This window comes from Geodermatophilus arenarius (genome assembly GCF_042654585.1).
Taxonomy (GTDB): Bacteria; Actinomycetota; Actinomycetes; order Mycobacteriales; family Geodermatophilaceae; genus Geodermatophilus; species Geodermatophilus arenarius.
Genome location: NZ_JBHSGR010000007.1, coordinates 144,363 through 188,986, shown reverse-complemented (window position 1 = coordinate 188,986; position 44,624 = coordinate 144,363). Strand labels below are relative to the sequence as shown.

42 protein-coding genes (1 of these 42 only partly in view) are annotated in these 44,624 nt (G+C 76.4%); 23 read left to right on the top strand and 19 right to left on the bottom strand.

Going from position 1 to position 44,624, the window contains the following annotated elements; all coding sequences use genetic code 11:
- Positions 1 to 107: 107 nt before the first annotated feature.
- The 4 genes from tatC (at position 108) to ACFO3M_RS08875 (ending at position 5,840) form a co-directional block, all read left to right on the top strand.
- Entirely contained in the window at positions 108 to 1,043 is a 936-nt protein-coding gene (gene tatC / locus ACFO3M_RS08890; RefSeq protein ID WP_387988218.1) for a twin-arginine translocase subunit TatC, read from the top strand.
- A 109-nt stretch (positions 1,044 to 1,152) separates the two neighbouring features.
- Positions 1,153 to 2,040 carry a diacylglycerol/lipid kinase family protein gene (locus ACFO3M_RS08885; protein WP_387988217.1) on the top strand — a complete coding sequence of 296 codons (888 nt, stop codon included), beginning with the start codon at positions 1,153 to 1,155 and terminating at the stop codon, positions 2,038 to 2,040.
- A 151-nt stretch (positions 2,041 to 2,191) separates the two neighbouring features.
- On the top strand, positions 2,192 to 5,038 hold the full coding sequence (locus ACFO3M_RS08880; protein ID WP_387988216.1) for a DEAD/DEAH box helicase: 2,847 nt from the start codon (positions 2,192 to 2,194) through the stop codon (positions 5,036 to 5,038).
- A gap of 151 nt (positions 5,039 to 5,189) precedes the next feature.
- Positions 5,190 to 5,840, top strand: a complete 651-nt coding sequence (locus tag ACFO3M_RS08875) for a DUF4333 domain-containing protein (protein WP_387988215.1) — start codon at positions 5,190 to 5,192, stop codon at positions 5,838 to 5,840.
- Between the two features lie 49 nt (positions 5,841 to 5,889).
- On the opposite strand, the gene ACFO3M_RS08870 is transcribed toward ACFO3M_RS08875, so the two are convergent.
- A complete protein-coding gene (locus tag ACFO3M_RS08870) occupies positions 5,890 to 6,807 on the bottom strand; it encodes a 5'-3' exonuclease (protein WP_387988223.1) in 918 nt (305 codons plus the stop codon).
- 89 nt (positions 6,808 to 6,896) lie between these two features.
- Between ACFO3M_RS08870 and ACFO3M_RS08865 the strand changes: the two genes are divergently transcribed.
- The 5 genes from ACFO3M_RS08865 to ACFO3M_RS08845 all read left to right on the top strand — a co-directional run bounded on the left by ACFO3M_RS08865 (position 6,897) and on the right by ACFO3M_RS08845 (position 11,152).
- Complete coding sequence (locus tag ACFO3M_RS08865; RefSeq protein WP_387988214.1) at positions 6,897 to 8,036, top strand: M24 family metallopeptidase; 1,140 nt, start codon at positions 6,897 to 6,899, stop codon at positions 8,034 to 8,036.
- Positions 8,011 to 8,478, top strand: coding sequence for an Lrp/AsnC family transcriptional regulator (locus ACFO3M_RS08860; protein WP_387988213.1), 468 nt, complete (start codon positions 8,011 to 8,013; stop codon positions 8,476 to 8,478). Before ACFO3M_RS08865 ends, ACFO3M_RS08860 begins: the two co-directional genes overlap by 26 nt.
- Positions 8,479 to 8,493: 15 nt before the next feature.
- Complete coding sequence (locus ACFO3M_RS08855) at positions 8,494 to 9,378, top strand: DMT family transporter (RefSeq protein WP_387988212.1); 885 nt, start codon at positions 8,494 to 8,496, stop codon at positions 9,376 to 9,378.
- A gap of 128 nt (positions 9,379 to 9,506) precedes the next feature.
- Complete coding sequence (locus ACFO3M_RS08850; RefSeq protein WP_387988211.1) at positions 9,507 to 10,631, top strand: Rv2578c family radical SAM protein; 1,125 nt, start codon at positions 9,507 to 9,509, stop codon at positions 10,629 to 10,631.
- Between the two features lie 224 nt (positions 10,632 to 10,855).
- Positions 10,856 to 11,152, top strand: coding sequence for a DUF1540 domain-containing protein (locus tag ACFO3M_RS08845; protein WP_387988210.1), 297 nt, complete (start codon positions 10,856 to 10,858; stop codon positions 11,150 to 11,152).
- 77 nt (positions 11,153 to 11,229) lie between these two features.
- On the opposite strand, the gene ACFO3M_RS08840 is transcribed toward ACFO3M_RS08845, so the two are convergent.
- Positions 11,230 to 12,081, bottom strand: coding sequence for a hypothetical protein (locus tag ACFO3M_RS08840; RefSeq protein ID WP_387988209.1), 852 nt, complete (start codon positions 12,079 to 12,081; stop codon positions 11,230 to 11,232).
- Positions 12,082 to 12,237: 156 nt separating this feature from the next.
- On the bottom strand, positions 12,238 to 13,779 hold the full coding sequence (locus ACFO3M_RS08835; protein ID WP_387988208.1) for an acyl-CoA synthetase: 1,542 nt from the start codon (positions 13,777 to 13,779) through the stop codon (positions 12,238 to 12,240).
- A 123-nt stretch (positions 13,780 to 13,902) separates the two neighbouring features.
- Here ACFO3M_RS08835 and ACFO3M_RS08830 point away from each other — a divergent pair, with 123 nt between their 5' ends.
- Both ACFO3M_RS08830 and ACFO3M_RS08825 read left to right on the top strand, forming a co-directional pair.
- Positions 13,903 to 15,036, top strand: coding sequence for a carboxylate-amine ligase (locus ACFO3M_RS08830; protein ID WP_387988207.1), 1,134 nt, complete (start codon positions 13,903 to 13,905; stop codon positions 15,034 to 15,036).
- Between the two features lie 30 nt (positions 15,037 to 15,066).
- Positions 15,067 to 15,927 carry a lysophospholipid acyltransferase family protein gene (locus tag ACFO3M_RS08825; protein WP_387988206.1) on the top strand — a complete coding sequence of 287 codons (861 nt, stop codon included), beginning with the start codon at positions 15,067 to 15,069 and terminating at the stop codon, positions 15,925 to 15,927.
- A 7-nt stretch (positions 15,928 to 15,934) separates the two neighbouring features.
- Here the strand turns inward: ACFO3M_RS08825 and ACFO3M_RS08820 are convergent, their stop codons facing one another.
- Positions 15,935 to 16,468, bottom strand: a complete 534-nt coding sequence (locus tag ACFO3M_RS08820; protein ID WP_387988205.1) for a GNAT family N-acetyltransferase — start codon at positions 16,466 to 16,468, stop codon at positions 15,935 to 15,937.
- An 82-nt stretch (positions 16,469 to 16,550) separates the two neighbouring features.
- On the opposite strand from ACFO3M_RS08820, the gene ACFO3M_RS08815 reads away from it, so the two are divergent.
- From ACFO3M_RS08815 to ACFO3M_RS08800, 4 genes are all read left to right on the top strand, one after another.
- A complete protein-coding gene (locus ACFO3M_RS08815; protein ID WP_387988204.1) occupies positions 16,551 to 18,074 on the top strand; it encodes an amidohydrolase in 1,524 nt (507 codons plus the stop codon).
- 196 nt (positions 18,075 to 18,270) lie between these two features.
- Positions 18,271 to 19,899, top strand: a complete 1,629-nt coding sequence (lnt, locus tag ACFO3M_RS08810; RefSeq protein WP_387988203.1) for an apolipoprotein N-acyltransferase — start codon at positions 18,271 to 18,273, stop codon at positions 19,897 to 19,899.
- Entirely contained in the window at positions 19,896 to 20,687 is a 792-nt protein-coding gene (locus ACFO3M_RS08805) for a polyprenol monophosphomannose synthase (RefSeq protein WP_387988202.1), read from the top strand. Before lnt ends, ACFO3M_RS08805 begins: the two co-directional genes overlap by 4 nt.
- A gap of 39 nt (positions 20,688 to 20,726) precedes the next feature.
- Positions 20,727 to 21,248 (top strand): FxsA family protein, encoded by a 522-nt coding sequence (locus ACFO3M_RS08800; RefSeq protein WP_387988201.1) that lies wholly within the window; start codon positions 20,727 to 20,729, stop codon positions 21,246 to 21,248.
- 4 nt (positions 21,249 to 21,252) lie between these two features.
- Here the strand turns inward: ACFO3M_RS08800 and ACFO3M_RS08795 are convergent, their stop codons facing one another.
- The 6 genes from ACFO3M_RS08795 to ACFO3M_RS08770 form a co-directional block, all read right to left on the bottom strand.
- Entirely contained in the window at positions 21,253 to 21,807 is a 555-nt protein-coding gene (locus ACFO3M_RS08795; RefSeq protein WP_387988200.1) for a dihydrofolate reductase family protein, read from the bottom strand.
- Between the two features lie 177 nt (positions 21,808 to 21,984).
- Positions 21,985 to 22,329, bottom strand: coding sequence for an RNA polymerase-binding protein RbpA (locus tag ACFO3M_RS08790; RefSeq protein WP_387988199.1), 345 nt, complete (start codon positions 22,327 to 22,329; stop codon positions 21,985 to 21,987).
- A 193-nt stretch (positions 22,330 to 22,522) separates the two neighbouring features.
- Positions 22,523 to 23,266 carry a thymidine kinase gene (locus ACFO3M_RS08785; RefSeq protein ID WP_387988198.1) on the bottom strand — a complete coding sequence of 248 codons (744 nt, stop codon included), beginning with the start codon at positions 23,264 to 23,266 and terminating at the stop codon, positions 22,523 to 22,525.
- Entirely contained in the window at positions 23,263 to 24,609 is a 1,347-nt protein-coding gene (locus ACFO3M_RS08780; protein WP_387988197.1) for an MFS transporter, read from the bottom strand. The genes ACFO3M_RS08785 and ACFO3M_RS08780 overlap by 4 nt, the downstream gene beginning before the upstream one ends.
- Before the next feature lie 46 nt (positions 24,610 to 24,655).
- Positions 24,656 to 25,555, bottom strand: a complete 900-nt coding sequence (locus ACFO3M_RS08775; RefSeq protein WP_387988196.1) for a lysophospholipid acyltransferase family protein — start codon at positions 25,553 to 25,555, stop codon at positions 24,656 to 24,658.
- Positions 25,552 to 26,328 carry a glycerophosphodiester phosphodiesterase gene (locus tag ACFO3M_RS08770; protein WP_387988195.1) on the bottom strand — a complete coding sequence of 259 codons (777 nt, stop codon included), beginning with the start codon at positions 26,326 to 26,328 and terminating at the stop codon, positions 25,552 to 25,554. The genes ACFO3M_RS08775 and ACFO3M_RS08770 overlap by 4 nt, the downstream gene beginning before the upstream one ends.
- A gap of 105 nt (positions 26,329 to 26,433) precedes the next feature.
- Between ACFO3M_RS08770 and ACFO3M_RS08765 the strand changes: the two genes are divergently transcribed.
- Positions 26,434 to 26,859, top strand: coding sequence for a hypothetical protein (locus ACFO3M_RS08765; RefSeq protein WP_387988194.1), 426 nt, complete (start codon positions 26,434 to 26,436; stop codon positions 26,857 to 26,859).
- A 33-nt stretch (positions 26,860 to 26,892) separates the two neighbouring features.
- Here ACFO3M_RS08765 and ACFO3M_RS08760 read toward each other — a convergent pair whose 3' ends face one another.
- Entirely contained in the window at positions 26,893 to 27,132 is a 240-nt protein-coding gene (locus tag ACFO3M_RS08760; protein WP_387988193.1) for a hypothetical protein, read from the bottom strand.
- A 524-nt stretch (positions 27,133 to 27,656) separates the two neighbouring features.
- Positions 27,657 to 28,610 (bottom strand): ABC transporter permease, encoded by a 954-nt coding sequence (locus ACFO3M_RS08755; RefSeq protein ID WP_387988192.1) that lies wholly within the window; start codon positions 28,608 to 28,610, stop codon positions 27,657 to 27,659.
- 70 nt (positions 28,611 to 28,680) lie between these two features.
- On the opposite strand from ACFO3M_RS08755, the gene ACFO3M_RS08750 reads away from it, so the two are divergent.
- Together ACFO3M_RS08750 and ACFO3M_RS08745 are read left to right on the top strand one after the other, a co-directional pair.
- Positions 28,681 to 29,538, top strand: a complete 858-nt coding sequence (locus ACFO3M_RS08750; RefSeq protein WP_387988191.1) for an ABC transporter permease — start codon at positions 28,681 to 28,683, stop codon at positions 29,536 to 29,538.
- Positions 29,539 to 30,210: 672 nt separating this feature from the next.
- Positions 30,211 to 32,166 carry an MFS transporter gene (locus ACFO3M_RS08745; RefSeq protein ID WP_387988190.1) on the top strand — a complete coding sequence of 652 codons (1,956 nt, stop codon included), beginning with the start codon at positions 30,211 to 30,213 and terminating at the stop codon, positions 32,164 to 32,166.
- A gap of 69 nt (positions 32,167 to 32,235) precedes the next feature.
- Here ACFO3M_RS08745 and ACFO3M_RS08740 read toward each other — a convergent pair whose 3' ends face one another.
- Together ACFO3M_RS08740 and ACFO3M_RS08735 are read right to left on the bottom strand one after the other, a co-directional pair.
- Positions 32,236 to 32,883, bottom strand: coding sequence for a LysE family translocator (locus ACFO3M_RS08740; RefSeq protein ID WP_387988189.1), 648 nt, complete (start codon positions 32,881 to 32,883; stop codon positions 32,236 to 32,238).
- Positions 32,884 to 33,010: 127 nt separating this feature from the next.
- Positions 33,011 to 33,526 carry an antibiotic biosynthesis monooxygenase gene (locus tag ACFO3M_RS08735; protein WP_387988188.1) on the bottom strand — a complete coding sequence of 172 codons (516 nt, stop codon included), beginning with the start codon at positions 33,524 to 33,526 and terminating at the stop codon, positions 33,011 to 33,013.
- A gap of 273 nt (positions 33,527 to 33,799) precedes the next feature.
- Here ACFO3M_RS08735 and ACFO3M_RS08730 point away from each other — a divergent pair, with 273 nt between their 5' ends.
- Positions 33,800 to 34,501, top strand: coding sequence for a M50 family metallopeptidase (locus ACFO3M_RS08730; protein ID WP_387988187.1), 702 nt, complete (start codon positions 33,800 to 33,802; stop codon positions 34,499 to 34,501).
- Here the strand turns inward: ACFO3M_RS08730 and ACFO3M_RS08725 are convergent.
- Both ACFO3M_RS08725 and ACFO3M_RS08720 read right to left on the bottom strand, forming a co-directional pair.
- On the bottom strand, positions 34,498 to 36,879 hold the full coding sequence (locus ACFO3M_RS08725) for a glycoside hydrolase family 65 protein (protein ID WP_387988186.1): 2,382 nt from the start codon (positions 36,877 to 36,879) through the stop codon (positions 34,498 to 34,500). The genes ACFO3M_RS08730 and ACFO3M_RS08725 overlap by 4 nt on opposite strands.
- A complete protein-coding gene (locus ACFO3M_RS08720) occupies positions 36,876 to 37,607 on the bottom strand; it encodes an HAD family hydrolase (RefSeq protein ID WP_387988185.1) in 732 nt (243 codons plus the stop codon). Before ACFO3M_RS08720 ends, ACFO3M_RS08725 begins: the two co-directional genes overlap by 4 nt.
- A gap of 148 nt (positions 37,608 to 37,755) precedes the next feature.
- Here ACFO3M_RS08720 and ACFO3M_RS08715 point away from each other — a divergent pair, with 148 nt between their 5' ends.
- The gene (locus tag ACFO3M_RS08715) at positions 37,756 to 38,301 is read left to right on the top strand and encodes a YbhB/YbcL family Raf kinase inhibitor-like protein (RefSeq protein WP_387988184.1); all 546 of its coding nucleotides are present in this window, start codon (positions 37,756 to 37,758) and stop codon (positions 38,299 to 38,301) included.
- Between the two features lie 90 nt (positions 38,302 to 38,391).
- Here the strand turns inward: ACFO3M_RS08715 and ACFO3M_RS08710 are convergent, their stop codons facing one another.
- A complete protein-coding gene (locus tag ACFO3M_RS08710; RefSeq protein ID WP_387988183.1) occupies positions 38,392 to 39,195 on the bottom strand; it encodes a GNAT family N-acetyltransferase in 804 nt (267 codons plus the stop codon).
- Positions 39,196 to 39,317: 122 nt separating this feature from the next.
- Between ACFO3M_RS08710 and coaA the strand changes: the two genes are divergently transcribed.
- Entirely contained in the window at positions 39,318 to 40,271 is a 954-nt protein-coding gene (coaA, locus tag ACFO3M_RS08705) for a type I pantothenate kinase (RefSeq protein ID WP_387988182.1), read from the top strand.
- 272 nt (positions 40,272 to 40,543) lie between these two features.
- Positions 40,544 to 40,747: a DUF5999 family protein gene (locus tag ACFO3M_RS08700; protein ID WP_387988181.1), complete on the top strand. Its 204-nt coding sequence runs from the start codon at positions 40,544 to 40,546 to the stop codon at positions 40,745 to 40,747.
- Positions 40,748 to 40,813: 66 nt separating this feature from the next.
- Here the strand turns inward: ACFO3M_RS08700 and ACFO3M_RS08695 are convergent, their stop codons facing one another.
- Positions 40,814 to 41,644 (bottom strand): hypothetical protein, encoded by an 831-nt coding sequence (locus tag ACFO3M_RS08695; protein WP_387988180.1) that lies wholly within the window; start codon positions 41,642 to 41,644, stop codon positions 40,814 to 40,816.
- Positions 41,645 to 41,748: 104 nt separating this feature from the next.
- Between ACFO3M_RS08695 and ACFO3M_RS08690 the strand changes: the two genes are divergently transcribed.
- Entirely contained in the window at positions 41,749 to 42,387 is a 639-nt protein-coding gene (locus ACFO3M_RS08690) for a DUF5701 family protein (RefSeq protein WP_387988179.1), read from the top strand.
- 70 nt (positions 42,388 to 42,457) lie between these two features.
- On the opposite strand, the gene gcvP is transcribed toward ACFO3M_RS08690, so the two are convergent.
- On the bottom strand, positions 42,458 to 44,624 hold the 3' portion of the coding sequence (gcvP, locus tag ACFO3M_RS08685) for an aminomethyl-transferring glycine dehydrogenase (protein WP_387988178.1). 821 nt of this gene lie beyond the right edge of the window; the window shows 2,167 of its 2,988 coding nt (coding positions 822-2,988); its start codon lies off the right edge, out of view; the stop codon is at positions 42,458 to 42,460.

Sequence of the window (44,624 nt, the reverse complement as noted above, 5' to 3'; positions counted from 1 at the left end):
GCCGAGGCCGAGGCGCCCGCCGCCGAGGCCCGCGCCGCCGAGCTGCGGGCGCGCGCCGCGCAGCCCGGCGCCGCCGACGCCCGCTGACCGCCTCCCGGGGCAGGAACGTGAGCGGTCCCTCCCTGCGCCGCCGCCGGCGGCGGGCGCCGCGGGACCCCGAGGCGACGATGACCCTCGTCGCGCACCTCACCGAGCTGCGCAACCGCGTCGCCAAGGCCCTGCTGGCGCTCGCGCTGGGCACCGTCGTCGGCTTCCTCTGGTACGACCACGGGCTGCTGACCTTCCTCAGCGAGCCCTACTGCTCGCTGCCCGCCGACCTGCGCTTCCAGGGCGACGAGAGCTGCTCGCTGGTGGTCCTCGACGTCTTCGGCGGGGTGCTGCTGCGGCTGAAGATCGGCCTGATCGCCGGGGCGGTGCTGTCCAGCCCGTTCTGGCTGTGGCAGCTGTGGGCGTTCATCACCCCGGGGCTCAAGCGCAACGAGAAGCGCTACGCGATCACCTTCGTCGCCGTCTCCACGACGCTGTTCGCCCTCGGCGCGGTGCTGGCCTACGTCACCCTGTACAAGGGCCTGGAGCTGCTGCTGGAGCTCGCCGGTGACGAGGTGGCCTTCCAGCTGACCGCGCCGGACTACCTCGGCTTCGTGATCAGCCTGCTGGTCGCCTTCGGGCTGAGCTTCGAGCTGCCGCTGATCGCGGTGGCGCTGAACCTGGTCGGCGTCCTCTCGCACGCCGCGCTGGCGCGCAGCCGGCGGTGGATCTTCTTCCTGACCATCGTCTTCGCCGCGTTCGTCACGCCCACCCAGGACCCGTTCACCATGCTCGCCATGGCGCTGCCGATGGTGGTGCTGTTCGAGCTGGCCATCCAGGTCGCCCGGTTCGTGGACCGGCGGCGGGCCCGCCGGGAGGCGGTGCAGCACTTCCACGACGTGCCCGACGACGAGGCCTCCCCGCTGGACGCCCGGCCCTCCGACCTCGACGCCGCCCCGACGCGGCGCGAGGACCTGCTGCCCGGCGCCGCCCCGGCGGACACCTCCCGCCGCTGAGCCGCGCCGGGGCCCGGCGGCCCCGGGCGGCTCGACCGGCCTCCGACCACCCGGGCGCGGGCCGTAGCCTGGGCCGCCGCCCGCCGGAGGCGCAGGGGAGGAGACCCGGGTGGACGTCGCCGTCCTCGTCAGCGCCGCCGCCGGCCGGGGCCGCGCCCGCACCGTCCCGCCGGCGGTCCTCGACGCGCTGCGCCGGGCCGGGCTCACCCCCACGGTGCTCGCGGCCGGCACCCGCGCCGAGGCCGAGCGGGCCGCGGCCGGCGCGGTGGCGGCCGGCACCGGCGCGGTCGTCGCGCTCGGCGGGGACGGCGCCGTGCACGCCGCGCTGCAGGCGGTCGCCGACGCCGGCCCGCCGCTGGCCGTCGTCCTGGCCGGCACCGGCAACGACCTGGCGCTCGCCCTCGGCGTGCCGCCCGAGCCGGTCACCGCCGCCACCGCGGCCGCCGCGGACCTGCGGGAGGACGCGGTGCGGGCCCTCGACGCCGGCCGCACCGCCGGGCGCTGGTGGGCCACCGTGCTGTGCTGCGGCTTCGACTCGGCGGTCACCGACCGGGCCAACCGGCTGCGCTGGCCGCGCGGGCCGCGCCGCTACGACGTCGCGATCCTCGCCGAGCTGGCCCGGCTGCGGCCCCGCGAGGTCACCCTGACCCTGGACGGGGAGGCGCGGACGCTGCCGGTCACGCTGGTTGCCGTCGGCAACACCGCCTGGTACGGCGGGGGCATGCGGGTGTGCCCGGCCGCCGACCCCGCCGACGGCCGGCTCGACGTCACCGTGGTCGGGCCGGTGTCGCGCCGGGAGCTGGTGCGCACCCGGCCGCGGCTGACCGAGGGCACGCACGTCGGGCACCCCGCCGTCACGGTGCACCGCGCCGCGCGGGTGGAGCTCGCCGGCGTGGGGCTGACCACCTACGCCGACGGGGAGCCGGTGGCCGCGCTGCCGGTGCGCGCCGAGGCGGTGCCCGGCGCGCTGCGGATCGTGGGCTCCGGGCGTCCCTGACGGCCCCGGGGACCGCACCGCCGGCTAGTCGACCGTTATCCCCAACTTGGCCGCCGACCGGCCGGTGGCGCGTCCCGCGGGGGGTGGGGCGACGAGGCGGGGAGGTCCGGTCCGGGCTGAGCGCCGTCCGGGGAGCGCCTAACGTGGGGGCATGTCCAGCCCCGCCGAGCGGTACGCGGCTGCCCGGCGGCGCAGCGCGCACCCCACCCTCGCCGACTTCACCGCCGAGCTCGGCTTCTCCCTCGACCCGTTCCAGGTGGAGGCCTGCGAGGCGCTCGACGAGGGCGCCGGGGTGCTGGTGTGCGCGCCCACCGGGGCCGGCAAGACCGTCGTCGGCGAGTTCGCGGTGCACAAGGCGCTGGCCGAGGGGCGCAAGGCCTTCTACACGACGCCGATCAAGGCGCTGTCCAACCAGAAGTACAACGACCTGGTCGACCGCTACGGCGAGGCGAAGGTCGGGCTGCTCACCGGGGACAACGCGATCAACGGCGACGCGCCCGTGGTGGTGATGACCACCGAGGTGCTGCGCAACATGCTCTACGCCGAGTCCCCGGCGATCGCCGGCCTGGGCTACGTGGTGATGGACGAGGTGCACTACCTCGCCGACCGGTTCCGCGGCGCGGTGTGGGAGGAGGTGATCATCCACCTGCCGGCGTCGGTCACCCTGGTGTCGCTGTCGGCGACGGTCAGCAACGCCGAGGAGTTCGCCGACTGGCTGGTCACCGTCCGCGGGCACACCCGGGTCGTCGTCAGCGAGGTCCGGCCGATCCCGCTGTGGCAGCACATGCTCGTCGGCAACCGGGTGTTCGACCTGTTCAGCCTGCGGCCGGCCGCGCACGCCGCCGAGCAGGGGGACGACCCCCGCGGGCAGTCCACGCGCGACCGCGGCGCCAGCGTCGTCGACCCCGAGCTGGTCCGGTACGTGCGGGAGCACGAGCGGCGGCTGGACACCTGGGGCGGCGGCAACGGCGGGAACCGGCGCGACCGCGACTGGCACAAGCCGCGCTACCGCCCGCCGGCCCGCCCGGAGGTCGTCGAGCGGCTGGACCGCGCCGGGCTGCTGCCCGCGATCACCTTCGTGTTCAGCCGCAACGGCTGCGACCAGGCCGTCCACCAGTGCCTCACGGCCGGGCTGCGGCTCACCGACGAGGCCGAGCGCGCCGAGATCGCCCGGATCGTCGACGAGCGCACCGGCAGCCTGCCCGACGAGGACCTGCACGTCCTCGGCTTCTGGGAGTGGCGCGAGGGGCTGCTCGCCGGGCTCGCCGCCCACCACGCGGGCCTGGTGCCGGCGTTCAAGGAGACCGTCGAGGAGTGCTTCGTGCGCGGCCTGGTCAAGGCCGTGTTCGCCACCGAGACGCTGGCGCTGGGCATCAACATGCCCGCCCGCACCGTCGTGCTCGAGCGGCTGGTCAAGTGGAACGGCGAGGCGCACGTCGACGTCACGCCGGGGGAGTACACCCAGCTCACCGGGCGGGCCGGGCGGCGCGGCATCGACGTCGAGGGGCACGCCGTCGTCGTCTGGGCGCCGGGCATGGACCCCTCCGTCGTCGCCGGGCTGGCCAGCACCCGCACCTATCCGCTGCGGTCGTCGTTCCGGCCCAGCTACAACATGGCGGTCAACCTGGTCGGCTCCTACGGGCGCGCCCGGGCCCGCGAGCTGCTGGCGTCCTCCTTCGCCCAGTTCCAGGCCGACCGCTCGGTCGTGGGCCTGGCCCGGCAGGCCGCCCGCTCCGAGCGGGACGCGGAGAGGTTCGCCGCGGAGATGGCCAGCGAGGGCGGCGACGTGCTCGCCTACGCCCGGCTGCGGCGGGAGATCGCCGACCGGGAGAAGGAGCTGTCCCGCGACTCGCAGGCCAAGCGGCGCCTGGAGGCCGCCGACGCGCTGGCCGCGCTGCGCCCGGGCGACGTCATCCGGGTGCCCTCGGGCCGCCGGCAGGGCCTGGCCGTCGTCCTCGACCCCGGCGTCACCGACCTGTCCGACCCCCGCCCGCTGGTGCTCACCGAGGACAAGTGGGCCGGCCGGCTGGCCAGCGTGGACTTCCCGACGCCGGTCACCGCGCTGGCCCGGGTGCGGGTGCCCAAGAACTTCAACCACCGCAGCCCGCACGCCCGCCGCGACCTGGCCTCCACGCTGCGCACCGCGCGGCTGGAGAACGACCTGGGCGCCCGGCGCACCAAGCAGCGCTCGGCCGCCGCCGACGACCCGGTGCTGCACGACCTGCGCCGCGCGGTGCGCAACCACCCGGTGCACGCGCTGCCCGACCGGGAGGAGCGGGTGCGCTTCGCCGAGCGCTACCTGCGCGCGGTCGCCGACGCCGAGGCCACCCACCGGAAGATGGCCGAGCGCACCGGCTCGCTGACCCGGCAGTTCGACCTCACCTGCGACGTCCTCGAGGAGCTGGGCTACCTGGTGCCCGAGGCGGTGCCGCTGGTGCCGGCCGACACCGAGGAGCCCACCCCGGTCGACGACGTCCCGCGGGTCACCGAGGAGGGCCGGCGGCTGGCGCGGATCTGGTCGGAGGCCGACCTGCTGGTCGCCGAGTGCCTGCGCGCCGGCGCGTGGCGCGGGCTCACCCCGGCGGAGCTGGCCGCGGCGGTGTCCACGCTGGTGTTCGAGGCGCGGCGGGAGACGCCCGGGCAGCCGGCGGTGCCCGCGGGCAGGGTCGCCGGGGCGATCGCCGAGATGCGCCGGATCCGCGCGCGGCTGCAGGACGTCGAGCTCGACCGCGGCCTGCCCGCCAGCCGCGACCTGGACCTCGGCTTCGCCTGGGCGGCCTACCGGTGGGCCGACGGGCAGGCGCTGGACCGGGTGCTGGCCGGCGCCGAGCAGGCGGGCACCGAGCTCTCCGGCGGCGACTTCGTCCGCTGGGCGCGGCAGCTGGTGGACCTGCTCGACCAGCTGGCGAAGGTGGCCGACGAGGCCGTGGCCGGCGTCGCGCGGGCCGCGGTGGGGCTGGTGCGGCGCGGGGTGGTCGCGGTCGCCGTCAGCGGCTGAGGCCGCCGCCGCCCGGCCGGGGGGGCGCGCCGCGGAGGAGCTGCCGGAGGCCCCCCGTGGTGCACAATCTCCCCCGCTCCGGTGACGGACGGTCATGGGGGCGCGGGAACACGATCCGGCCCCCGTGGGGCCGCACCGGACGGGAGCGACGATGACCAACCCACCGCAGGGTGGCCAGCCGGGGCAGTACGGGCAGCCGGGGCAGTACGGCCAGCAGCCGGGACAGCCGGGCCCGTACGGGCAGCCCGGTCAGTACGGCCAGCCGGGTGGGCAGTACGGGCAGCCCGCCGCCCAGCCGGGGCAGTACGGCCAGCAGCCGGGCCCGTACGGGCAGGCCGGTCAGTACGGCCAGCCGGCGCAGTACGGGCAGCCCGGCTACGGCCAGCCCGGCCAGCAGCCCGGCGGCTACGGGCAGCCGCCGCAGTACGGGCAGCCGGGTCAGTACGGCCAGCCCGGGGGCCACGGCCAGCCCGGCTCCGGGCAGCAGCCGAGGAAGTCCCGGACCGGGCTGGTCGTCGGCCTGGTCGCGCTCGCCGTCGTCGTGATCGCCGCGGCGATCGTCCTGCCGATCGTGCTCGGCCAGGACGTGCTCGACCGCGCGCAGGCCGAGAGCGACATCGCGCAGCAGTTCGAGGAGACCTTCGGCGTCGCCGTCGACGTCTCCTGCGACGACGAGATGGTCGTCGAGGACGGCGCCACCTACGAGTGCACCGGGACCACCGACGACGGCGAGGACGTGACGCTGCAGATCGCGATCACCGACGCGGACGAGGCCGCCTACACGTGGGAGGTCGCCTCCTGACCGGGGGCCGCTGGACCGGGGGCCGCTGAGCTCCGGGCCGGCCGGCGCCTCAGTCGAGGGCGTCGGCCGGCCAGCCCAGGGCGGCGCCCAGCCGCCCCAGCGAGGACCGCAGCCCGTGCGCGTCGGCCAGCGCGGCCAGCGCCGCGGCGTCGGCCGGCCGGGTGGGCAGCGCCCCCTCCACCGGCGGCAGGTCGACGTCCCGGGCCACGGCCACCACCACCGGCGCGGCGTCCAGGTACTCCCCGCCGGCGTGCAGCTTCTCGAGCACGCCGCGCGTGAGCGGCGCCCGGGGCACCGCGGTGCGGGCCGCGGCCGCGCGGATGCCGGCCAGGTCGCCGAACTCGGTGACCAGCGCCGCCGCCGTCTTCGCGCCGATGCCGGCCACGCCGGGCAGGCCGTCGCTGGGGTCCCCGCGCAGCACCGCGAAGTCGGCGTAGGCCCGCCCGGGGATGCCGTACTTCGCCGCCACCGCCGCCTCGTCGACCACCTCGATGTCGGCGATGCCGCGCGCGGTGTACAGCACCCGCACGCCGCGGGCGTCGTCGACCAGCTGGAACAGGTCCCGGTCGCCGGTGACGACGTCGACCGGCCCGCGCGCGCGGGTGGCCAGCGTGCCGATGACGTCGTCGGCCTCGTAGCCCGGCGCGCCGACCCGGGCGATGCCCGCCGCGGCCAGCACGTCCACCAGCACGGGCACCTGCGGGGACAGCTCGTCGGGGGTCTCCTCCCCGCCGTCGGGCGCGAGCCGGTGCGCCTTGTACGACGGCAGCGCCTCGACCCGGAACGCCGGGCGCCAGTCGTCGTCCCAGCAGGCGACCAGCCGGGTGGGGGCGTGGGCGGTGAGCAGCCGGGCGGTCATGTCCAGGAACCCGCGGACGGCGTTGACCGGGCGGCCGTCGGGCGAGGTCACGCTGGTCGGGACGCCGTAGAAGGCCCGGAAGTAGAGGCTCGCGGCGTCGAGCAGCATCGTGGTCACGGGCGGACCGTAGCCGCCGGGGACAACGGGCCGGGGAAACCGGCGCGGGCGCGGCCGGGCCGCGGGGTTAGTGTCCCGGCGTGGCAAGCAGCACGGGGGCCCTCGTCAGCATCGACCGCGTACACGCCGCCCGCACCGTGGCCGGGGAGCTCGGCGTCGACGTCCTGGTCCTCACCCCGGGCTCGGACCTGCGCTACCTGTCCGGTTACCACGCCCACGCGATGGAGCGGCTGACCGCGCTGGTCGTCCCGCGCCGCGGGGAGCCGCTGCTGGTCGTCCCGCGCCTGGAGGCGCCGATGGTCGACGCCTCCCCGGCCGGCGCGCTCGGCCTGGAGGTGCACGCCTGGGACGAGACCGACGACCCGTTCGCCGTCGTCGCCCGGGAGGTGACCGCCCGGCTGGGCGCCGCCCCCTCGCGGGTCGCGGTGGGGGCGCGCACCTGGGCCGAGCACGCCCTCGGCGTGCACCGGGCGCTGCCCGGCTCGGCGCTGGAGCTGGCCACCCCGGTGCTGGACCGGCTGCGGATGGTCAAGACCCCCGCGGAGGTGGAGGAGCTCGCCCTCGCCGGCGCGGCCATCGACCGGGTGCACGCCCGGATGGGGGAGTGGCTGCGGGTCGGGCGCACCGAGGCGGAGGTCGGCGCCGACGTCGCCGCGGCGATCCTGGCCGAGGGACACGTGGGGGTGGACTTCACCATCGTCGGCTCCGGCCCCAACGGCGCCAGCCCGCACCACGAGCTCTCCGACCGGGTGGTGCAGGCCGGGGACCTGGTCGTCGTCGACATCGGCGGGGAGACCGCCACCGGCTACCGGTCGGACTGCACCCGCACCTACGTCGTCGGCGGGGAGCCCGACGCCGAGGTGGCCGAGTGGTACGCGGTGCTCAGGGACGCGCAGGAGGCCGCCGTCGCCGCCGTCCGGCCCGGGGTGACCGCCGAGCAGGTCGACGCCGCCGCGCGCGACCGGATCGCCGCCGCCGGGTGGGGCGGGCACTTCATCCACCGCACCGGGCACGGCATCGGCCTGGACACCCACGAGGCGCCCTACATCGTGGCGGGCAACGACCTGCCGCTGGAGGCGGGGATGGCGTTCTCCGTGGAGCCGGGCATCTACCTGGCCGGCCGCTGCGGCGCCCGGATCGAGGACATCGTCGTCTGCACCGACGACGGCGTCCGCACGCTCAACGAGGGCACCCGTGAGCTCGTCGTCCTCCCCGGCTGAGCCGCACTCCGACGTCGACCGGGCGCTGCTGGCCGCCCTGGTGCGGGACGGGCGGGCCAGCTACACCGAGCTCGCCGAGCGGGTCGGCCTGTCGGTGTCGGCGGTGCACCAGCGGGTGCGCCGGCTCGAGCAGCGCGGGCTGATCACCGGGTACCGGGCGCGGATCGACGCCCGGCGGGTGGGGCTGGGGCTGACCGCGTTCGTGTCGATCACCCCGCTGGACCAGGCCCAGGCCGACGACGCCCCGGCCAAGCTCACCCACCTGGACGCGATCGAGGCCTGCTACTCCGTCGCGGGCATCGAGAGCTACCTGCTCAAGGTGCGGGTGGCCTCGCCCGAGGCGCTGGAGGCGCTGCTGCGCGAGATCCGCACGACGGCGAACGTGAGCACCCGCACCACCGTCGTGCTGTCCACCTTCTACGAGGACCGTCCTCCCGTCTGAGCCCGGAGGACCGGCGTGCCCGACTCCCTGGCCCGCGGGGTGGGGGACCACCTGCCCGGCACGCTGCTGGCGCTGCTGGCGGCGACGCTGTTCGGGCTGGGCTCGGTGCTGCAGCACGAGGCGGCGGTCCGCGCCACCGTCGGCGGGCGGCTGCGGATGCGGGCGATGGTGCGCCAGCGCACCTGGCTGCTCGGCCAGGCGGCCACCACCAGCGGCACCGTCGCCCAGGTGGCGGCGCTGGCGCTGGCGCCGGTGGCGATCGTGCAGCCGCTGCTGGCCGGCGCGCTGGTGGCGGCGCTGGCGGTGCGCACCGTCCGCACCGGGCACCCGCCGTCCCGGACCGAGGGGGCCGGGGCCGCGCTCACCGTGGGCGGGCTCGTGGTCTTCGTCGTGGCGGCCCGCCCGGGCCGGGGCTCGGGGGACCCGCCGCCGGCCGTGGCGGCCGTGGTCGCCGTCGTGCTGGTGGTGCTGGCGGTCGCGCTCACCGCCCGGCTGCGCGGCGGCAGCGGCGCGGCGCTGGCCTGCGGGGTCACCGGGGGCCTGGCCGCCGGGGTGGCCGCGGTGCTGGTCTCGGCCGGGCTCGGGGTGCTCGCGGCCGACGGGGTGGCCGGTGCGCTGGCCCGGCCCGAGCCGTGGGGTGCGGTGGTGGCCTCGGTGGCCTCCCAGGTGGGGGCGCAGCAGGCCTACGGCCGCGGGGCGCTGTCCTGGTCACTGCCCGCGCTCGTGGTGTTCGACCCGCTGGCCGCGGTGCCCGCGGCCCGGCTGCTGCTCGGGGAGCACCTCGAGCCGGGGCACGCGGCGGTGTGGGGGCCGGCCGCGGTGGTCGCCGTCGTCGGGGTCGTCCTGCTCACCCACAGCAGCGGGCCGCCGCGGGAGGCGGCACCCGCCGTCGGGACCTGACGCCCGTCACTCAACCGTTATCCCCAACTAACCGAGGAACTACCTGGTTGTGCCGTCCTGGGGACGGGGAGCGGCGACGACGGCGGTGCGACTGGACATCGTCTCGAACACGTGTTCGCATCGGGGTCGTGAGGTGGGACGCCCGGCGCCTCGACGCCGACGAGGAGACGCTGCTGCCGGGGATGCCGAGCCTGCGCGGGCTGCTGCGCAGCGTGGAGGTGCCCGAGTTCCCGGGTGTGACGATGCACGAGGTGCTGTGCCGGTCGGCCCTCAACGCGGTGCCCGAGGGCTCGCGGATGCCGTTTGCCTACACGATCAACCCGTACCGGGGCTGCCTCCACCAGTGCGTCTACTGCTTCGCCCGCTCGACGCACGAGTGGCTGGACCTGGACGCCGGCCGCGACTTCGACACCCAGATCGTCGTCAAGACCAACCTGGTCGAGGTGCTGCGCCGGGAGCTCGCCAGGCCGTCCTGGAAGCGCGAGCACGTGGCGCTGGGCACCAACACCGACCCCTACCAGCGCGCCGAGGGCCGCTACCGGCTGATGCCCGGCGTCATCCGCGCGCTGGCCGACTCCGGCACGCCGTTCTCGATCCTCACCAAGGGCACGCTGGCCCGCCGGGACCTGCCACTGCTGGCGAACGCCGCGCGGGACGTCCCGGTGGGCTTCGGCGTCTCGATGGCCGTCTGGGACGACGACCTGCACGCGAGCCTGGAGCCGGGGGTCCCCTCGCCGCGCGCCCGGCTGGACCTGGTGCGCGCGGTGACCGACGCCGGGCTGCCGTGCGGGGTGTTCCTCGCCCCGGTGCTGCCTGGCCTCACCGACCGCCTCGCCGACCTCGACGCCGCCCTGGAGGCCATCGCCGCCGCCGGCGCCACCGGGGTGACCGTGGTGCCGCTGCACCTGCGCCCGGGTGCCCGCGAGTGGTTCTCCGCCTGGCTGGCGCGCGAGCACCCCGCCCTGGTGGGCCGCTACCGGCAGCTGTACCGCGGCGGGGCGTACGTGCCCCCGGAGTACCGGGCCTGGCTGGCCGGGCGGGTCGGGCCGCTGCTGCGCCGGCACGGCCTCGACGGCCGGTCGGGAGGCGCGGCCCGGGGGGCGGAGGCGCCCTCGGGAGTCCCCGGGGACGACGAGGCCGCCTTCCCCGCCGGCAGCATGCCGCCGGCCCGCCACGACGCCCCGCGGGGCCGCGCGGCCCGCGCGCGGCGGTCCCGGGACGGCGCGGTGCCCGGCCAGCTGGCGCTGATCTGAAACGGTCAGGCAAGCCTTCCCTGACCATTGGGTGCCGCAACGAAATGGCGGTGAGGAAGGTGAGCCTTCCCTACCCGTAACGCGTTGACCTGCGGCTTCTCAGGTCAGGCTCACCTGGGGAAATGGTCGGAGAACGACACGCGGAATGCATTCCGGGGTCGAGATCGACGCCATTCTGCGGCACACTGGGGTCAGCCGATCCGTCCGAGCCCGGAGGACCAGAGATGACCGCCGTCGTGCCCCCCGTCGCCGAGTGCACCGTCACCGGCTGCTCCTACAACGACCACGACCACGGCTGCCACGCCTTCGCGATCACCGTGAGCAGCCACAACGGCAGTGCCGACTGCGGGACCTTCATCCCGCTCACCGTCCGCGGCGGCCTGCCCCGGGCCGAGGCGCTGGTGGGTGCGTGCCAGCGGACCGACTGTGTGCACAACGACGCCCTCGAGTGCCACGCCGACGGCATCCGGGTGGGCTTCGACCACGACACCGCCACCTGCATGACCTACTCGCCGGCCTGACGGGACCCCGGCACCTCTCCGCGACGACGGCCCGGGCCTCCGCCCGGGCCGTCGTGCCGTCCGGGGGAGGAGCGGGCTCAGGCCGGAGGCGCCCCGGCCTTGTTCGCGCGGGCGGCCCGCTCGGCCCGCACCGCACCCCGGGCGGCCACCGGCTCGGCGCCGGCCGCCAGGGCCAGCCGGCGGTAGGAGTCGTAGGACAGCGTCTCGTAGACGGCGGCCAGCGCCTCGGCCCGCTGCCGGCGCGCACCGGTCGTGGTGGCGCGCAGGTACAGGGCGGTGCGCACCGCGTGCTTGGCGAACGTCACCTGCAGCGCCTGGCTGGACAGCCGGCCGCCGACGTGTGAGGCGAAACCGGGGCCGCGGCGCAGCGCGGGCAGCACCCACGGGCTGTCGGCCAGCGCGGGGAAGCGGTTGCGCACCGCCTCCCAGGCGTGCCACGCGGTCAGCGCCCCCGGCACCGACCACTCACCGTCGTCGGTGCGCACCACCAGGCGGCGGGCGGTGGCGTGCACCTGGTCACGGCGCAGGTCGCGGAAGGTGCCCACCGGGGCCGGCCAGCGCAGCGCGATCGCGCACCACACGACCGTGCGCAGGTGCTCGGGCTCCTCGCTGCGCACCTCGGTGAGCGGCCGCAGGTCCAGCGTCCGCGGATCGGGCTCCGGCGTCGGGGGCACCGGCAGGGGGACCCCGCCGTACCGGGCCACCTTGCTGTACAGGGTCACGGTGGCGGGCTTCCAGCCCCGGGCCGCCGCGACGTCGTCCATCCCGCCCTCGGCCAGCTCGTCGGGGCCGAGGCCGAGCTCCAGGGCCGCGTCGATCAGCCGGCGCCACTGCACCGCGTAGCCCTCCGGGGGCTCCAGCCGGGCCCAGGCCTGCGCGGCGGGCGGCGACGGCATCTCCGGGAGCGGTCCCTGCCAGCCCTTCGCCATGTCCTCACCATACCCGTTATCCCCAACTACCTGGTCAACTTCCCGGGAAACCGGAAAACAATCAACGACCAGCGCAGGGAACACGCCGGCGACGACGGGCCGAGGGGCGCCGCGCCGCTGTGCCGGGGGAGTCCCGGTGGGGGGAGGGCCGGGCCCTCACGCGCCTCCGGCGGTCAGCAGCTGCGAGCGGACGTCGCCCTTGAGCACCTTGCCCACCGTGGACCGCGGCAGGTCGGCCCAGACGAGCACCTCCTTGGGTGCCTTGACGCCGCCGATGCGGGCGCGGACGAACACGCGGACGTCGGCGGGGTCCAGCGCCTCCCCGGCCCGCGGCTGGACGACGGCGACCACCCGCTCGCCCCACTTCTCGTCGGGCACGCCGACCACCGCGCAGTCCTGCACCGCCGGGTGGGCCAGGACCGCCTGCTCGACCTCGGCCGAGTACACGTTGAAGCCGCCGCTGATGATCACGTCCTTCGCGCGGTCGACGAGGTACAGCCAGCCGTCGGCGTCGAGGTAGCCGACGTCGCCGGTGTGGTGCCAGCCGAGCCGGCTCGCCTCCGCGGTGGCCTGCGGGTCCCGGTGGTAGCCGTCCATGACCAGCGAGCCGCGGACGACGACCTCGCCGCGCTCGCCGGCCGGGAGCAGCCGCCCGGCGTCGTCCACGACCGCCACGGTGGTGAGCGGCGTCGGCCGGCCGGCGGAGGCGAACCGCTCCCGGGCGGGGGAGCCGTCGGGGCGCAGGTGGTCGGCCGGCGCCATCGTCGAGATCATCATCGGTGCCTCGGACTGGCCGTACAGCTGGCCGAGGACGGGGCCGATGCGCCGGATGGCCTCCTCGAGGCGGTCGGGGGACATGGGCGCGGCGCCGTACCAGAGGCACTGCAGGGCGGAGAGGTCCGTGCCGTCGAGGTCGGGGTGGGCGAGCAGCCGGTAGACCAGCGTGGGCGGCAGGAAGGCGTGCGTGACCCGGTGCCGCTCGGCGAGGGCGAGGAACTGCCCGAGGTCCGGTGCCGGCATGACGACGATCTCGCCGCCGAGGGCCATCACCGGGAAGCACAGCACCCCGGCGGCGTGGGTCAGCGGCGCGAGCGCCAGGTAGGTGGGCCGGCCGGTGAACGGATAGCTCATGAGCGTCAGCGCCGACATGGTCTCGAGGTTGCGGTCGGTCAGGCGCACGCCCTTGGGGCGGCCGGTGGTGCCGCCGGTGCCGACCAGCACGACCAGACCGCCGGGCGGCTCGGTGTCGTCCCCCTCGGGAGCGCCGGCCAGCCAGTCCTGCAGCGCCGGGTCGCCGCCGCCGCCGTCGCCGTCCAGGCAGACCAGGGTGGTCAGCCGCGGCAGGCGGTCGCGGATCGCGGCCACCAGCGGCGCGAAGGAGTGCTGGTAGAGCAGCGCGGTGCAGCCGAACAGGTCGAGCAGCTCGCGGTTCTCCGCGGCCTCGTTGCGGGGGTTGACCGGGCACCACACCGCGCCGGCGCGGGCGATGCCGAAGACGGCGGCGAACGCGGTGGGGTCGTTGGCCGACAGGACCGCGACGGGGTCGCCCGGCCGGACGCCGGAGCGGGCCAGCGCCCCGGCGACCCGCCGGCTGAACCGCTGCACCTCGCCGTAGCTCATCGACCCGTCCGGGCCGGTCAGGCAGGGGGCGTCCGGGCCGAGGGAGGCGCCCTTGTCCAGGTAGGCGGTGAGGCTCACCGGTCCACCCGCCGGTCGCCCCCACCGCCGGAGGCCCTGGGTTCGGTCATGCGGGGATCGTGCCCGACCCGGGTGCCCGGGGCCCGTCCTGCGGCGGCGCCGTCCCGCCTCCACCATGTGCCGGTGCGCACGGTGGGTGTCGAGGAGGAGCTGCTGGTCGTCGACCCGTCGGGGACGCCGGTGCCGCGCGGCCCCGAGGCGCTGGCGGTGGCCGCCCACCGCGGGGAGGGGGAGACCCCCGAGCAGCACGAGAGCGCGGCGCAGGAGGAGGGCTCCCCGGGGCACCTGGTGCCCGAGCTCAAGCGGCAGCAGGTGGAACTGGGCACCCGGGTGTGCACCGGGCTGGCCGAGGTGGAGCGGGAGCTGCGGTACTGGCGCGGGCGCGCCGACGCCGCCGCCCGCGCCGTCGGGACCCGGGTGGCGGCGCTGGCCACCTCACCGGTCGGCGTCGAGCCGGAGACGACGCCGGGCGAGCGCTACGCGGAGATGACCGACACCTTCGGGCTCATCGCCCGCGACCAGCTCACCTGCGGCTGCCACGTGCACGTGTCGGTGGACGGCGACGAGGAGGGCGTGGCCGTCCTCGACCGGATCCGGGTGTGGCTGCCGGTGCTCACCGCGCTGACCGCCAACTCGCCGTTCTGGCTGGGCGCCGACTCCGGGTACGCCAGCTTCCGGTCCCAGGCGTGGAACCGCTGGCCGTCGTCGGGCCCCACCGAGCTGTTCGGCGACCCGGCGACCTACCACCGGGTGGTCGCCGACCTGGTCGCGACCCGCACGATCGTCGACGCCGGGATGGTCTACTTCGACGCCCGGCTGTCGCGGACCTGGCCCACCGTCGAGGTGCGCAGCGCCGACGTCGCGCTGCGGGTCGAGGACGCGGTCACCCACGCCGGGCTGGTGCGCGCGCTGGTGGACACCGCCGCCCGCGAGTGGCGCGCGGGCGTCCCCGCCCCTCGGGTGCGCAGCGAGCTGCTGCGGGTGGCCGCCTGGCGGGCCGGGCGCTCGGGCACCACCGCCGACCTGGTGCACCCGCGCACCGGGACGCCGGCGCCGGCCGCCGACGTGGTGGCGGCGCTGCTGGAGCACGTCCGCCCGGCGCTGGAGGCCAGCGGCGACCGGCAGCGGGTCGCCGACGGCGTGGCGGCGGTCCTGGAGCGCGGCACCGGCGCGGACCTGCAGCGCCGCGTGCACGCCGACACCGGCGACCTCACCGCCGTCGTCCGCGCGGCGGTGCAGCTCACGACCGGGAGGTGAGCTGCCGGGCAGGGCGGATATCGTCCCGCCATGTACACCGCGAGCTGGCACGACGTCGTGCGGCGCGACCTGTTCGGGCCGTCCCCCGATCCCCGGGACCGCCCCTACCGGTTCGTCGTGCGGCTGGCGCTGGTGGTCTTCCGGCTGCTGCGGCTGCAGTTCGACGTGCGGGGCTCCGAGCACGTGCCGACGTCGGGCGGCGCAGTGGTCTGCAGCAACCACGTCAGCTTCCTGGACTTCACCTTCCTCGGCCTGGCCGCGCTGCCGCGGCACCGGCTGGTCCGGTTCATGGCCAAGGCCTCGGTGTTCGCGCACTGGTTCGCCGGGCCGTTCATGCGCGCCATGCGGCACATCCCGGTCGACCGCAAGGCCGGCGCGGCCGCGTTCGACGCCGCGGTGCGGGCGCTCAAGGACGGCGAGGTCGTCGGCGTCTTCCCCGAGGCGACGATCAGCCAGAGCTTCACCGTCAAGGACCTCAAGGCCGGCGCCGCCCGGATGGCCCTCGACGCCGGGGTGCCGATCGTCCCGGCCGCGGTGTGGGGCGGGCACCGGGTGGCCACCAAGAAGCACCCGGTGGACCTCACCCGCGGCCGGGCGGTGACCGTGCTGCTCGGCGAGCCGGTCGTCCCCCTGCCCGGCGAGCGGCCCGCGGCGCTGCTGGCCCGCACCCGCGTGGCGATGGAGGCGCTGCTCGACGAGGCGCAGCGCACCTATCCGCAGCAGCCCTCGGGCCCCGAGGACCTGTGGTGGGTGCCGGCGCACCTGGGCGGGACCGCGCCCACCCTGGAGGAGGCCACGGCCCGCGACGCGCAGGACGCCGCCGGGCAGCGGGTGAGGGCGCGGACCTCGCGCCGCGCGCGGCTGGCCCGCCGCCTCCGGCGCCGCGGCTGAGGACCCGCTACTCCACCACCACCGGGGCCATGAGCCGGAACGCCTCCAGTTCGACGTCGTACCACCGGCGCAGCCGGCCCAGCGGTTCCATGCCCAGGCGCCGGCACACCGCCCGCGAGGCCTCGTTGCCGGGCCGGACGACGGCGTAGACCTCCGGCACGCCCGCGCCGAAGGCGTGGTCGACCACCGCCCGCGCGGCCTCGGTGGCGTAGCCGCGGCCCCAGCACTCCGGGTGCAGGTGCCAGCCCACCTCGACCTCCCCGACGCCGCCGGGCAGCGGCTTGAGCAGCACCGTGCCGGCCACCACCGGCTCCGGCCCGCGCACCTCCACCGCCCAGCAGCCGTGCACCGGGTCCGCGCGCCGGATCTCCGCCCACCGGCCCACCAGCTCCACCGGGCCCACCGACGGGGGGCCGCCCAGCCAGCGGGTGACCTCCTCGCGCCGGTAGATGTCGGCGAGCCGGGCCAGGTCGTCGCGGCCGGTGGTCCACGGGCGCAGCCGCAGCCGGTCGGTGAGCAGCTCCCCGTCCGGCACGGTCATCGCGACTGCCTACCCGGCGCCCCCCGCGCTACCCGCGGACCCGGCGCCGGAGCGGCCCGGGCGCGCCGTCATGCTCGGGGCCGTGACGCCCCCGACCGACCTGCTGCTCACCGACGTGACCGTCGGCGACCGTCCCGGCCGTGCCGTGCACGTCGTCGACGGGCGGATCGCCTGGACCGGCGCGGCCGCCGACGCGCCGCGGGCCGGCCGGGTGCTGGCCGGGGAGGGGGCGCTGCTCACCCCGGCGTTCGTGGACGCGCACGTGCACGCCACCGCGACCGGCCTGGCGCTCACCGGTCTCGACCTCCACTCGAGGTCGAGCCTCGCGGAGGCGGTGGCCGCGGTCGCCGAGGCGGTGCGCGGCGCGCCGCCGGGCATCCTGCTGGGCACCGGCTGGGACGAGACCGGCTGGCCCGAGGGCCGGGGGCTCACCCGCGCCGACCTGGACGCCGTCGTCGGGGACCGGCCGGCCTACCTGGCCCGCGTCGACGTGCACTCCGCGACCGTCTCCACCGCGCTGCTCGACCTGGTGCCCGGCGTCCGCGGCCTGCCCGGCTTCTCGCCGGACGGGCAGCTGCGGCTGGACGCCCACCACGCCGCCCGGCAGGCCGCCTACGGGGCGGTGACCGCGCCGCAGCGGGCCGCCGCGCAGGCCGCCACGCTCGCCGAGGCGGTGCGGCTGGGCATCGGCAGCCTGCACGAGATGGCCGGGCCCGAGGTGTCCGGCGCCGCGGACCTGCGCGCGCTGCTGGACCTGGCCCGGCAGCGGCCGGCGCCGCGGGTCACCGGCTACTGGGGAGAGCTGGCCGAGCGCGGCGGGCTGGACCTGGTGCGCGAGCTGGACCTGGCCGGCGCCGGCGGCGACCTGTTCTGCGACGGCGCGTTCGGCTCGCACACCGCCGCGCTGCACGCCCCCTACGCCGACCGGCCGGGCACCGCCGGGGCGCTGCGGTTCGACACCGCCTCCCTGGTCGACCACGTGCGCGCCTGCACCGCCGCCGGGATCCAGGCCGGTTTCCACTGCATCGGCGACGCCGCCGTCGACCAGGTGCTCGACGCGGTCGGGACGGTGGTGGCCGAGCTCGGGCCGGCCGCCGTGCGGGCCTGCCGGCACCGGCTCGAGCACGTGGAGATGGCGAGCCCGGAGGCGGTCGAGCGGATGCGGTCGTGGGGGATGGTGGCCAGCGTCCAGCCCGCCTTCGACGCGGCCTGGGGCGGCCCGGCGGGCATGTACGCCGAGCGGCTGGGCGCCGAGCGCGCGGCCGGGTGCAACCCGTTCGCCGACCTCGCCGACGCCGGTGTCGCCCTGGCGCTGGGCAGTGACGCCCCGGTGACGCCGATGGACCCCTGGGGCGGCGTGCACGCGGCCGTCGACCACCGCACCGCCGGCGCCGGGCTGCGCCCGTTCGACGCCTTCGACGCGGCCACCCACGGCGGCTGGCACGCCGTCCGCGCGGAGACCGCCGCCGGGCCGCTGGCGCCGGGCGCCCCGGCCGACCTCGCGCTGTGGGCCACAGACGCCGGCCTGTCGGCGGTGCTCGACCGCCGGGACCGGCCGGCCTGCCGACAGCTGCTGGTCGGAGGCCGGCCACTGCGGTCGCTGTAACCACCCGGTCCGGGGGACGGCACACCCGGGGGACCCCGCGCCGGTCGCGTCCCGGAGGACGGGGGGCGGGGTGGGATGCTCGTGGGTGGGCCACGACCGTGGCCCGCACCCGTCCGCCGCGGACGGGTGCAGCCGGACGCCCGGGCGCCGCCCGCGGCAGGACGTCGCGGGGAGGTCGTGGGTGCCGCCAGCAGCCGTGACGGAGGAGCGGGACACCGGCTCCGGTGCGCCCGCGGGGACCGGCCGGCGCCGGACCCGCCGCCTGCCGTGGCGCACCGCGCTCGCCGCCGCCGGCGGCCTGGCGATGCTGCTGGCCTTCCCCGGCTGGTCGCTGCCCCCGCTGGCGGTGCTCGGCCCCGCGGCGCTGGCGCTGGCCGTGCGCGGGCAGCGGGCCCGGTCGGGCGCGTGGCTGGGCCTGGTGTGCGGCCTGGCGTTCTTCGTGCCGCTGCTGTCCTGGACCGGCATCTACGTGGGCGCGTTCCCCTGGCTGGCCCTGGCCGTCTCCCAGGCCCTCTTCCTCGCGCTGCTCGGCGCGGCCGGCGCGGCGGTGTCCGGCCTGCGGCTGTGGCCGCTGTGGACCGCCGCGCTGTGGGTGGCCGACGAGGCGCTGCGCGGCCGCCTCCCGCTCGGCGGCTTCCCCTGGGGCCGGCTGGGGCTGAGCCAGACCGACGGCGCCTTCCTCTCCCTCGCCGCCTACGGCGGGGTGCCGCTGGTGTCCTTCGCCGTCGCGCTCACCCGCACGCCGCTGGCCGCGGCGCTGCTCGCGCTGGCCCGGGTCCGGCGGGCGGCCGGCGGGGGCGCGACCCGCGGGCCGGCGCTGCGCACGGCGGCCGCGCTGGTCGCCGCCGTCCTCGCCGTCCCGCTGCTCGGGGCGCTGGCCTGGACGCCGCTGCCCGGCCCCTCGCTCACCGCGGGCGGCCCCACGAGGACCGTCGCCGTCATCCAGGGCGACGTCCCGGAGGCCGGGCTGGAGTTCAACGCCCGCCGCCGGGCGGTGCTGGACAACCACGTGCAGCAGACGGTGCAGCTGGCCGCCGCGGTCGCGGCCGGGGACCAGGCGCAGCCGGACCTGGTCGTCTGGCCGGAGAACAGCTCCGACATCGACCCCTACCGCAACGCCGACGCCGCCCGGCAGATCAGCCGCGCCGCCGAGGCGATCGGCGCGCCGATCCTGGTGGGCGCGGTCGTCGAGGGGCCGGGCCGGTACCTGAGCAACACCGGCATCGTGTGGGACCCCGAGACCGGGCCCGGCGACACCTACGTCAAGCGGCACCCCGTCCCGCTGGCCGAGTACGTGCCGGCGCGGGGGTTCTTCCGCTTCTTCAGCGACAAGGTCGACCTGGTCCGCCGGGACTTCGCCCACGGCACCGAGGTCGGGGTGCTCGACGTCGGCGGCGCGCCGGTGGGCGACGTCATCTGCTTCGAGGTGGTCTACGACTCCCTGGTCGCCGACACCGTGCGGGCCGGCGCCGGGATGCTCGTCGTCCAGACCAACAACGCCACCTTCGGCTACACCGACGAGAGCGAGCAGCAGCTGGCCGCCAGCCGGCTGCGCGCGGTGGAGTTCGGCCGCACCGTCGTCGTCGCGGCCACCAGCGGCATCTCCGCCGTCGTGGCGCCCGACGGGTCGCTGGCCCGCCGCTCGGAGCTGTTCACCCCCGCGGTGTTCGTCGAGGACGTCGCCCAGCGCGACTCCACCACCGTCGCCGAGCGGCTGGGGGCGGCGCCGGAGTGGGTGCTGACCGCCCTGGGGGCCGGCGCGGTGCTCGCGGTCGCCGCCCCGGCGCTGCGCCGCCGGCAGCGGGCCCGCCGGGCCGCCCGGTGAGCGCGGCGCGGGTCCTCGTCGTGGTCCCCACCTACGACGAGGTGGAGAACCTCGAGCCGGTCCTCGACCGGCTGCACGCCGCCGTCCCCGACGTGCACGCCCTGGTCGTCGACGACGGCTCGCCCGACGGCACCGGTGAGCTGGCCGAGAAGCTGGCCGCGCGGGACGACCGGGTGCACGTGCTGCGCCGCACCGAGAAGGCGGGCCTGGGCCCGGCCTACGTCGCCGGCTTCCGCTGGGGCCGCGAGCGCGGCTACGACGTGCTGGTCGAGATGGACGCCGACGGCTCCCACCACCCCGAGCAGCTGCCGCTGCTGCTGGCCGCCCTCGACGACGCCGACCTCGTGCTGGGCTCCCGCTACGTGCCCGGCGGCAGCGTCGAGGACTGGCCGCGCCGGCGGCTGCTGCTGTCCCGGCTGGGCAACGTCTACACCCGCCGCGCGCTGCGGCTGCCCCTGGCCGACGCCACCGGCGGGTTCCGCGCCGTCCGCGGGGAGCTGGTGGACCGGCTGCCCTTCGACCGCGTGGCCAGCCAGGGCTACTGCTTCCAGGTCGACTGGGCCTGGCGCGCCTGGCGGGAGGGCGCCCGGGTGGTGGAGGTGCCGATCACCTTCAGCGAACGCGAGTTCGGCAGGAGCAAGATGACGCCCTCGATCGTTGGAGAGGCGTTGGCACGGGTCACCCTCTGGGGCCTGCTGGACCGGCTGGCCGACCGCCTGCCGGGCCGGGTCCCACCGCCCGTGCCGGGACGGGTCCGCGAGCGCGGGCGGTCCAGCGAGGTCCGGTAGGCGGACCCGGGCCGCACGCGAGCCGGGCCGGGGAGTGCCGTGGGACACCGGGTACGGGTGCTGGCGGGGCTGTGGGCCCTCGCCGAGGTCGTCGTCTTCGCGCTGGTCGCCGCGTGGATCGGCGTGGGCTGGACGCTGCTGGCCGCGCTGGCCACCACCGTCCTGGGCTGGACCCTGCTGGCCCGGCAGGGGACCCGGGCGCTGGACGAGCTGCGCGCCCGCGCCCGGGAGCACCGCGCGCCGGGCACCGCGGCCACCGACGCCGGGCTGATCGCCGTCGGCGGCGCGCTGATGGTGCTGCCGGGCTTCCTCGGCGACGTCGTCGGCCTGCTGTGCCTGCTGCCGCCCACCCGGCCGCTGGTGCGCGCCGCCGTGGGCCGCGGGCTGGCCGCCCGGCTGGGCCTGTCCGCGCCGGTGCGGGTGCGCAGCGCCCGGGTGCCCGGCGCGACGGCGGCCCGCCCGCCGGTGCGGATCGTCGAGGGCGAGGTCGTCGAGGGCGAGGTCGTCGAGGGCCCCGTCGTCGAGGGCCCCGTCGTGCTCGACACCCGCCCTCACGCCTGACCGTTCAGTCCCGCCGGAGGGGCCGGAACCGCAGGCAGGTGCGCTCGCCCACCCGCTCGACGCCGATGACCTCCAGCCGGCCGCGGGCGACGCCGTCGAAGGCCCGCAGGCCGCCGCCGAGCAGCACCGGCACGACGTCGACGCGCAGCTCGTCGAACAGGCCGGCGTCGATCAGCTGGCGGTTGAGGTCGGCCCCGCCGACGACGGTGACCGCCTTCTCGCCGGCCAGCTCGCGGGCGGTGTCCACGGCCTCGCGGAGGTCGCCGCAGAAGGTGACCCACAGCCGGTCGTTGCGCCGCGGCGGGGTCGCCGGCGGGTGCGAGGTCAGGACGACGATCGGCACCTGGTACTCGTAGTCGTCGGCGTAGGAGTCGGGGTCGGGCGCGCCGTCGTAGGTGCGCCGGCCCATGAGCACCGCGCCGGTCTCGGCCTGGGACGCCGCCAGGTACTCCTCGCCGGCCGGGGTGCCGAGGTCGGCGTACAGCATGCCGAAGTCCCCCTCGGGGTCGGCGGTGTAGCCGTCCAGGGACGTGGTCATGCCGGCGATCAGGTGCGCCACGGGGTCCTCCTCGGTCGGGTCCTGCGGGGCAGACCGGGGGAGGGGCGGCGACTCATCGGTCCCCGGACGCGGAACGGCCCCGGTGGGGAGTCCCACCGGGGCCGTCGACGGTCCTGGAACGGCCCGCCTCCCGGGGCCCGCCGCGCGCTCGCGAGCGGTGGGGAGGCGGGTCCTTCCTCAGCTGGCGCGGGTCCGCCGGCCGCGCAGCACCTCGAGACGCTCGGCCAGGACCTCCTCGAGGTCCTCGACGGAGCGCCGCTCGAGCAGCATGTCCCAGTGCGTCCGCGGCGGCTTGACCTTCTTGGGCGCCGGCTCGGAGCCGCCGACCAGCTTGGCCGAGGAGCCGTCGAACTTGCACTCCCAGGTGTCGGGCACCTCGGCGTCGTCCGCGAAGGGGACGGTGAACTGGTGACCCGAGGGGCACTTGTACTCGACGTACTGCCGCTCGATCGGCGCGGTGTTCCGCTCGGTCTCGTAGCTCACGCTGCCCAGTCGGCTGCCCCGCAGGGAACGCTCGCCCATGGCACACCGTCCTCTCGTGCTGGTGGTGTCGGTCAGGACTCCTCGTCGCGGCAGGGGGTACCCACTGCGGGAGGGTGTCGAAAGAGACCAACGGCGGATTTCGCGGAGAGATTCCGCTGAGTCGGTTCCCCATCATCGCATGGGGTGGTATTGGGCCACGCGCGACCCCCTCGGCCGGGGGAGAGCGGCCGGCTCAGGGGAGGGCGAGCTGCCCCGGGCCCGCCGCGGTCGGGCCCAGCTGGCCGAGCACGTGGTGCCGCCGGCACAGCACCTGGTAGTGCACCTCCGGGCCGGGCTCCGGGCCCACCCCGGCGCCCTCCGCCTCACCCGGGGCCGGGGTGGGCGCGGTGTCGGCGACGACGACGGTGGCGCCCTCGCGCACCATCTGCCCGTCGACGACCCGGGCGTTGAGCAGCCCGGGCAGCCCGCACCAGCACAGCACCTCGACCTGGATCCGCTGCACGTCGTCGGCGACCTCGAGCAGCCGCTGCGTGCCCGGGAACAGCCGCGCGCGGAAGTCGGTGGTCAGCCCGAAGGCGTAGACGTCGACGTGCGAGGCGTCGACGAGCTCGGCGAGCTGGTCCACCTGCCCGGGGGTGAGGAACTGCGCCTCGTCGACGATCAGGTAGTCCACCCGCCGCCCGTCGGCCCAGTGGCTGCGCACCAGCAGCAGCAGGTCGGTGCCCGGGTCGACCTCGACGGCGTCGCGGCACAGCCCCACCCGGGAGCTGATCCGCGGCCGCGCCGACCGGTCACCCTGGGTGAGCAGCAGCCCCGAGCGGCCCTGCCGGCTCTGGTTGTGGTCGACCTGCAGCGCCAGCGTGGACTTCCCGCAGTCCATCGGCCCGTGGAAGAACCGCAGGTGCGCCGGGGCCGGGGCGCGCCGCCGGTCCCCGGCCGCCGGGACCGACGCCGGCGTGAGGGACGGGTCGCTCACAGCCGCTCCGGCGGGGTGTTGCCCGCGGCCTGCACGGCCCGGCGCATCGGCAGCCGCAGCAGCAGCAGGAACCCGGCGACGAAGAACACCACCAGGCTGATGATCGCGTACCGGTAGGAGCCGGTGAGCTGGTACGTCAGACCGAACGCCAGCGGCCCCAGCCAGCTGGTCCCGCGGTCGCTGATCTCGTAGAAGCTGTAGTACTCCGCCTCCCGGCCGGCCGGGATGAGGTGGCTGAACAGCGACCGGGACAGCGCCTGCGTGCCGCCCTGCACCAGCCCGATCACCGCGGCCAGCGCGTAGAACTGCGCGACCGCGCCCTCCTGCAGCCAGTACGCCGCCACCAGCACCGCCGTCCAGGCGACCAGGCAGCCCAGCACGGTCCGCTTGGCGCCGTAGCGGGCCGCCACCCGGCCCAGGCCCAGCGCCCCGAACACGGCGACCACCTGGACCATGAGGATCGCGCCGGTGAGCACCGACTGGGACAGCCCCAGCTCCTCGCTGGCGTAGGTGGCCGACAGCGAGATCACCGTCTGCACGCCGTCGTTGAACAGCAGGTACGCGCCGAGGAACCACAGCGTGAGCGGGAACGCCCGCATCCCGCGCAGCGTGGCGGCCAGCTGCCGGAAGCCGCTGGTGGCGCCGCCGTGCCCGGCGACCGGCGGCCGGTCGCGCAGCAGCGAGACGGTGACCAGGGTGAACAGCCCCCACCACAGCCCCGCCGTGGCCAGGCAGATGCGCACCGCCTCGCCGCTGGTCAGCCCCAGGGACTCCGCGCCGAGGAACAGCCCCAGGTGCACGGCCAGCAGCAGCGCCCCGCCGACGTACCCGAACGCCCACCCGCGGCTGGACACCGCGTCGCGCTCGTCGGGGCCGGCGAGGTCGGGCAGCCACGAGTAGTAGACGACCGTCGCCGCGCCGAAGGCCACGTTGGCGACGACGAACAGCCCCGCGCCCAGCAGGTAGCGGCCGTCGGCGACGAAGAACAGGCAGGTCGCGGCCAGCGCCCCGAGCAGCGCCAGCCCGCCGAGCAGCTGCCGCTTGCGCCCGGTGCGGTCGGCGACGGCGCCGGTGAGCGGCAGCACGACGACCTGCAGGACCACGGAGAACGACAGCACGTAGGAGAACCAGCTGCCCGGCGGGATGGACAGCCCGAGGAAGGGCAGCCGGCCGTCGGCGCCGGCGGCGTCCTCGGCGACGGTGGTCAGGTACGGGCCCAGGAAGACCGTGGTGACGCTGGTGTTGAACACCGACATCGCCCAGTCGTAGGAGTACCAACCGAAGCGCTCGCGGCGCAGGGCGCGGTCGACGGGTTGCGCGGCGTCGACGTGAGGGGCGGTCACGCGCGCAGGGTGTCAGCCCGGCCCCGTCCGTTCCAGCACCGGGGGGTCACGGGATGTCAGGGGGCACGACGCCGCCGGGGAACGCCGCGGCGCCGTCGGTCGGGCGGGTGGGGTCCGGGTGCAGCGGCCGGCTGGCCGCGCGCAGCGGCACCAGCCCGCGGGTGATCGCCGCGGCGATCCGCGTCCGCGCCCGGTTGGCGTCGCCCACCCGGCCCAGGCGCAGGTCCTCCAGGTACACCGGCGGGCCGACGTGCACCCGCAGCACCGGCCGCTGCACCAGCGAGCGGGCCAGCGTGCGCAGCTTCCCCCAGTCGTTGCCGTACTGCAGCACCTCCTGCGCGCCCCACTGGCTGACCGGGATCACCGGCACCCCGACGCCGAGGGCCAGGCGCGCCATCCCGGTGCGGCCGCGCTCGGGCCACCCGTCGGGCGCCAGCCCCACCCGCCCCTCGGGATAGGCGACGACGTGCCCGCCGTGCACCAGCGCCACCTCGGTGACCCGCACCGCGTGCCGGGCGACCTCGGTGCCGCGCTCCACCCGGATGCCGCCGGCGCGCTCCAGCAGCGGCCCCACGACCGGCGCGGAGATGATCCCGCCGGTGGCCATGATCCGCGGCACCACGCCCAGCCGGTGCAGCGCGACGGCGATCACGAACGGGTCGAAGTCGCCGACGTGGTTGGCCGCCAGCAGCAGCGGCCCGCGGCGCAGCTCCTCGGGGATGCACCCGGTGACCTCCACCCGGCCGAACAGGTCGACCAGCCAGGAGAACCGGCGCAGCAGGAGCAGCCACACGTCCCACGGCGGCGCGGCGGCGATGGCCAGCTCACGGGCGAACCACTCGGGGTCGCCGTCGTGCAGGACGGCCTCCAGGTGGTCGGGCAGCGGCGGCGGGGTCGGCTGCCACTCCCTCACCCCCGTGGCCAGCCGCTCGAGCCACCCGCTCACCGGCCCACCCACTGGCCGCGCGCCTCGAGGATCTCCTTCAGCATGGCCGGGCGGTCGGTCATGATCCCGTCCACGCCGAGCTCGAGCATCGCCGTCGCCTCCTCCGCGGTGTCCACGGTCCACACGTGGACCTGCAGGCCGCGGGCGTGCGCGGCGGCGAGGAACCGCTCGTCGACCAGCGCCCGGCCGCCGAGCTGCAGCGGCACCTGGGCGCAGCCGGCCTGCACGCGCACCAGCCCGGCCGCGCGGGGGGAGTAGGAGGACAGCCGCAGCGCCGCCACGCCCCGCGGACCCAGCGACGTGCACACGCTCGGGCCCAGCAGGCGCCGGGCGGCCGCGACGCGCGCGTCGGAGAACGAGGCCAGGCAGACCCGGTCGAGGACGTCCATCCGGCGCAGCACGCGCACCAGCGGCGCGAGCACGCCGGCGGCCTTGATGTCGAGGTTGAACCGGACGTCGGGCCAGGCGCCGAGCAGCTCCTCCAGCCGCAGGATCGGCTCCCGGCCGCCGATGCGGGCGGCGGCGACCTCCGACCACGGCAGCTGCTCGATCCGGCCGGTGCGGTCGGTGACCCGGTCCAGCGCCGGGTCGTGGAAGACGACGACCACGCCGTCGGCGGTCACCCGCACGTCGGTCTCGATGTACCGGTAGCCCATCTTCACGCAGGCCTCGAAGGCCGGCATGGAGTTCTCCAGGTGCTCGATCGCCCCGCCGCGGTGCGCCATCGCCAACGGCGCCGGCGCGTCGAGGAAGGCGAACCGGGCAGGAGGCACGGGCGACACGCTAACCGGCGGCTCCGACGCGCTCACCAGCCCCTTCTCCCGGCGGGTCGGGCGTGTCCGCCGGGACTGTCGGTGGCGGCGTCTAGCGTGCCCGGCGTGGGCAAGCAGCACGCCGACCGCGTGGTCGGGACGGACGGGACGGCAGGGAAGGCGGACACGACGACGGGACGGCAGGGGAGCGGGGCCGAACGGCGCTGCGGGTGGTGCCGGCGGGTGCTGCCCCAGGGTGGCTCGGTCGGCCGCCCGCGGATGTACTGCGGCCAGGGCTGCCGGCAGCGCGCGTACGAGCAGCGCACGGCGGTCGCCAAGGCCGGCCTCTCCGACGACGTCGTCCTCGTGCGCCGCGCCGAGCTCGACGGGCTGCAGGACCGCCTGTTCCAGCTGCGCTGCGCGCTCGAGGACGTCCAGACGCTGCTCGGCGAGCGGCACACCAAGGCCGAGCTCGAGCGGTCCCTGGCCGACCTGGTGCACTCGACGGGCCGGCTCGACAAGCTCTGGGTCTCCGAGCGCGCCGCGGGCTGATCCCGCCGCCCGAGCCGGCCCGTCAGCGGCGGGTCAGTCCGGGTCCTGGGTGTCGTCGTCCTGGTCCTCGGGCGCGTCCTGGTCCGGGTTGCTGTTGTCCGGCAGGTTGTCCTGCGACTCGCCGGACGGGTCGTTGCCGCTGGTGTTCTCGCTGTCGTCGGTGGTGCCGTCGTTCTGGTCCTGCCCGGCCGCGTTGCAGGCGGTGAGCGTCGCGCCGCCCCCGAACAGCGCCAGCGCGGTCATGAGTGCGGCGATCGGGCGTCGGAGTTCCATGTCCTCGACCCTAAGCAGGCACCTGGCCGTGCGCCCGTCGAAGCGCCGACACCACCGGCATAACGTCACAGTGACGGAATGACGGAGGTGTCGGTGGGTGGGGAGGGAGGGGGCGCCGGCCGGATCGGGGCCCCGGATCGGCGGTCGACCGGGACCCGGAGGGTCGGCGGGCCGCGTCGGGGACCCGGCCGGACCGGACCGAGGCGAGCGGCCGGCCGGCGGTCGGGTGGTCGGCAGGTGAGCGAGCGGCGACGGGTGCGGCACAGTGGCGCCGGGTCGGGACACGCGGACCGAGGGGAACGCCCAGGTGTGGCCGGCGCGGCGTCGTGGGGACCGGCGACCCGACGCGGCGGCACGAGCCACCCGTCGGCGCACGGGACGACCCGTCGTCAGCGGGCAGGCCGGACAGCCGGATCGAGGCCCAGGCGGCCGTCCGGGCACCCCCTCTCCGGCGCTCCGAACCACCGCCGATAATGCACATTATGTCAACCACCGTGGCGAGGGCCCGCTCCCCACGCCCCTGATCAGGTCGCCGGGCCCAGCCGCACCCGCGGGTCGACCGCCGCCGCGGCGACGTCGGCGACCGCGTTCGCCACGATGACCGCGGCGATGACGACCGTGGTGAGCCCGACCAGCAGCGCCCGGTCGTGCGCCTCGATCGCGCCCAGGATCGCCGCCCCGACCCCGGGCATGCCGAAGACGCCCTCGACGACGATCAGCCCCACGAACAGCTGACCCAGGTTCGCGGCCACGAACGTCACCACCGGCGTCAGCGCCGGCCGCAGCGCGTGCACGCCGACGACCCGGGACGGCGACAGCCCGCGGCCGCGCGCGGCCTGGACGAACGGCGCCCGCAGGGTGTCCCCGACCTCAGCCCGGGTGATGAGGGCGACGTAGCCGGTCGACAGCGCCGCCAGGGCGAGCACGGGCAGGATGTAGGCCGCCGGCTCCCCCGTGCGCCCGTGGAACGGCGCCCAGCCGAGCTCGGAGACGAAGACGAAGTGCAGCAGGTACGCCGCCACGACGACCGGCGTGCCCACCAGCACCGTGGCCGCCGCGGCGACGCCCGCGCCCGCCCACCGCCCGCTCGTGGCCAGCGCGCCGGCGACGACGCCCACCACGAGCTGGACGACGACCGCGCCGGCGAGCAGGGTCGCACTCACCGGCGCGGTCGCGGCGACGACGTCGAGGACGGCCGGCCCGGGCACCACGGCGTCGCCCCGGAGAGCGGGCAGCCCGCGGCCCCAGTCGCCGGTCAGCAGGTCGCGCAGGTAGAGGCCGTACTGGACCGGCAGGGGCTCGTCGAGGCGGTACTCGCTGCGGATGCGGGCGTAGAGGGCGGGGGGCGGCGGCTGGAAGCCGAACAGCGCCCGCACCGGGTCCCCGGGCAGTTGCGTCACGGCGACGAACACCAGGGTCACCGCCGCCCACAGGCTGAGCAGCATCTGCCCGGACCGGCGGGCGGCGAACGCGACCACGGGCGACATCGTGGCAGGACGGTGATCATCCCGGTCGACGCCGTGGCACCCGCTCGGTCAGACTCCGCCGGTGCCGTCCTCGTCCCCCGACCCCCCGGAGGTCCGTCCGGCGGCGGGGCGCTGGAACGCACCGCTGGTCGTCGCCGTCGCCGTGCTGGGGCTGCTCGCCGCGACGGCGCTGGCGCCCGGCGCCTTCACCGACGCCGACCCCCGCTCCTGCGACCTGGCCGACTCCCTGGTCGCGCCGTCCTGGGACCACCCCTTCGGGTTCGACCTGTTCGGCTGCGACCTGCTCGCCAAGACGATGTACGGCGCGCGGACGTCGCTGCTGCTGGCCGTCGCCGTCATCGTGCTCAGCGGCCTGCTCGCCGTCGTGCTGGGGACGCTGGCCGGCGCGGCCGGCGGCTGGGTCGACGGCGTCGTCTCCCGGCTCACCGACGTCTGGTCGGGCATCCCGCTCGTGCTCGGCGGCGTCGTCCTGCTCAGCGCGACCGACCGGCGCGGGGTGTGGCAGGTCGTCGCGGTGCTCACGGTGTTCAGCTGGCCGCCGATGGTGCGCGTCGTGCGGGCCGGCACCCGGCAGGTCCTGGCGCTCGAGTACGTCACCGCGGCGCGCGCCCTGGGCACCGGGCCGCTGCGGCTGGTCCTCCGGCACGTGCTGCCCGACGCCGTCCGCCCGCTGCTGGTGTTCGCCAGCGCCTACGCGGGCGTCCTCGTCTCCGCCGAGGCGGTGCTGACCTTCGCCGGCGTCGGGCTGCAGCGGCCCACCGAGTCCTGGGGCATCCTGCTGCAGCAGGGCGGCGAGGCGGCGTCCCGGGCGCCGCACGCCCTCGTCGCGCCGAGCCTCGTGCTCGTCGTCGCGGTGGCCGCCTTCGTCCTCCTCGGCGAGGGCCTGCGCGCGGCCGGCCGGACCGCCCGCGAGCACTGAGCCCGCTTCCCCGGTCGGCTCCCGGCCCCCGTACCGGGCACCGGGTGCGGCCCCCGGAGTGCCGCACCGCCCTCCCCCGTTGCCGCGGGAAGCCCGAGGACCCCTACAGCGACAGGACCCTGCCCTGCAACTGTTCTCCGGTCTTCCTGTGAACAACATCGTTTTTTGTTGGGGATAACGGACAACGGTGCCTCTCCGCCATCGGCCTCCCGGAGTGCGCCTCGGCCCGGGGCCGCGCGAGCGTCCGCCGGCGCCTGCGAGGCCGCGCCGCCGGTGCCCTGCCCGGGCAGGACACCGGCGGCGGACAGTCTCACCCGGCCACGACCCCGGGGCCGTGAGCCTCGATGGCGTGTCGGCCGCCCCCGCGAGGGCTCCCCGGTCCGCACATGACGGCCGGCGGTCACGGCCCTCGCAAGGGCACTCCCTCCGCCCCTGTCCCCGGACCCTTTACCTCGTTGTTCTCTTGTGTTTCGTCTTCCTTCGCTTGACAAGTAATTCGGGATAACGGGTCGACAGCCACCGGTCACGGTCCGGTGACGGCACCCGGCGGTTCCGTTGACGCCTGCAACAGTCCGCCACTACGTTCCGCGCCGGTGTGCTCCGCGCCACACCGGCGGCCCGACCGGGCCGTCTCCTCCCCGTGCTCGGCGCTGCGCCGGGAAGGGACCGCACGTGACCGCTACCGACGTCCGACCGAGCGAGACGCCCACACCGCCCCGCGGTGGGGGCCTGCGCCGGCTGTGGGACCGCAAGCTCGACCGCTACCCCGACACCGGCCCCCGGTCGCTGTACCTGGGGATCACCGTGCTGGCCACGGTGGTCCTGTACTACGAGCTCTACGTCGGCGGTGCCGTCGCGACGCAGATCATCGCCGAGCTCGGCTACTCGTTCACCGGCTACGTCTTCGTCTCCGTCATCGGCAACCTGGTCGGCGCCTTCGCCTCGCTGTTCGCCGGGCTCGCCGACCGCTGGGGCCGCGCCAACCTCGTCGTCGGCGGCCTGCTGATCACCGGCCTGATCCTGCTGGTGGGCCTGCCGCACGCGCCGGGCAAGACGGCCTTCACCGTGCTGTTCGCGGTGCTGAGCTTCGTCGAGGGCGTCGTGCTGGTGGCCACCCCCGCGCTGATCCGCGACTTCTCCCCGCAGGTCGGCCGCGGGGTCGCCATGGGCTTCTGGACCCTCGGCCCGGTGCTGGGCAGCCTCGTGGTCACGACGGTGTCCAGCAACACCCTCGACGACCACCCCGACTGGCGCTGGCAGTTCTACGTCTGCGGCGTCGCCGGCCTGGTCGTCTTCCTCGTCGCGCTGGTCGGGCTGCGTGAGCTCTCCCCCGCCCTGCGCGACCAGCTCATGGTCAGCATGCGCGACCGCGCGCTGGTCGAGGCCCGGGCCCGCGGCCTGGACACCGAGCAGGCGCTCAAGGGCCACTGGCGGCAGGTGCTGCGCTTCGACGTCGTCGGGTCGGCCTTCGCCATCAGCATCTTCCTGCTGCTCTACTACATCCTCGTCGGCTTCGCGGTCGTCTACTTCGCCACCGTGTTCGGCTACTCCGAGCAGCGCGCCAACGCGCTGGCCAACTGGTACTGGGTGACCAACGCGATCGCGCTGGTGGTCACCGGCGTGCTCACCGACCGGTTCCGGGTGCGCAAGCCGTTCATGGTCGTCGGGACGCTCGTCGGCCTGGTGGGCTCGGTGCTGTTCGCGCTGTCGGCCACGGAGCCGGAGACCGGCTACTACACGATCGCGGTCTACTTCATCCTGTCGGCGGCCGGCGGCGGCATGGCCTACGTCGCCTGGATGGCCTCGTTCACCGAGACCGTCGAGCGGCACAACCCGGCCGCGACGGCGACCGGCCTGGCCATCTGGGGCTGGCTGCTGCGGATCGTGGTGACGGCGTCGCTGGCGGTCTTCACCCTCGTCGTGCCGGCCACCTCGGTGCTGGTCGACCAGGGGTCGCGGGTCACCGAGATCGTCGAGGCGCACCCGCAGGAGGTCGCCGTCCTGTCGGCCGTCCCGCCGGAGGCGTCCGAGGCGCTGGCCGCGGACCCCACCGACGTCGACGCGCTGGCCACCGCCCTCGGCGCCGTGGCCACCCAGCAGGGCGCCGACGCCGACGAGGCCGCCGCGGTCTCCGAGGCGGTGCGGAACCGGGCGCCGCAACTGGCCGCCGCCCAGGCGGTCGACCCGGCCACGCTGGCCGCGCTGCAGGAGGACCCGGCCGACGCCGCGGCCGGTGCGGCCGCCGTCGGGCAGATCGCGCAGGCCCTCGGCGTCGACGCCGGCACCGCCACCCAGCTGCTGGTCGGCCTCGGCGACCCGGCGGTGCAGGCCGACCTCGCGCTCGTGCAGCGCTACGCGACGGTGCTCACCGACGCCAACACCGCGATCCCGGCCGACGACCTCGCCTACCTCGCGGCCCACGGCGACGAGGTCGCCACCGCCGCCGAGGAGAACCCGCACCAGTGGCAGCGCTGGTGGTGGGTGTGCGTCGCCGGGCAGGTGCTCTTCCTGCCGTTCGTCTTCGTGATGGCCGGCCGGTGGAGCCCGCGCCGGGCACGCCAGGACGAGCAGGCGCACGAGGAGATGGTGGCCCGGGAGCTGGCGGCCCTGCAGCGCACGGACGCCTGAGCACTGCCGCACGGCGGGCCGGGGAGCGCGCGCTCCCCGGCCCGCCCGCGTCCCCGGCCCGTCCCGCCCTCAGCGGGAGGCGGCCGCCACCCGCACGCCCAGACCCACGAGCACCGCGCCGGAGGTGGCGTCCAGCCCACGGCGCACCCGGGGACGCCGGAACCAGCTGCCGGCCCGGCCGACGCCGGCCGCCAGCCCCAGGTACAGCGCCGTCTCGACGGTGACCTGCAGCAACCCCAGCAGCGCGGCGGTCACCAGCGGGGAGCTGCCGGCCGGGACGAACTGCGGGTAGAAGGCGATCATGAAGACGGCCAGCTTCGGGTTGGCCAGCTGCACCAGCAGCCCCTCGGCGAAGGCGCCACCCCAGCGCCGGCGCACCGGCCCCGCCGCGGCGCCGGGCTCCTCCACGGGACCGGCGCGTAGCGCCCGCCACAGCGCCCGGCCGCCCAGCCACAGCAGCACCGCCGCCCCGACGGCCCGCAGGACGAGGAAGCCGGCCTGGGACGCGGCGACCGCGGCCGCGACCCCCGCCCCGGCCAGCAGCGCCCAGACGAACAGCCCGGCCTCGAGCCCCAGCACCGTCGGCACCGCGGCGGCGCTCCCCCGCAGGGCCGCCCGGCGCACGACGAGCGCGACGGCCGGTCCCGGGGTCGCGGCGATCAGCAGCACCGCACCCAGGAAGGCGGGCATCGCGAGCAGCAGCGCCGGGACGTCCACCCGGCCAGCGTGGCAGGGGCCCCTCCCGGCGTCGCTGGTTTTTCCTTGTCCGGTCGTGCCCAGTCGTCTGAAGAGCGGGTAGTTGGGGATAACGGGCAACTGGAGGACGGCGCGGGCCTCCGGCCGCTCAGCGCCGGCGGTCGCGCCAGGGCCGGCCGTGCAGCCACCACTCGAGCCGGCGGGTGATCCACGGCAGCAGCAGGTAGGTCATCACCGGGGTGAGCGCCAGCGTCACGACCAGCACCCGCAGCGCCACGGGCACGTCGGCCAGCAGCGCCCCGAGGGTCACCGTGGCCAGCAGGTTGAGCGGGTAGAAGACCAGCCAGATCGTCGTCGCCTGCTTCCACCGCGGCGGCGCCGGCGGCCCGGCAGGAGTGGCGACCTCCGTGCTGACCGGCTGGTCGAACCAGCCCTCGATACCGGTGCGGCGCTCGGTGCGGGTCACCTCGGCCAGCCCCTCCGCCGAGCGCAGCCACCAGGCGCGCTCCGCCGAGGCCTCCCAGGCGTCGAGCGCCTCCTGGTCGGCGAAGCGGCAGAGCATGTGCCACTCGTCCGAGCCGCCGCGCGGTCGCACCCACCCGGCGCCGAGGAAGCCCGGGAAGGACTCGGCCATCGTCATGCCGGCCCGGATCCACGCCGTCATCTCCCCGGGTGTGCGACGGATCGGCCCGGCGGGTGAAGGAGACGGTGACCGGGAGGCGTGCGGCGGCGACCGGGAGCGACGTCGTCATACCGCCAGGATCGGCGGCCACCGGCGGGCCGCGCAGGCCGTCCGGGCGCGATCTGCCCTGCCCTCGCCGCTCCCCTTCCCCGGCCGGACCACTGCCTGGTGCGCCGACTAGTTGGGGATAACGGGCGACACGGCGGTCCGGCGGCCTCCGGGGTCCTGCCGGCCGCGTGCGGTTGACTCGCCGGGATGGACGCCGTCGACCGCCTGTGGACCCGCGTGACGGCCGAGGCGCCCCTGCCGCCCACGGTCCTGGCCGGGGCCGCCGCCGTCGCGCTGCTCGTCGTGGCCGCCCCCGCGCTGTGGCGGCCGGCGCGGACCGTCGTCACCATCGCCCACGAGGGCGCGCACGGCCTGGCCGCGCTGGCCACCGGCCGCCGGCTGGCCGGCATCCGGCTGCACTCGGACACCTCGGGGCTCACCGTGTCCCGGGGGCGGCCCACCGGCGCGGGGATGGTGCTCACCTGCGCGGCCGGCTACGTCGGGCCGGGGCTGTTCGGGCTGGGCGCCGCCGCGCTGCTCGCGGCCGGGCACGCCGTCGGGGTGCTGTGGGCGCTGCTGGCCCTGCTCGCGCTCCTGCTGCTGCAGATCCGCAACCTCTACGGCCTGTGGGCGGTGCTGGTCACCGGCGCGGGCCTGGCCGCCGTCACCGCGTGGCTGCCACCGGCCGGGCAGGCCGCCGTCGCCGCCGCGGTCACCTGGTTCCTGCTGCTGGCCGCGCCGCGCACCGTGCTCGAGCTGCAGGGCGCGCGCCGGCGGCGGGCCGCGCCGGACTCCGACGCCGACCAGCTGGCCCGCCTCACCCGGCTGCCCGCGCTGCTGTGGGTGGGCGTGTTCCTGTTGGTCGACCTGGCCGCGCTCGGCCTCGCCGTCCGGTGGCTGCTCCTCTAGCGCCCCTGGGAGGAGTACGGGCTGCGCCGCCGCGGCTCGGCGCCGTGCGGCTGGACGACCTTCCCCGTGTCGGGCGCCGGCGGGACGTCGACCACCAGGTCCTCGTGGTCGACGGTCACCCGGCGGCCGTGGTGGTGCACGTCGAGCGGGTCGCCGTCGAGCAGCCGGTAGGTAGCCTGCTCCTTGGTCACGGTGACCTGCAGGACGCGGCCCTGGTAGGCCAGCCGGAAGCGCAGCCGGGTGATCCGCTCGGGCAGCCGCGGCGCGAACAGCAGGTGCCCGTCGTGGTCGCGCATGCCGCCGAACCCGGCGACGGCGACCGTCCACCCGCCGGCCATCGAGGCGATGTGCAGGCCGTGCCCGGAGTTGCCGTGCAGGTTCTGCAGGTCGGTGAGCGCGGCCTCCGCCCAGTAGTCGTAGGCCAGCTCCAGGTGCCCGGTCTCGGCGGCCACCACCGCCTGCTGCGCGGCCGACAGCGAGGAGTCCCGCACCGTGCGGGCCTCGTAGTAGGCGAAGTCGGCGACCTTCTCCTCGAAGGTGAACGCGTCCCCGCGCAGGTGCAGGGCCATCACCAGGTCGGCCTGCTTGACCACCTGCTTGCGGTAGATGTCGAAGTACGGGTAGTGCAGCAGCAGCGGGTAGCACTGCGGCGGCGTGTTCGCGAAGTCCCACTCCTCGTGGTGGGTGAAGGCGTCGGACTGCATGTGCACACCCAGCCGGGTGTCGTAGGGCACGGCCATCAGCCGCGCGGCCCGCCGCCAGGTCTCCACCTCGTCCTCGGTGACCTCCAGCCGGCCGGCGACGTCGGGCTGCCGGTCGACCGCCGCGGCCGCCTCGCGCAGGTTCCGCTGCGCCATGAGGTTCGTGTAGACGTTGTTGTCCACCACGGCGGTGTACTCGTCGGGCCCGGTGACGCCGTCGATGCGGAAGCCGTGCTCCTCGTCGAAGTGGCCGAGCGACGCCCACAGCCGGGCGGTCTCGATCAGCAGCTCCGCGCCGAAGTCGCGGTCGAACTCCTCGTCCCCGGTGGCGTGCAGGTACCGGACGACGGCGTCGGCGATGTCGGCGTTGATGTGGAAGGCCGCCGTCCCGGCCGGCCAGTACCCGGAGGTCTCCTCGCCGCGGATCGTCCGCCACGGGAAGGCCGCGCCGTGCAGGCCCAGCACGCGGGCCCGCGCCCGGGCCTTGTCCAGGGTCGAGTACCGCCAGTGCAGCGCGTCGCGGGCGGCGTGCGGGGCGATGTAGGTGAGCACCGGCAGCACGTAGGTCTCGGTGTCCCAGAAGGTGTGCCCGTCGTAGCCGGGGCCGGTCAGCCCCTTGGCCGGGATGGGCTGCCGCTCGGCGCGCAGGCCCGCCTGCAGCAGGTGGAAGACACCGACCCGGACGGCCTGCTGCAGCTCGTCGTCGCCCTCGACCTCGACGTCGGCCCCCGCCCAGAACTCGTCGAGGACCTGCCGCTGCTCGTCGGCCAGCCGGGCGAAGCCGGCCAGCTTGGCCGTGGCCAGCGCGCCCTCCACCTGGTCGCGCAGCGCCGCCGCGGACCGCCGCGAGGACCAGCCGTAGGCGAGGTACTTGACCAGCTTCACGCCCGACCCGCGGCCGGGCAGCCGCGCGGCCAGCGTGTAGCGGGCCAGGTCCTCGCCGGCCTCCATGTCCTCGGTGGCGGTGTCGGGCACGTCGACGACGTGGTCCATCCCCGCGGCCATCCGCAGCCTGCTGCGCCGGGTGGCGTGCACCATGACCGCGCGCTGCCCCCGGGCGACGCTGAGCTCGTTGACCAGCGGCCGGCGCAGCGCCGCCGCGGCGCGCGGGTCGTCGCCCTCGCTGCCGCTGTCGACCGGCTCGTTGGCCAGCAGGTCCGACTGCAGCGCGATGTAGAGGTCGCCCCGGTCGTCGGTGCACTCGACCTGGTACTCGATCGCGGCGATCGAGCGGCGGCGCAGCGAGACCAGCCGGGTGCTGGTCACCCGCACCGTGCGGCCGTTGGGCGAGCGCCACTCGGTGACCCGGCGCAGCACGCCGCGGCGCAGGTCCAGGCTCCGGCGGTGCTCGACGATCTCGCCGTAGTCCAGGTCCAGCGGGGTGTCGCCCACCAGCAGCCGGACCAGCTTGCCGTCGGTCACGTTGACGACGGTCTGCCCCTGCTCGGGGAAGCCGTAGCCGGCCTCGGCGTAGGGCAGCGGCCGCTCCTCGAAGAAGCCGTTGAGGTAGGTGCCGGGGACGACGACCGGCTCGCCCTCCTCGAACGAGCCGCGCAGCCCGATGTGCCCGTTGGCGAGCGCGAACACCGACTCGTGCACGCCCAGCGACGAGTGGTCCAGGCCGATCTCGGTCAGCGACCACGGCTCGACCGGGAAGGTCGCTCTCCCCTCGGTCACGTGCGGTCCTCCAGCAGCTGGTCGAGGTCGGTCACGACGACGTCGGCGCCGTTCTCCTTGAGCCCGTCGGCCTGCCCGACCCGGTCGACGCCGACGACGAAGCCGAAGTGCCCCGCCCGCCCGGCCGCGACGCCGGCCAGCGCGTCCTCGAACACCGCGGCGGCCGACGGTTCGACGCCCAGCGCGCGGGCGCCGGCCAGGAACGTGTCGGGGGCGGGCTTGCCGCGCAGCCCCTCCCGCGCGGTCACCACGCCGTCGACGCGGGCGTCTATGAGGTCGGCGAAGCCGCCGGCGGCGATGACCTGCTCGCCGTTGGCCGAGGCGGTGACCACCGCGGTGCGCAGGCCCGCCTCCTTGGCCGCGCGCAGGTAGGCGATCGACCCGGGGTAGACCTCGACGCCGTGCTCCTCGAGCTCGGCGAGCAGCAGCTCGTTCTTGCGCCGGCCGATGCCGTGCACCGTCGGCGCGTCCGGCGGGTCCTGCGGGGAGCCCTCGGGCAGCGTGACGCCGCGGCTGGCGAGGAAGTCGCGGACGCCGTCGGCGCGCGGCTTGCCGTCGACGTAGCGGTTGTAGTCGAGCTGGGTGAACTCCGGCGCCTGCGGCTCCCGTGCGCGGAGGAACTCGTCGAAGGTCCGCTTCCAGGCGGCCATGTGCACGGTGGCGGTGCGGGTGAGCACGCCGTCCATGTCGAAGAGGCAGGCACGGATGCCGTCGGGGAGTCCGAGCACGCTGCGGACGCTACCCAGGCCGGTCGCCGGCGACCCGTCGAGATCACGCGGGGGCCCGTCCCGTCCGGGGCGCGCGGCGCGGACCCGCTGCCTAGGGTCGGCGCCGGGACGGCAGAGGCCGCCCCGTCCGCCCGACGAGAGGACCCCGATGGCCGACCGGCCCCAGCCCCCGAGCCCCTACGACTTCCTGCCGCCCGTCCCGTCGTTCACCGTCACCAGCACCGACGTCACCGACGGCGAGGTGCTGCCGATGCCGCACGTGAGCGGCGTCATGGGCGCCGGCGGCGAGGACCACTCCCCGCAGCTGTCCTGGTCCGGCTTCCCCGAGGAGACCAAGGGGTTCGCGGTCACCGTCTACGACCCCGACGCGCCCACCGCCTCCGGCTTCTGGCACTGGGTCGTCACCGGCATCCCCGCCGACGTCACCGAGCTGCCCGCCGGGGCCGGCAGCCGGGACGGCGCGCGGCTTCCGGCGGGCGCCCGGCAGCTGCGCAACGACGCCGGCTTCCGCGGCTACGTCGGCGCCGCTCCCCCGGCCGGTCACGGCCCGCACCGCTACTTCACCGTGGTGCACGCCCTCGACGTCGAGGACATGGGCGTGCCCGACGACGCCAGCCCCGCCTTCCACGGCTTCAACCTCTTCGGCCACACGCTGGCGCGCGCCGTGCTGGTGCCCGTCTACGTCCAGGACTGACCGGTCCGGGACCGGCCGGCCGCCCGCGGGGGCGTCCGGGGCCCGGGGGATCTCGGCCGGCGGGAGTCGCCCCGGGCGCCCCGCGGCGGCTCAGGCCGGCGGGCGGGCGGCGACGCCGGTCGAGCCGAGCCAGGCGAAGCCCACCCGCTCGTACACCCGGGCGACGTCGTCGTCCCCGGCGGTGAGGAACACCAGCTCCGCGGTCTCCCGGGCCTGCGCGACCAGCGCCGAGGCCAGCGCCGCGCCCACCCCGCGGCCGCGGCGGCGCGGTGAGCTGGCCACGCCGACCACCTCGCTGATCTCGGCGCCGTCGACGTCGACCGGCTGGTGCGCGCCCACGGCGACCGGCTCGCCGTCCTCGACGGCGACCATCACCACGGTGCGCCCGGTGGCCACCCGCTCGCGCAGGACGGCGGTGCGCGCCTCGTCCGGCGGGCCGGGGTCGTCCAGCAGCCCCGCGCCGCCCTCCACGTGGGGGGCGAAGCCGCTCTCCAGCAGGTGCTGGTAGTGCGGCAGCCGCGGGTCCTCGCCGCCGACCAGGTACAGCCGCACCCCGTGCGGGAGCAGCAGCTCGACCGGCTCGTCGGCGACCAGCAGCGGGAACTCGGTGACCAGCAGCCCGGCCTCGCGGGCGGCGGCGCCCAGCGTCGGCGTCCGCTCGACCACCCACTCGACGGCGGCCGGCAGCCCCGCCTCCTCCTGCAGCGCGACCGCGGCGCGGACGTCGTCCCCGGTGACCTCGCGGGTGCCCGGGCGCGGGCGGGCCGGGAACGGCCAGGCGGGCGGGCCGATCGGGACCTCGAGCGGGCCGGCGGCGACCGGCGGGGCGTCGGGCAGGGACGCGGCGACGGCGTACTGCTCGACGCGGTCGAGCAGCCCGGGACGCGTCGGCACACCGGCACCCTAGACGCGGACACCCGGGACGGCGCCGCCCGAGGCCGCCCGGGGCCCCGTCCCCCACCCCGGCGGGTGACCCGGCGGCGAGGGGCCGCGCACCCGGGCGGCACGATGGACCCGTGACGGCCGGGACCCGCCCCTCGATCTCGCCCTACGCGGCGTTCGACCGCGACACGTGGCGGTCGCTGGCCGCCACCCGCACGCTGCCCCTGGACGAGGCCGACCTGCGCGCGCTGCGCAGCCTGGGCGACCGCATCGACCTCGACGAGGTCGCCACCGTCTACCTGCCCCTGGCCGAGCTGCTCAACCTGCACGTCACCGCCAGCCAACGGCTGTGGGCGGCGCGCAACCGGTTCCTCGGCGACACCACCGCCAAGGTCCCCTACGTCATCGCGGTCGCCGGCAGCGTCGCCGTCGGCAAGAGCACCACCGCCCGGCTGCTGCAGACCCTGCTGGCCGCCGCCCCCGGCTCCCCACGGGTCGACCTGGTCACCACCGACGGCTTCCTGTGGCCCAACTCCGTCCTCGAGGCCCGCGGCCTCATGGCCCGCAAGGGCTTCCCCGAGAGCTACGACCGGCGCGCGCTCATCCGCTTCCTGTCCGACGTGAAGTCCGGCCGCGGCGAGGTCAGCGCGCCGGTCTACTCCCACCAGTCCTACGACGTGCTGCCCGGCCGGCGGCAGGTGGTCGACCGGCCCGACGTCCTCGTGCTCGAGGGGCTCAACGTGCTGCAGGCCGGCCGCCGCGACGACGGCCGGGTGCCGGAGGTGTTCCTCTCGGACTTCTTCGACTTCTCCGTCTACGTCGACGCCGCCGAGGCCGACATCCAGCAGTGGTACGTCGAGCGGTTCCTCGCCCTGCGGCGCACCGCCTTCGCCGACACCTCCGCCTACTTCCACCGCTACGCCGACCTCAGCGACGACGACGCCCGCGCCACCGCGCTGTCGATCTGGGCTGCGGTCAACGGCCCCAACCTGCGGCAGAACATCGCCCCCACCCGCTCGCGCGCCCGGCTGGTGCTGCAGAAGGCGGCCGACCACTCAGTGCGCCGGGTGCTGCTGCGCAAGCTCTGACGCCTCCCCCTCACGGCTGCCCGTCCCGAACCGCTCACGCGGTGGCTGAGTTGGGGATAACGGTCGAACGGCCGGCGGGGTGGCGCGCATGGTCCGCCCACCGCCGCGGTTGTCGCCATGGCGAGGACTGACGACCCGATCGGGTCAGGTGGTGAGGTTCGTCACCTGACACCGCCCCCGGGTCGGCGCACACTCGGAGGCGTCCGGTCACCGGACACTCACCCTCAGTGATGTCGGCGGTCCCGCCGCCGACCCGATCCGGAGTCCTCCCGATGTGCGTACACCCCACCCCCTGCCCCGACGCCGCCACCGACGCGCGTGACCTCGCGGTCGTCGTGAGCAGCCACCCGGAGCAGGGCTGGAGCCTGCTGTGCAACGGCGTCGTCCTCTTCGACGACGACGGCGAGCTGCTCCCCGACGGCAGCGCCGTCGCCGACCACCACCAGTGGCGGACCGCCGGGCTGGTCCGCGCGTAGCGGGAGCCGCCGGAACGACCGGGCGCCCGTCCCCTCGCGGGGACGGGCGCCCGGACGTTCGCGGGCTCAGTCGAAGGCCGCCGCCCCGGCGTCGCCGAACAGGCCGGCGAAGGCCGCGGTGTCGGGCGCCGGGTCCCCGGGCCCCGCGGACTGCGCGAGGAGCAGCCCGCGCGACCCGTCGACGGCGACACCGACCAGCTTGGTGACCGTGTCGCCCCACCCCTCGACCGTGACCTGCAGGCCGGCGCTCTCGCCGCCGACCGCGGGCAGGTCCAGGGGCGCGAGCCGCACCGTGGCGTCGAGGCCCCACGGAGCACTGACCGTCACCGACGAGCAGGCGCCCAGCAGCTCGTCGACCGGCAGCGTCAGACCGGCGAGCTCCGGCGACTCGGCCAGCACCTGGTAGGTGCGCACCTCGTCGCTGCGGGCGACCTGCGCCGCGACCACCGGGTCGGCCGCGTCGTCGGCGGGCTGCGGCAGCGCCTCCAGCACGTCGGCGCACGCCGCGGGCTCCACGCTCACCCCCTCGGGCGGGCCGTCGTGCTCGCCGTCGTCGTCGCGGTCGTGCCAGCCGCCCCAGCCCCGGCCCCAGCCCCAGCCGTCGCCGTCGCCGTCGCCGTCGTCGTCGCCGAGCCGGACGACGGACGCGTCCGGGCCGAACGCCTCGGCGGGCAGCAGCCGGTCCCCGAGGTCGCCGGCGGCCGGCGTCTCCCCGGGCGTGCCGGGATCCTCGGCAGGGGTGGGGTCGGGGGCCTCCTCGGTGGCCGCCGCCGGGCTCACGTCCTCGGGCCCGGCCGTCTGCTCCCCGGTCCCCCCGCACGCCGCGAGCAGCGCCGCCCCGCAGGCCAGCACCCCCGCGCACGCCGTCCGCCGCACCCGTCGCGTCCTTCCCGCCATGCGGTGATGGTCCCCCTCGCCGGGGAACGGCGTCGAGGGGTCGGAACCGGACCGCGCCCCGAGCCGTTGGTCCGCCGTCCGTCACCGTCGCCGGAGGTGCCCCCGTGCCGACCGCCCTGCTCTCCCTCCCCGCCCCCGCCGAGCAGGCCGAGCGGCTGGTCGCCGCCGGCGCCCACGAGCGCGCGGGCCTGTCGGCGACCGAGCTGCGCGCGCTGGCGGCGGGCGTCCCGGACGACGGCCTGCTCGTCCTCGCGCCGTCGCTGCTGCCGGCCGGCGCCCTGGTGGAGCTGGTGTCCTGGCGGGACCGGCCGGTGTTCGTCGTCGTGGACCTGACCGACCTCGACGCCTTCGCCCCGCTGGAGGACGCCGCCCCGCCCGCCGACGTCTACGCCCTCTCCGCCCCCGAGCGCGGCGACGGGTTCCGCAACTGCACGCCGGACGAGTCGCTGCCCCGCATCCGCGCCGCCGGCCGGACCCCGCTGACGGTGACCGAGGGGCTGACCTGGCTGCTGCAGTGCCCGGACCTGCTGGAGCGCAACGCCTGCACGATGACCGTCGGCTCCCGGCTGCGGCGGGCCGACGGGTCGCTGGACGCCCGCACCCCGGCGCTGTGGATCAGCAACGGCACCGGCCGCGACGGCCCCGAGCGGCGGGGCACGGCGAAGGTCGGCTGGTGCTGGGCGGGCAACCGGCACACCTGGCTGGGCATCGCCTCCGCCGCCGGCCGCACCCCGGTGACGTGAGGGGACGGCCCCGCTGCCGGGTCCCGGGCCGGGCGTGCGAGGCCCGGGACCCGGCGGCGGGGTCCTCCGACTAGGCCTGGGCGCCCACCACGTCGGCGGTGGTGCCCAGGTCGTCGGGGGCGCCCTCGCCGCGGTCGGGCACGTGCGTCCGCGGCGCGTGCGCCGGCTCCGGCTCGGCGAAGGCCTCCGGCGGCGGGCAGGAGCAGACCAGGTTGCGGTCGCCGAAGGCCTGGTCGATCCGGCGCACCGGCGACAGGTAGCCGCGGGTGACCAGCGAGGGCACCGGGAACACCGCCGCGCCGCGCGGATAGGGCCGGTCCCAGTCCCCGGCGAGCATCTTCAGCGTGTGCGGGGCGTTGCGCAGCGGGTTGTCCGCCTTGTCGTACTCCCCCGACGCGACCCGCTCGATCTCCCCGCGGATGGTCACCATCGCCTCGACGAACCGGTCGAGCTCGGCCTTGTCCTCGCTCTCGGTCGGCTCGACCATCAGCGTGCCGGCCACCGGGAAGCTCATCGTCGGCGCGTGGAAGCCGAAGTCGACCAGCCGCTTGGCGATGTCGTCGTTGGTGATGCCGGTGGCCCGGGTCAGCGGCCGGATGTCGAGGATGCACTCGTGGGCGACCAGCCCGCCCGCGCCGGTGTAGAGCACCGGGAAGTGCTCGCGCAGCCGGGCGGCGAGGTAGTTGGCGCCCAGCACCGCGTGCTCGGTGGCCCGCCGCAGCCCGTCGGGGCCCATCAGCCGCAGGTAGGCCCACGAGATCGGCAGGATCCCGGCCGACCCCCACGGCGCGGCCGACACGGCCGGGCCGGAGCCGCCGGTGTCGGCCAGCGGGTGGCCCGGCAGGAACGGCACCAGGTGCTCCCGGACGCCGATCGGCCCGACGCCGGGCCCGCCGCCGCCGTGCGGGATGCAGAAGGTCTTGTGGAGGTTGAGGTGGCTGACGTCGGAGCCGAACCGGCCCGGCCGCGCCAGCCCGACCATCGCGTTGAGGTTGGCGCCGTCGACGTACACCTGCCCGCCGGCGTCGTGCACCGCGGCGCAGATCTCGCGGACCTCGGTCTCGAACACCCCGTGCGTCGACGGGTAGGTGATCATGATGGCGGCCAGCCGCTCGGCGTGCTGGTCGATCTTGGCGCGCAGGTCGGCGACGTCGACGTTGCCGGCCTCGTCGCAGGCCACCACGACCACCCGCATCCCGGCCATCACCGCGCTGGCGGCGTTGGTGCCGTGCGCGGAGCTGGGGATGAGGCAGACGTCGCGGTGCGACTCGCCGCGGGAGGCGTGGTAGCCGCGGATCGCCAGCAGCCCGGCGAACTCGCCCTGCGAGCCGGCGTTGGGCTGCACGCTCACCGCGGCGTACCCGGTGATCTCGGCCAGCCAGGTGCACAGCTCGTCGATCAGCTGCCGGTAGCCGCGCGCCCGCTCGGCCGGGGCGAAGGGGTGCAGCCCGGCGAACTCCGGCCAGGTGATCGCGGCCATCTCGACGGCGGAGTTGAGCTTCATGGTGCACGAGCCCAGCGGGATCATCGTGCGGTCCAGCGCCAGGTCCTTGTCCGACAGCGAGCGCAGGTAGCGCATCATCGCCGTCTCCGAGCGGTGCGCGGAGAAGACCGGGTGGGTGAGGAACGGGGTGCGCCGGCGCAGGGCGGCGGGCAGCGCGTCCGGGCCGTCGTCGTCGAGGGCGGACCCGTCCGCGGCGACGCCGAACGCCTCGGCCACCCGGCGCAGCACCTCCGGCGTCGTCGTCTCGTCGCAGGCGACGGCGACGGTGTCGGCGTCGACCCGGCGCAGGTCGATCCGCCGGGCCGCGGCGGCGGCGACCACCTCGTCGGCCCGGCCGGGGACGCGGGCCTGCACGGTGTCGAAGAACGCGTCGTGGACGACCTCGACGCCGCCGGCGCGCAGCCACCCGGCCAGCGCCAGCGCGCTGCGGTGCACTCGGGCGGCGATCGCGGTCAGCCCCTCGGCCCCGTGGTAGACGGCGTAGGCGCCGGCCATGACGGCGAGCAGCACCTGCGCGGTGCAGATGTTGCTGGTCGCCTTCTCCCGGCGGATGTGCTGCTCGCGGGTCTGCAGCGCCAGCCGGTAGGCGACGTCGCCGTCGGCGTCGACCGACACCCCGACCAGCCGCCCGGGCAGCTGCCGGGCCAGGCCCTCGCGCACCGACAGGTAGCCGGCGTGCGGGCCGCCGTAGCCCAGCGGGACCCCGAAGCGCTGCGTGCTGCCGCAGGCGACG

What these genes read in the sequence shown, in the direction of transcription:
- ACFO3M_RS08845 (WP_387988210.1), top strand. Translation starts at nt 10,856, where the DNA reads ATGACCGCCGTCGTGCCCCCCGTCGCCGAGTGCACCGTCACCGGCTGC.
- ACFO3M_RS08840 (WP_387988209.1), bottom strand. Translation starts at nt 12,081, where the DNA reads ATGGCGAAGGGCTGGCAGGGACCGCTCCCGGAGATGCCGTCGCCGCCC.
- ACFO3M_RS08735 (WP_387988188.1), bottom strand. Translation starts at nt 33,526, where the DNA reads ATGACGGCGTGGATCCGGGCCGGCATGACGATGGCCGAGTCCTTCCCG.
- ACFO3M_RS08820 (WP_387988205.1), bottom strand. Translation starts at nt 16,468, where the DNA reads ATGACCGTGCCGGACGGGGAGCTGCTCACCGACCGGCTGCGGCTGCGC.
- ACFO3M_RS08880 (WP_387988216.1), top strand. Translation starts at nt 2,192, where the DNA reads ATGTCCAGCCCCGCCGAGCGGTACGCGGCTGCCCGGCGGCGCAGCGCG.
- ACFO3M_RS08875 (WP_387988215.1), top strand. Translation starts at nt 5,190, where the DNA reads ATGACCAACCCACCGCAGGGTGGCCAGCCGGGGCAGTACGGGCAGCCG.
- ACFO3M_RS08870 (WP_387988223.1), bottom strand. Translation starts at nt 6,807, where the DNA reads ATGCTGCTCGACGCCGCGAGCCTCTACTTCCGGGCCTTCTACGGCGTC.
- ACFO3M_RS08695 (WP_387988180.1), bottom strand. Translation starts at nt 41,644, where the DNA reads ATGGCGGGAAGGACGCGACGGGTGCGGCGGACGGCGTGCGCGGGGGTG.
- ACFO3M_RS08760 (WP_387988193.1), bottom strand. Translation starts at nt 27,132, where the DNA reads ATGGAACTCCGACGCCCGATCGCCGCACTCATGACCGCGCTGGCGCTG.
- ACFO3M_RS08825 (WP_387988206.1), top strand. Translation starts at nt 15,067, where the DNA reads ATGTACACCGCGAGCTGGCACGACGTCGTGCGGCGCGACCTGTTCGGG.
- ACFO3M_RS08700 (WP_387988181.1), top strand. Translation starts at nt 40,544, where the DNA reads ATGTGCGTACACCCCACCCCCTGCCCCGACGCCGCCACCGACGCGCGT.
- ACFO3M_RS08730 (WP_387988187.1), top strand. Translation starts at nt 33,800, where the DNA reads ATGGACGCCGTCGACCGCCTGTGGACCCGCGTGACGGCCGAGGCGCCC.
- ACFO3M_RS08715 (WP_387988184.1), top strand. Translation starts at nt 37,756, where the DNA reads ATGGCCGACCGGCCCCAGCCCCCGAGCCCCTACGACTTCCTGCCGCCC.
- ACFO3M_RS08790 (WP_387988199.1), bottom strand. Translation starts at nt 22,329, where the DNA reads ATGGGCGAGCGTTCCCTGCGGGGCAGCCGACTGGGCAGCGTGAGCTAC.